42 protein-coding genes (1 of these 42 running past the window's edge) are annotated in these 42706 nt (G+C 37.6%); 27 read left to right on the forward strand and 15 right to left on the reverse strand.

Annotated elements, in window-relative coordinates; genetic code table 11:
• Positions 1 to 48, forward strand: the 3' portion of a protein-coding gene (locus G9H65_RS11905) for a tetratricopeptide repeat protein (protein WP_166375563.1). The gene continues 1356 nt to the left of window position 1, outside the view; the window shows 48 of its 1404 coding nt (coding positions 1357-1404); the start codon falls outside the window, past its left edge; its stop codon occupies positions 46 to 48.
• 98 nt (positions 49 to 146) lie between these two features.
• A complete protein-coding gene (locus G9H65_RS11910) occupies positions 147 to 3002 on the forward strand; it encodes a M16 family metallopeptidase (protein WP_166375564.1) in 2856 nt (951 codons plus the stop codon).
• A 93-nt stretch (positions 3003 to 3095) separates the two neighbouring features.
• On the opposite strand, the gene G9H65_RS11915 is transcribed toward G9H65_RS11910, so the two are convergent.
• The 6 genes from G9H65_RS11915 to sufC are packed head-to-tail and all read right to left on the reverse strand — an operon-like array spanning position 3096 to position 7567.
• Entirely contained in the window at positions 3096 to 3509 is a 414-nt protein-coding gene (locus G9H65_RS11915) for a BrxA/BrxB family bacilliredoxin (protein WP_109323218.1), read from the reverse strand.
• Between the two features lie 33 nt (positions 3510 to 3542).
• Positions 3543 to 3881, reverse strand: coding sequence for an iron-sulfur cluster assembly protein (locus G9H65_RS11920; protein ID WP_166375565.1), 339 nt, complete (start codon positions 3879 to 3881; stop codon positions 3543 to 3545).
• 3 nt (positions 3882 to 3884) lie between these two features.
• Entirely contained in the window at positions 3885 to 4304 is a 420-nt protein-coding gene (locus tag G9H65_RS11925) for a SufE family protein (protein ID WP_166375601.1), read from the reverse strand.
• Positions 4305 to 4311: 7 nt separating this feature from the next.
• Positions 4312 to 5532, reverse strand: coding sequence for an aminotransferase class V-fold PLP-dependent enzyme (locus G9H65_RS11930; protein ID WP_166375566.1), 1221 nt, complete (start codon positions 5530 to 5532; stop codon positions 4312 to 4314).
• A 4-nt stretch (positions 5533 to 5536) separates the two neighbouring features.
• Positions 5537 to 6811, reverse strand: a complete 1275-nt coding sequence (gene sufD, locus G9H65_RS11935; RefSeq protein ID WP_166375567.1) for a Fe-S cluster assembly protein SufD — start codon at positions 6809 to 6811, stop codon at positions 5537 to 5539.
• A gap of 3 nt (positions 6812 to 6814) precedes the next feature.
• Complete coding sequence (sufC, locus tag G9H65_RS11940; protein WP_166375568.1) at positions 6815 to 7567, reverse strand: Fe-S cluster assembly ATPase SufC; 753 nt, start codon at positions 7565 to 7567, stop codon at positions 6815 to 6817.
• Between the two features lie 145 nt (positions 7568 to 7712).
• On the opposite strand from sufC, the gene G9H65_RS11945 reads away from it, so the two are divergent.
• Positions 7713 to 8039 carry a HesB/IscA family protein gene (locus tag G9H65_RS11945; protein WP_109323223.1) on the forward strand — a complete coding sequence of 109 codons (327 nt, stop codon included), beginning with the start codon at positions 7713 to 7715 and terminating at the stop codon, positions 8037 to 8039.
• A 7-nt stretch (positions 8040 to 8046) separates the two neighbouring features.
• Here G9H65_RS11945 and G9H65_RS11950 read toward each other — a convergent pair whose 3' ends face one another.
• Positions 8047 to 8658 (reverse strand): Maf family protein, encoded by a 612-nt coding sequence (locus G9H65_RS11950; protein WP_166375569.1) that lies wholly within the window; start codon positions 8656 to 8658, stop codon positions 8047 to 8049.
• 113 nt (positions 8659 to 8771) lie between these two features.
• Between G9H65_RS11950 and G9H65_RS11955 the strand changes: the two genes are divergently transcribed.
• The 3 genes from G9H65_RS11955 (at position 8772) to G9H65_RS11965 (ending at position 10571) form a co-directional block, all read left to right on the forward strand.
• Entirely contained in the window at positions 8772 to 9221 is a 450-nt protein-coding gene (locus tag G9H65_RS11955) for a MarR family winged helix-turn-helix transcriptional regulator (protein ID WP_166375570.1), read from the forward strand.
• A gap of 75 nt (positions 9222 to 9296) precedes the next feature.
• Positions 9297 to 9872: a YceI family protein gene (locus G9H65_RS11960; protein ID WP_166375571.1), complete on the forward strand. Its 576-nt coding sequence runs from the start codon at positions 9297 to 9299 to the stop codon at positions 9870 to 9872.
• Between the two features lie 66 nt (positions 9873 to 9938).
• On the forward strand, positions 9939 to 10571 hold the full coding sequence (locus G9H65_RS11965) for an NAD(P)H-dependent oxidoreductase (RefSeq protein WP_166375572.1): 633 nt from the start codon (positions 9939 to 9941) through the stop codon (positions 10569 to 10571).
• A gap of 40 nt (positions 10572 to 10611) precedes the next feature.
• Here G9H65_RS11965 and G9H65_RS11970 read toward each other — a convergent pair whose 3' ends face one another.
• A complete protein-coding gene (locus G9H65_RS11970; RefSeq protein ID WP_166375573.1) occupies positions 10612 to 12057 on the reverse strand; it encodes a CCA tRNA nucleotidyltransferase in 1446 nt (481 codons plus the stop codon).
• Complete coding sequence (locus G9H65_RS11975; RefSeq protein ID WP_166375574.1) at positions 12054 to 12620, reverse strand: L-threonylcarbamoyladenylate synthase; 567 nt, start codon at positions 12618 to 12620, stop codon at positions 12054 to 12056. Before G9H65_RS11975 ends, G9H65_RS11970 begins: the two co-directional genes overlap by 4 nt.
• Positions 12621 to 12728: 108 nt before the next feature.
• Between G9H65_RS11975 and argS the strand changes: the two genes are divergently transcribed.
• The 4 genes from argS to G9H65_RS11995 all read left to right on the forward strand — a co-directional run bounded on the left by argS (position 12729) and on the right by G9H65_RS11995 (position 17508).
• Positions 12729 to 14516, forward strand: coding sequence for an arginine--tRNA ligase (gene argS / locus G9H65_RS11980; RefSeq protein WP_166375575.1), 1788 nt, complete (start codon positions 12729 to 12731; stop codon positions 14514 to 14516).
• Between the two features lies 1 nt (position 14517).
• Positions 14518 to 15144 carry a glutathione peroxidase gene (locus G9H65_RS11985; RefSeq protein ID WP_166375576.1) on the forward strand — a complete coding sequence of 209 codons (627 nt, stop codon included), beginning with the start codon at positions 14518 to 14520 and terminating at the stop codon, positions 15142 to 15144.
• 65 nt (positions 15145 to 15209) lie between these two features.
• Positions 15210 to 16124, forward strand: coding sequence for a 1,4-dihydroxy-2-naphthoate octaprenyltransferase (menA, locus tag G9H65_RS11990; protein ID WP_166375577.1), 915 nt, complete (start codon positions 15210 to 15212; stop codon positions 16122 to 16124).
• Between the two features lie 37 nt (positions 16125 to 16161).
• Complete coding sequence (locus G9H65_RS11995; protein ID WP_166375578.1) at positions 16162 to 17508, forward strand: tetratricopeptide repeat protein; 1347 nt, start codon at positions 16162 to 16164, stop codon at positions 17506 to 17508.
• A 2-nt stretch (positions 17509 to 17510) separates the two neighbouring features.
• On the opposite strand, the gene G9H65_RS12000 is transcribed toward G9H65_RS11995, so the two are convergent.
• Entirely contained in the window at positions 17511 to 18284 is a 774-nt protein-coding gene (locus G9H65_RS12000; protein ID WP_109323234.1) for an AMP nucleosidase, read from the reverse strand.
• A 66-nt stretch (positions 18285 to 18350) separates the two neighbouring features.
• On the opposite strand from G9H65_RS12000, the gene G9H65_RS12005 reads away from it, so the two are divergent.
• From G9H65_RS12005 to G9H65_RS12020, 4 genes are all read left to right on the forward strand, one after another.
• On the forward strand, positions 18351 to 18812 hold the full coding sequence (locus tag G9H65_RS12005; protein ID WP_166375579.1) for a type I restriction enzyme HsdR N-terminal domain-containing protein: 462 nt from the start codon (positions 18351 to 18353) through the stop codon (positions 18810 to 18812).
• Positions 18809 to 20446 (forward strand): alkaline phosphatase PafA, encoded by a 1638-nt coding sequence (gene pafA / locus G9H65_RS12010; protein WP_166375580.1) that lies wholly within the window; start codon positions 18809 to 18811, stop codon positions 20444 to 20446. The genes G9H65_RS12005 and pafA overlap by 4 nt, the downstream gene beginning before the upstream one ends.
• An 86-nt stretch (positions 20447 to 20532) precedes the next feature.
• Positions 20533 to 21846, forward strand: a complete 1314-nt coding sequence (locus G9H65_RS12015) for a UDP-glucose dehydrogenase family protein (RefSeq protein ID WP_166375581.1) — start codon at positions 20533 to 20535, stop codon at positions 21844 to 21846.
• 9 nt (positions 21847 to 21855) lie between these two features.
• Positions 21856 to 22830 (forward strand): UDP-glucuronic acid decarboxylase family protein, encoded by a 975-nt coding sequence (locus G9H65_RS12020; protein WP_166375582.1) that lies wholly within the window; start codon positions 21856 to 21858, stop codon positions 22828 to 22830.
• Positions 22831 to 23067: 237 nt separating this feature from the next.
• Here G9H65_RS12020 and G9H65_RS12025 read toward each other — a convergent pair whose 3' ends face one another.
• On the reverse strand, positions 23068 to 26376 hold the full coding sequence (locus G9H65_RS12025) for a TonB-dependent receptor (RefSeq protein ID WP_166375583.1): 3309 nt from the start codon (positions 26374 to 26376) through the stop codon (positions 23068 to 23070).
• Between the two features lie 264 nt (positions 26377 to 26640).
• Here G9H65_RS12025 and selD point away from each other — a divergent pair, with 264 nt between their 5' ends.
• From selD to purS, 6 genes are read left to right on the forward strand one after another with little or no spacing between them, the layout of a single operon-like run.
• Positions 26641 to 27678: a selenide, water dikinase SelD gene (selD, locus tag G9H65_RS12030; protein WP_205753306.1), complete on the forward strand. Its 1038-nt coding sequence runs from the start codon at positions 26641 to 26643 to the stop codon at positions 27676 to 27678.
• Complete coding sequence (locus tag G9H65_RS12035) at positions 27679 to 28440, forward strand: alpha/beta fold hydrolase (protein ID WP_166375584.1); 762 nt, start codon at positions 27679 to 27681, stop codon at positions 28438 to 28440.
• Complete coding sequence (locus G9H65_RS12040; RefSeq protein ID WP_166375585.1) at positions 28437 to 29159, forward strand: SAM-dependent methyltransferase; 723 nt, start codon at positions 28437 to 28439, stop codon at positions 29157 to 29159. The genes G9H65_RS12035 and G9H65_RS12040 overlap by 4 nt, the downstream gene beginning before the upstream one ends.
• A gap of 23 nt (positions 29160 to 29182) precedes the next feature.
• Positions 29183 to 29824, forward strand: coding sequence for an MBL fold metallo-hydrolase (locus G9H65_RS12045; RefSeq protein WP_317164423.1), 642 nt, complete (start codon positions 29183 to 29185; stop codon positions 29822 to 29824).
• 1 nt (position 29825) lies between these two features.
• Positions 29826 to 30548, forward strand: coding sequence for a CDP-alcohol phosphatidyltransferase family protein (locus tag G9H65_RS12050; RefSeq protein ID WP_166375586.1), 723 nt, complete (start codon positions 29826 to 29828; stop codon positions 30546 to 30548).
• Entirely contained in the window at positions 30545 to 30796 is a 252-nt protein-coding gene (gene purS, locus G9H65_RS12055; RefSeq protein ID WP_166375587.1) for a phosphoribosylformylglycinamidine synthase subunit PurS, read from the forward strand. The genes G9H65_RS12050 and purS overlap by 4 nt, the downstream gene beginning before the upstream one ends.
• Positions 30797 to 30839: 43 nt before the next feature.
• On the opposite strand, the gene G9H65_RS12060 is transcribed toward purS, so the two are convergent.
• Positions 30840 to 31196: a CoA-binding protein gene (locus tag G9H65_RS12060; RefSeq protein WP_166375588.1), complete on the reverse strand. Its 357-nt coding sequence runs from the start codon at positions 31194 to 31196 to the stop codon at positions 30840 to 30842.
• A 558-nt stretch (positions 31197 to 31754) separates the two neighbouring features.
• On the opposite strand from G9H65_RS12060, the gene G9H65_RS12065 reads away from it, so the two are divergent.
• Positions 31755 to 32324, forward strand: coding sequence for an NUMOD4 domain-containing protein (locus G9H65_RS12065; protein ID WP_166375589.1), 570 nt, complete (start codon positions 31755 to 31757; stop codon positions 32322 to 32324).
• A gap of 34 nt (positions 32325 to 32358) precedes the next feature.
• On the opposite strand, the gene metF is transcribed toward G9H65_RS12065, so the two are convergent.
• The 3 genes from metF to kdsB form a co-directional block, all read right to left on the reverse strand.
• On the reverse strand, positions 32359 to 33312 hold the full coding sequence (metF, locus tag G9H65_RS12070; protein ID WP_166375590.1) for a methylenetetrahydrofolate reductase [NAD(P)H]: 954 nt from the start codon (positions 33310 to 33312) through the stop codon (positions 32359 to 32361).
• 3 nt (positions 33313 to 33315) lie between these two features.
• Entirely contained in the window at positions 33316 to 37077 is a 3762-nt protein-coding gene (metH, locus tag G9H65_RS12075; protein ID WP_166375591.1) for a methionine synthase, read from the reverse strand.
• 100 nt (positions 37078 to 37177) lie between these two features.
• The gene (gene kdsB, locus G9H65_RS12080; RefSeq protein ID WP_166375592.1) at positions 37178 to 37930 is read right to left on the reverse strand and encodes a 3-deoxy-manno-octulosonate cytidylyltransferase; all 753 of its coding nucleotides are present in this window, start codon (positions 37928 to 37930) and stop codon (positions 37178 to 37180) included.
• Between the two features lie 72 nt (positions 37931 to 38002).
• Between kdsB and G9H65_RS12085 the strand changes: the two genes are divergently transcribed.
• The 6 genes from G9H65_RS12085 to G9H65_RS12110 are packed head-to-tail and all read left to right on the forward strand — an operon-like array spanning position 38003 to position 42503.
• On the forward strand, positions 38003 to 38758 hold the full coding sequence (locus G9H65_RS12085) for a hypothetical protein (RefSeq protein WP_166375593.1): 756 nt from the start codon (positions 38003 to 38005) through the stop codon (positions 38756 to 38758).
• Positions 38748 to 39683: a septal ring lytic transglycosylase RlpA family protein gene (locus G9H65_RS12090; RefSeq protein ID WP_166375594.1), complete on the forward strand. Its 936-nt coding sequence runs from the start codon at positions 38748 to 38750 to the stop codon at positions 39681 to 39683. The genes G9H65_RS12085 and G9H65_RS12090 overlap by 11 nt, the downstream gene beginning before the upstream one ends.
• Before the next feature lies 1 nt (position 39684).
• Positions 39685 to 39849, forward strand: a complete 165-nt coding sequence (locus G9H65_RS12095) for a hypothetical protein (protein ID WP_166375595.1) — start codon at positions 39685 to 39687, stop codon at positions 39847 to 39849.
• 4 nt (positions 39850 to 39853) lie between these two features.
• Positions 39854 to 40636 carry a TIGR02757 family protein gene (locus tag G9H65_RS12100; RefSeq protein WP_166375596.1) on the forward strand — a complete coding sequence of 261 codons (783 nt, stop codon included), beginning with the start codon at positions 39854 to 39856 and terminating at the stop codon, positions 40634 to 40636.
• Entirely contained in the window at positions 40627 to 41586 is a 960-nt protein-coding gene (locus G9H65_RS12105) for an aldose 1-epimerase (RefSeq protein WP_166375597.1), read from the forward strand. Before G9H65_RS12100 ends, G9H65_RS12105 begins: the two co-directional genes overlap by 10 nt.
• 26 nt (positions 41587 to 41612) lie before the next feature.
• Positions 41613 to 42503 (forward strand): DUF3078 domain-containing protein, encoded by an 891-nt coding sequence (locus G9H65_RS12110; RefSeq protein ID WP_166375598.1) that lies wholly within the window; start codon positions 41613 to 41615, stop codon positions 42501 to 42503.
• The last annotated feature ends 203 nt before the right edge of the window (positions 42504 to 42706 follow it).

Below are 42706 nucleotides of genomic sequence, written 5' to 3' on the forward strand. Positions count from 1 at the left end.
GAAACACAAAAGGCTATTTTTAAACTGATCCAACAGTATAAGAAATAACCTTACATGTAGTTTTGAAACCACTTATACCTAATTACTTTTCTATTTCTCTACATTTTGGCATTTTCCGTACTTATCAAATTCCAACCCTAATTTTTATGAAAAGAACATGTATCATTGCACTCTTGTATGTCATTGGTATTAGTGGCCTACAAGCTCAACAAAAATCAAAAACAGTAAGCTCAGCGCCAAAAACAACGACCGTTTCGGCCAAAACAAGTTCCTTAAGTATTCCCGAGAAAATCACTTCTGCGGAAGGTATCACGGAATATCGTTTAGCGAATGGTTTGAAAGTATTATTATTTCCAGATCCATCTAAACAAACGGTTACTGTCAACATCACTTATTTGGTGGGTTCACGCCATGAGGGTTATGGAGAAACAGGTATGTCCCATTTATTGGAACATATGGTATTTAAGGGTACCAAAGAAAAACATAAAGATGTAGCCAAAGAGATTACGGATCATGGCGCTCAATTTAATGGAACCACTTGGTTAGATCGCACCAATTATTTTGAAACGTTTGCCTCTACAGATGAAAATTTAGATTGGGCCTTGGATATGGAAGCTGATCGTATGGTCAATTCTAGAATTGCCAAAAGTGAATTAGAGACAGAAATGACGGTAGTTCGCAATGAATTTGAAATGGGTGAAAATGACCCAGGATCGGTATTAAGTGATCGTATTGTATCTACCGCATTCTTGTGGCACAATTATGGTAATTCCACGATTGGTGCTCGATCAGATATCGAAAAAGTGCCTATTGAGAACTTGCAGGCTTATTATAAGAAATATTATCAGCCGGATAATGCGGTATTATTAGTAGCTGGAAAATTTGATCCAGTAAAGACGTTGAATTTAATCAATCAAAAATTTGGTGTAATCCCTAAACCTGATCGTGTATTAACGAAGACTTTTACGGGAGAACCTACTCAGGATGGAGAGCGTCAAGTAACACTTCGTCGTGTAGGAGATGTTCAAGCCGTAGGTGCTGCTTACCACATTCCTTCTGGATTACATCCAGATTATATTGCTTGTGATGTATTTGTAGATTTATTGACGGATGCTCCATCAGGTAGACTTTACAAAGCATTGATTGATACGAAAAAAGCGGCGTCTCAATTTGGATATAGTTTCCAATTAAAAGAACCTGGTTTGGTATATTTTGGAGCTGAGGTACCCAAAGATAAATCAGCTGATTCGGTACGTACCATTATGTTGGAGACTATTGAACAATTTTCTAAGACGCCACCAACCCAAGCTGATGTAGATCGTATTAAACAGAAAAACATTAAAAACATTGAATTATTATTAAACAATGCTCAACGAGTGGGTGTTGGTTTATCTGAATACATTGCTCAAGGAGATTGGAGATTGTTATTTCATACTAGAAATTTAGTAGAGAAAATCACTGCGGAAGATGTGCAACGTGTGGCACAAAAATATTTCAAAGCTTCCAATCGTACTTCAGGAATTTTCTATCCGACGGAAAAACCAGATCGTGCTGAAATTCCTGAGGCAAAAGAAGCAGAAGATATCCTAAAAGATTTCAAAGGTAGAGCTGCTGTGGCAGAAGGTGAAGCATTTGATCCTTCTCCAAGCAACATTGATTCTAGAACTAAAAAGGAAACGATTGGTTCCGTTAAAGTTGCTTTATTAGCTAAGAAAACTAGAGGTAACTCTGTTTATGCCCGTATGACCTTGAGATTTGGTGAAGAAAAATCATTATTAGGTACAGCTACAGCTGCTGATTTAGCTGCTGATATGTTGACCAAAGGAACTTCCAAGCATACTCGTCAACAATTCCAAGATGAATTAGATAAATTAAAAGCTCGAGTTTCAATATCAGGTGGAGCTACTCAAGCCAATGTTTCCGTTGAAACGACTCGTGAAAACTTAGTTCCTGCGTTAAAATTAGTAGCAGAAGCACTTAAAACTCCGGTTTTCCCAGTTGATGAATTTGAGAAATTAAAACAAGAAAATTTAACTCAAATTGAATCTCAAAAAAGTGATCCTCAAGCGAAAGCCATTGAAGCTTTAAATCAAGTTAGAACGGGACATTATGCCAAAAATGATGTACGGTATAACCCAACTTTGGCTGAGCAAACGGCTCTTTATAGTGCAGCAAAATTAGAGGATGCTGTTTCATTCTATAAGAATTTTTATGGCGCAAGTTCAGCTACTTTTTCTGTGGTAGGAGATTTTGATGAAAATGAGGTAAAAGATTTGATTAAATCTGAATTTTCAACTTGGAAATCACCAAAGCCATATACTAGGATTCCAGAAATCGTGGCAGATATTAAACCTGTCATTAAATCCATAGAAACACCTGACAAGGCTAATGCATTTTTTGTAGCTTATCAACCTTTGAAAATTTCTGATACAGATCCTGATTATGCGGCTATGGAAATCAGTAATTACATTTTAGGCGGAAGTCCAGGACTTGCTAATCGTTTAATGGGTCGTATTCGTCAAAAAGAAGGTTTGTCGTATGGTGTTGGATCTCAATTTAGTGCACATCCTATTGATAAATCTGGGAGTTTCTTGACTTATGCCATTTATGCACCTGAGAATTTGGCTAAACTAGAGGCCGCATTCAAAGAAGAAATTGAAAAGGTTTTAAAAGATGGTTATACAGAAAAAGAGATTGAGGAAGCTAAAAAATCTTGGTTGCAAGGAAGACAAGTTTCACGCTCACAGGATAATGCTTTAAGCAACTCATTGAATAACAATTTATTCTTGAATCGTAGCTTTAAGTTCTCTGAAGAATTAGACAAAAAAGTCAATGCATTGACATCGGATCAAATTTTACAAGCTACTCGTAAAACGTTGGACTTGTTGAAAATGTCCTTAATTAAGGCTGGTGATTATGAAGGAGCAGCTAAGAAAAAAGCAGCTAAAGCAGAAAACACACCAAGTAATACGGGAGCTGTAGGTGGTGCTCCAAAGCCCTAGCAGTACTACGGCTAAACCAAAACAAAAGCCCTAGCAGTGCTAGGGCTAAACCATAAAAAAAAGCCGAAGCTGTATACTTCGGCTTTTTTTATACTAGCAGAATTCCTCAAAAACTCCTTCTAAATGAGCTGAAATCAATTCAGCAGATCGGCCTTCAATATGGTGACGCTCAACAAAATGAACTAATTCACCATCTTTGAATAATGCGATAGACGGAGATGATGGTGGATATGGCAAAGTATACTCTCTTGCCTTTTGTGTGGCTTCTTGATCAACACCAGCAAAAACTGTTACTAAAGTATCTGGTTTTTTTGTAGACGCAGCTACTGCTTCTTTCACGCCTGGACGAGCAGTGCGAGCAGAACAACCACAAACTGAATTGATGAACAATAAAGTTGTACCTGGTTTCGCCAACACTTCTTCCACTTCTGAGGCTTGTTTCAATTCTTGAAATCCACCCTCTACAATATCCATCCTCATAGGATGTACTAAATGTTCTGGATACATATTAATCTATTTAAATTTGAATGTGATAATTATTTACATAAAGCCAAGTTCTAATTTGGCAACTTCCGACATCATATCTTGAGAATATGGCGGATCAAAAGTTAATTCTACAGAAACCTCTGCCACACCTTCAATCTCCCTAATTGCCTTTTCAATATCCACGGGAATACTTTCTGCCGAAGGGCAAGATGGTGAAGTCAAAGTCATCAATACATATACATTATTGATTGGAAATATCTTGATTTCATAAATCAGACCTAGCTCATATACATCCACAGGAATCTCTGGATCGTATACTGTTTTAATGGCCTGTACAACCTTTTCCTTTAAATCCGCTTCAGTTAGCACTGAACCTGGTGTCGTATTTTCCATATCTTAAGCTTGTGAAGAATAGGCAAGTGCATAATTTTTCATTTGTTTCACCATGGACAACAGTCCATTGGAACGGGTTTGAGCTAAATGTTGACTCATTCCAATTCGATCGATGAAGTATAAATCTGCTTTCATAATATCCGAGGGGGTATGTTCAGAAAGCACTCTTATCAACATACTGATTAACCCCTTAACAATGACTGCTTCTGAATCTGCTTGAAAAATCAATTTCCCTTCTTGCATAAAAGCATGAAGCCAAACTCGACTCTGGCAGCCTTTAATAACGTTTTCTTCCGTCTTAAATTCATCTGACAGTCCGGGTAATTTCTTACCTAGGTCGATCAAATATTCATATTTATCAGCCCAATCTTCAAAGAGACCAAACTCTTCAATCAATTCTTCTTGTGTATCGTTTATACTCAAAGCCATATTATAATAACATTGTAACTACTCGTTTCAAACAAACAACAAATCGGTCAATTTCCTCTTTGGTATTGTAGAACGAGAAAGAAGCCCGACAAGTTCCGGGTATATCAAATCGTTGCATCAAAGGTTGAGCACAATGGTGCCCTGTTCGAATAGCAATCCCAAATTTGTCTAACAAAACTCCTATATCTTGTGGATGAGTTCCTTCAATTAAAAAACTTATAACTGCAATTTTATTAGGTGCTGTGCCAATGATTTTTAAACCATCAATTTGACCTAATTGTTCTGTTGCATAGTTTAATAGTGCATTTTCTTGTTCTTCCACCCACCCTTTTTCAAGTGAATTCAAGTAATCAAAAGAGGCCGAAAAGGCTATTACATCTGCAATATTAGGCGTACCTGCTTCAAATTTATAAGGCAATTCATTGTAAGTCGTACCCGCAAAACTCACTTCTTTAATCATCTCCCCTCCTCCCTGATAAGGTGGCATAGATTCCAATAAGTCGCGTTTACCATATAAAACTCCTACGCCGGTTGGTCCAAATAATTTATGAGCTGAAAAGGCAAAAAAGTCCATATCAAAGCGTTGCACATCCATTTCCATATGCGCCACCGATTGTGCGCCATCAATCAATATCTTAGCTCCATGGGCATGGGCTAATGCGATCATCTCTTGAATTGGGTTTATTGTTCCAATGGCATTGGAAACATGATTTACAGCTACTAGTTTAACCGTATTTTCCTGTAATAATTTCTGATAAGCATCCAAATCCAATACCCCTGAATCGAGCACTGGAATAACCAAAACCTCAGCACCCTTTTCCAATGCAATCATTTGCCAAGGCACAATGTTGGAGTGGTGTTCCAAATTAGAAACAAGAATTTTATCACCAGCTTCAAAATTTGCTCTCCCAAAAGTTTGAGCCACCAAATTGATACTTGCTGTAGTACCTGATGTAAAGATGATTTGATCACTTGATTCGGCATGCAAAAAAGACTGAATCTTTTTTCGCGTCAACTCATAAGCTGCTGTTGCTCTTTCGGCCAAAGCATGTATTCCTCGGTGAATATTGGCATTATCTTCAGAATAATACTTATTCAATGCCTCTAATACGACTTTCGGCTTTTGGGTGGTAGCAGCATTGTCAAAATAGATCAAAGGAGAACCATTGACTTGTTGGTCTAACACAGGAAAATCTAAGCGAATTTGTTCAATGCTGGCCATGGTACTAATTTGACAAATCGACGGATTGTTGAATTTTAGCGATAATTTTCTCGGTAAGAGACTCTCTCAACACCGGATGCTCTACTTTATTGATTACTTCTTGAACGAATGCCAATAGCAATAAAGTTCTAGCTGCTGGTAAAGAAATCCCTCTGGAGCGCATATAAAACAAGGCCTCTTCATTTAATTGGCCCGTGGTAGTACCATGTGAACACTTCACATCGTCTGCCCAAATTTCCAATTGAGGTTTTGTATTCATGGTAGCTCTGGTAGAAGCCAATACATTGCGGCAAGATTGAAAAGCATTGGTTTTTTGAGCGTCTTGACGAACAAAAATCTTTCCATTAAATACGCCAGTGGCATTTCCTAACAAAACTCCTTTATACAATTCGTTGGATTCAGCATGGGGCATGCGGTGATCGACCACGGTATGGGAATCCATTAACTGATTTTCGCCTGGAACGTATAATCCGTTCAAATTGGAAACTACCTGTGAACCTTCAATGTAGAAATGCAAATTATTTCGAATCAAAGAGGCATTCAATGAAAAAGTAAAAGTATCGACTTGGCTACCTTCTGCTTGATAAATGAAGGTATGGTCAATATGACTCACTCCTTGCTGAAAATCTTGATCTTTCAAATAGGTAAATTGAGCGCCTTTAGAAACAAAGATCTCTTGAACAAAATTGGATAAAATATCTGCAGAACCCGTGGAGGTTTGTTGCTCCATTAAACTAACCTTTGCTCCTTCTTCTAGATAAATTAGCAGTCTAGATTGTACAGAAGATGATTTTTCCGTAGAATTCACCTGGTACTGATGCAGGATTGCTTTCGAAATTTCTACATCTTTTTTGATCCATAGTACGGTATGCTGTGGAGCGAGTGCCACATTCAAGTCGTATAATGAATTCTGGTCTAAAATGGGTTTTTTATCAGACCAAATTTCCTGAAATTCAGGACATTTCTGAATAAATTCATCAAAACTCAATACCTCCATTCCTTCATTTGAACTAGGCTTTTCTATACTTAGATAGGCATCAGAAGAACGAATAATCAATTCTGCCCAATCGGCTGAAACAGGCAGATTGGAATTTCCTTTGGGAAACCAATTTCTGTCTATTCCATTAAAATCTTTTAATGAGGTGTATTTCCACTCTTCCCATTTTGAAGTAGGAAAACCTTTGTCCAAAAAATGACTCAGCGCTTTACCTTTCTCAGATTCTGGATCTAGCTTTTGGGCAATGCCTTGTAATGTTGTATTTAATTCAGCTGATAACATATCTTATTGATCTACTTCAGATTTAATCCAATCATAACCTCTTTCTTCTAATTCCAAAGCCAATTCTTTGGTTCCCGACTTCACTATACGTCCTTTATAAAGCACATGTACATAATCTGGAACGATGTAATCCAATAATCGTTGGTAGTGAGTCACTACGATAGTGGCATTATTTGGACTTTTCAATTTATTAACCCCTTCTGCTACAATACGCAATGCATCAATATCCAATCCTGAATCTGTCTCATCCAAAATCGCTAGCTTAGGATCTAAAACAGCCATTTGGAAGATTTCATTTCGTTTCTTCTCTCCTCCTGAAAAACCTTCGTTTAATGCTCTACTTAATAGTGATTGATCAATGTTGACATAAGCCATTTTCTCTTTAAACATCTTCAAAAACTGAACCGCATCCATGGGATCTTCTCCACGGTATTTGCGAATTTCATTCACGGCAGACTTCAAGAAATTGGTGGTTGATACCCCTGGGATTTCTACCGGATATTGAAATGCTAAGAAAATTCCTTCTGCGGCTCTAGCTTCTGGAGCTAAATCCAACAAGTCTTTACCTAAAAATTGTACAGTACCTTCTGTAACTTCATAATCTTCACGACCCGCTAAAACGGATGCTAAGGTAGATTTTCCTGAACCGTTAGGTCCCATGATGGCATGTACTTCACCAGCTTTTACTTCTAAATCAATTCCTCGTAAAATTTCTTTTTCTCCAATAGAAGCGTGTAAATTTTTAATTGACAGCATAATGTTTGTATTTGATTCTTGCTTTGAATCACAAAATTATAACCTATACCTTGGAAAAACCATAGCTTATTTAGATTCACTCTAAACAATAGCGATTATTCTCCATTTTTTTTATAATTTTGCATCAAATACAAAATTCATCACCATGATAACGATATCTGATTTAGCAGCCGACCGTATTAAAGAGTTGAGATCAAAAGAAGGTTTAACGGAGGAATACAATATCCGTGTCGCGGTAGAAGGCGGAGGATGTTCTGGTTTAATGTATCAATTGGATTTTGCGGCAGAGCCACAAAGCTCCGATATGATTTTTGAAGATAAAGGAGTGAAAGTGATGGTGGATAAAAAATCCATCCTATACTTAGCTGGTACTGAATTGGATTTTTCTGACGGACTAAATGGCAAAGGTTTTCAATTCAAAAACCCGAATGCATCCCGTACTTGCGGATGTGGGGAGAGTTTTTCAATCTAAATAGCAACTAGAAAGGCAAAATCGATTGTCGACCTTCTAAAATATAAGGCTGCATCATGTGGTAAACACGATGTATGGGTAAACCCATGACCGTGTAGAAAGAGCCTTCTAAACGGCTAATACCTACCATTCCAATAAAATCTTGTACACCATAAGCGCCTGCTTTATCCAAGGATGACCCTCCTTTGACATACCATTCTATCTCCCAATCCAATAAATCCCTAAAAGATACTATAGCACGATCTACTTGGGTATTAATCCCTCCAGGACCAATTAAGGATATTCCTGTGTATACTTCATGATCTTTTCCCGAAAGCAATAATAACATTTCTCGGGCCTCTTGCTTGTCGGCTGGCTTATTCAAAATTTGACCATCGACTACTACTATCGTATCCGCCGCAAGAATTAATTGGTTGGGACATGATTCTGCTAACACCTTAGCTTTTTTCTCTGCTAAAATTCCAGGAACGTCCTGAATCTGCCAAGATGCATCGATCGATTCATCGATATCCGCTGGTAAAACGGTAAAATCAAAACCTGCCTGCGTTAAAATTTCCTTACGACGAGGAGAATTTGACGCTAAAATGAGGGGATATTGAAGAGAAAGTGAGCTTGACATGTTTCAAAAATACATGATTTTGATTCATTCAGCCCTATTTTGAAAAATAATATTTAAAAACATTTGTATTTAATGTAATTACATTTAATTTTGCAACATCAATTTATACTGATATGGAAATTGCAAGCGAATTACAACAAAGCAACTTTGCCTCGGAAGAGGCAAAAGCCATAGTCAATGTGATTTTTACAGGCAACTGGGTGGCTTACGAGCAACAAGAATTATTGAAACCCTATGACCTCTCCATGCAACAATACAATGTACTTCGTATTTTAAGAGGTCAAAACGGAAAACCGATGACTGTGCTAGCCATCATAGAACGCATGTTAGACCGTACCTCCAACGCCTCTCGATTAGTCGACAAATTGGTAGAAAAAAAATGGGTCTTACGAAGGGAATGTCCTAACGACCGTCGGGCCGTGGACGTATTAATACTTCCTGAAGGATTAGCCCTACTTCAACAATTGGATGAAGTTCAACATCAATGGTCAAAACGTTTCAGTCACATGAAACAACACGATTTAGTGAAACTAAATGAACTTTTAGATTTGCTCAGAAATTAGATAGGCTTTACAGATCATCAACAATTATATTTTCGATTTCATATTTATTTACAACCCTTTTAAAATTAAACAACAATGAAAAAAGTAAGCTTTATTCTTTCCGCCTTAGCCTTCATGGCTTTTACAAATCAAACAATTGCTGCACCTAGCACAAGCCCCGTTTCTACAAAAGCTAGTAGCATTGTTTGGAATGCTAAAAAAGTAACTGGTGAGCACACAGGTACTATTGGTATTTCAGCTGGTAAATTAGTAGTTAACAAAAATCAGATCACTGGTGGCAATTTCACGATTGACATGAAATCCATTGTTTGTAAGGATATTACTGATCCAGAGTACAACAAGAAATTTGTAGGTCATATTACTTCTGGTGACTTTTTTGAGATTGAAAAATTCCCAACGGCTCAGTTTGTTATTTCTAAAGTAGCGGGAAACCAAATTTCTGGAAACTTGACTATTAAAGGTATTACTAAAGCAATCTCTTTTCCTGCACAAATTGCCGTAAACAATGGAAAAGTAAGTGCAAAAGCGAACATCACCATTGACCGTACGGACTACAATATCAAATATGGTTCAAAGAAATTCTTCGATTCGATTGGTGATAAAGCCATCTTTGATGATTTCACTTTAGCAGTGACTTTAGTTTCTGAATAAAACAATTTACAAGCTTAGCCTGTTACAAAGGCTAAGCTTTGTTCAACATCATATACCCAAAGAATTATGTCATTAGTAGATGCTTTACAGTGGCGCTATGCCGCCAAAAGGATGAATGGAAAAAAGGTGGATGCATCTAAGATAGAATCTCTGTTATCCGCTATTCAATTATCTGCATCGGGATTTGGTTTACAACCCTATCACATTCTAGTGATTGAAAATGAAGATTTAAAAGCGAAAATTCAACCTGCGGCTTTTAATCAACCTCAGATTGTTGAATCATCTCATTTATTAGTTTTTGCTGCCTGGAATGAGGTAACAGCTGAAAAAATTGATGCTTTCATCCAATTAGTGTCCAAAACGAGAAATGTGGACTTAGCTGATTTAAAAGCTTACAAAGATGCCATTTCTGGCGCTTTGCTGAGTAGATCAGTAGAAGACCAAGTGAAATGGATGGACAAACAAGTGTATTTAGCCATGGGTACAGCCTTAGCAGCAGCAGCCAAGCTTGAGATTGATAGTACTCCCATGGAAGGTTTTAAACCTACTGAAGTAGATGCTATTTTAAATCTCAAAGAAAAAGGATTGCATGCAGTTTTAATGATGGCAGTTGGTGAACGCGATGAAGTTTCCGACTTTATGGTGAATGCCAAAAAGGTACGCTGGCCAAAAGAAGAATTATTTGTGCACATTGTTTAATGTGTATAAAAAGGAAAAGGTCTCCAAAGAGACCTTTTTTTTATGCCAAATCCGTCAGGCTAATTTTAGGACTCAGTCCGAGTTTCTTTCCTTCTTCCAGCATAAATTCCCAGGCTGAAGCTAAATCATTTTTGACTTGGCCCTCTAAAATAGCTTCTCGAATAGCGACCTTGATCTGTCCGATTTCTTTTCCTGGGCCGATGTCAAAGACTTGCATGATAATCTCCCCAGAAATGATTGGTTGAAAATTTCTCAATGAATCCTTTTCCTCTACTTCCTTTAACTTCTCATCTACTTTATCGAAATTCTTTAAATAGCGTTTGACTTTATCCCCGTTTTTGGAAGTGATATCAGCTCGACAAAGTGTCATCAATGCTTCCAATTCCTCACCTGCTTCAAATAAAAGTCGACGTAATGCGGCATCAGTTATTTCTTCTTTCGATAAAGCGATGGGCCTCAAATGCAGTCGGACTAACTTCTGAACCAGTTTCATCTTCTCATTCAAGGGCAACTTAAATCGCTTGAAAATAGCGGGGACTTGCCTTGCTCCCATTTCTTCATGTCCATGAAATGTCCAACCTTTTTTCGGATCAAAGCGTTTAGTAGCAGGTTTGGCAATATCGTGTAAAATAGCCGCCCAACGCCACCATAAATCATCTGTGTGTTGAGAAATATTATCTAAAACCTGCAGGGTATGGTAAAAATTATCTTTGTGACCTTTACCTTCTTCAGTATCTACCCCTTTGAGTTTAACAAATTCAGGAAAAATGATGGGTAAAATGCCGCAGGCATCTAAGAGCAAAAATCCATAAGAAGGTTTTCTGCATAGAATTATCTTGTTTAGCTCCTCTGAGATCCGTTCCATGGAAATAATTTCCAAGCGAACATTCTCCACTTGAAGTGCCTCAAAGGTCGTTGGGTATATATCAAAGCCCAACTGAGCCGCAAAACGTATAGCCCGCATCATGCGCAATGGATCGTCTGAAAAAGTAATCCTTGGTTCTAAAGGTGTTCTTAAAATACGAGATTCCAAGTCTTTTAATCCATCAAATGGATCCAACAATTTTCCCCAATTGGCTAAATTAAGTTGAACTGCCATGGCATTGATGGTAAAATCCCTACGATTTTGATCATCTTCCAAACTGCCTTCCTCTACGATGGGTTTTCTAGAATCTCGCTGGTAAGATTCTTTTCTTGCCCCAACAAATTCTAAATCCCAATCGTCCACTTTCAACATGGCCGTACCAAAATTCTTAAAAACAGAAACTTGGTGCTCAGGCAAATTGAATTCTCGGGCTACCTCTTCCGCTAATGCGATTCCTGAGCCTATGCAAACCACATCAATGTCTTTCTTACTATCTCGACCTAAAATGGCATCTCGCACATATCCTCCAATGACATAGGCATCTAAGCCCAAACGATCAGCTGCAGCTCCAATCTTGATAAAAATTGGATTTTCAATAATTTCCTTTCCCGTTTTTATCATGGGCGAATCATTGTATAGTCACCATTAAGGCCCAATTTGACAATTTTAGATGCCTTGGCCTTTCCTTTGGTTGGATGGGGGTTTTGTAAAATATAATCCACTCCTTCTTTAATGATGGGTGAAATCATTTCAAAACTTTCGGGTGAAGGTTCCCCAGATATATTGGCGGAGGTGGAAACAATCGCTCTTTGGTATCGATAAACAAAACCTTTACAAAACTCATCTTTCACTAAACGAATGGCAATGGTCCCATCCGGTCCTAATACATGTTTACTGACATTTTTACCTTGGGGATATATAACAGTCAATGGATCTTCGGCAAAATCTACTAAATCCCAAGCAATATCTGGCACCTGTTCTACATACTCGTTTAATTGCTCTATCTTGGATATAAGCAAAATCAGGCCTTTGTTTTCCGGCCTTTGTTTGATGTCAAACAATTTCTCAATGGACGCATCCATTCGGGCATCACAACCTAATCCCCAGATGGTATCACTTGGATATAGGAGGACTCCTCCTGATTTTAATGATTTTATTGCGTCGTCGTAAATGGACTGTATCATAAACACAAAGGTAAAGATTAATTCCTCTTTTATTAAGTCGAGAATCAATGTTTAGCTTGAATTGGCTACCTTTGCAAACATTTTAATCACAATTTCTTCGTCTTTGGTATGTCGAGTATACAAGTACAACTCATTGCAAGTATTCAAGCTGGTTTAAGTTCTTTATTTCAAATAGAAGATAATGAACTCAGCCTTCAAGAAACGAAAAAGGAATTTGAAGGGGCCTATACTTTTGTTGTCTTTCCATATACCAAAAGAGCAGGAAAAGCACCAGTACAAATTGCTCAAGCCTTGGGAGACTATTTAATCGATAATAATCCACAACTTGTTAAGGCTTATCAGGTTGTACAAGGATTCTTAAATATTTCCCTACACGATTCTATTTGGTATGGATTATTACAAGAAATGGCTGAAGATAAATCGGCATTTCAATTGGCCCCTAAAAACGCAAAAATTGTCATTGAATATTCCTCTCCTAATACCAATAAGCCCCTTCATTTAGGCCATTTAAGAAATAACTTTCTGGGTTATTCGGTAGCTCAAATATTAAAAGCTGGTGGTTATGATGTCGTAAAAACGAATTTAGTCAACGACCGAGGCATACATATTTGCAAGTCGATGTTGGCTTATCAATTATTTGGAAATGGAGAAACCCCCGCATCCAGTGGCTTGAAAGGTGACCACTTGGTGGGCAAATATTATGTAGCTTTTGATAAGGCATATAAATCAGAAATAGAACAATTGGTGGCAACTGGCATTGATCCAGAAAAAGCGAAAGCGCAGGCCCCTATGATGTTACAAGCTCAGGCCATGTTATTGGCTTGGGAGCAAGGAGAATCGTCCGTTATTCAATTGTGGGAAACCATGAATGCATGGGTATTGGATGGTTTTGCGGCTAGTTATAAACAAATGGGAGTAGATTTTGATAAAATTTACCGTGAATCCAATACCTATTTATTAGGTAAAAAACTGGTTGATGAAGGATTAGCTCAAGGCGTTTTCTATCAAAAACCCGATGGTTCCGTTTGGATCAATTTGGAAGAAGAAGGATTGGATGAAAAATTGGTATTGAGAAAGGATGGTACATCGGTATACATCACTCAAGATATGGGTACAGCCCAATTAAAATATGAAGACTTTGGAGCTCAACAGTCCATATATGTGGTTGGAAATGAGCAAGATTACCATTTTGAAGTCTTGTTTCACATTTTGAAGAAACTCCAAAAACCTTTCTCTTTAGGGAATTATCACTTGTCTTATGGTATGGTGGATTTACCTAGCGGTAAAATGAAATCAAGAGAAGGAACGGTGGTAGATGCAGATGATTTGATGCAGGAAATGGTGGATACTGCTCGAGAAAGAACCTTGGAATTGGGAAAAATAGATGGTTTCTCTGAAGAGGAATCCAATCAATTATTTCAACAATTGGGTATGGGTGCATTAAAATATTTTTTACTGAAAGTTGACCCTAAAAAACGCATGTTATTCAATCCTGAAGAATCCATTGATTTTCAAGGAAATACAGGTCCATTTATTCAATATACGCATACAAGAATTTGCTCCATCCGAAGAAAAGCCATAGAAAAAGGTTTTCCACTTAGAGGGGAAACTCAATCGAAAATATCGTTTGCAGAATCAGAGAGAGAATTAATTTATTTGTTAGGAACTTACAAAACGAAACTAGCGGAAGCTTGTGAGAGTTTCTCTCCATCGATAATCGCGCAATATTCCTTTGATTTAGCAAAACAATTCAATAAATTTTACAATGAATTGACCATCTTAAATGAAGAAAACGAGGAGATTAGAACAATTCGACTTACCTTGTCAGACTTAACAGGCAAAACAATTCAGCACGCAACTTCGTTATTAGGAATAGTTTCGCCTGAACGAATGTAACATGAAACGAATTTTAACTTTCTCACTTATATTAATCACTGTCGTTATGCTAGTAAATATTGTAAAAATTGGATCCTTACTAACGGCGCTAACTTTGCCGTTTACACAAAACACCATTTTAAATCGCCCAGAAAACGTGGAAACTGTTGTTGCAGCACCGAACTTTCATAATTTCAAAATGAAAGGTATTGATGGTAAAGTTATTGACTTTAGCCAATTCAAAGGAAAGAAAGTGGTTGTATTAAATACTGCCTCTAAATGTGGTTATACACCACAGTATGCGGATTGGGAGAAATTCCACCAAGCAAACAAAGACGTTGTTATATTAGGTTTCCCTGCCAATGAATTTGGTGGTCAAGAACCAGGTAGCAACGATGAAATTGCTAGCTTTTGCCAAAAAAACTATGGTGTTAGCTTCCAAATGATGGAGAAGGTCGTGGTAAAAGGAGATGGAAAGTGTGACTTATACAAATGGCTTACCGATAAAAAAGGTAATGGTTGGAATGAAAAAGAACCAAGCTGGAATTTTTGTAAATATGTCATCAATGAAAAAGGTGAATTAGTCAATTTTTTCGCCTCGGCTATTAAACCTTCGAGCCCAGAGTTTCTGCAAGCTTTAGCTAAATAATTTATTTCTGACATCCCTGAATTCAAAAATTCAGGGATGTTTGTTTATAGTAAATACAACAACATATGAATCGTTGGGTAGAAGCCGCGAGGCCTCGGACATTACCTCTGGCTATTGCTAGCACCATTTTAGGAAATATTTTGGCCTATGTAGATGGCCATTTTCAATGGACTATTGGTGCTTTAGCTATTCTTACTACCCTCTTACTTCAGATTTTATCCAATTTTGCCAACGATTTAGGCGACACTCAAAACGGAGTCGACAATGCAGATAGAAAAGTAGCGCTACGGGCTGTACAGACTGGAGCAATCAGCCCATCTGAGATGAAAAATGCGGTTTATCTAAGTGCGCTCTTAGCATTTATTTCAGGTCTCAGTTTATTGTACATCAGTCTTCAATCGGCTTCCATTGAAATCATTTTAGGCTTTTTAGTATTAGGCATATTGGCTATTGGTGCTGCTATTGCCTATACAGTTGGAAAAAGACCCTATGGATATATGGGATTAGGAGACCTTTCCGTCTTTATTTTCTTCGGTTTAGTTGGTACCGTAGGAGTCTATTTTTTACAAACCTTGGAATTCAAACTAGCCGCATTTTTACCCGCCGCAGGCTGTGGATTCATGTCGGTAGCTGTATTAAATTTGAATAATTTACGGGATTTGGACAATGATAAAAAACAAGGAAAGATGTCGATTCCTGTGCGTATAGGTAAAACCGCTGGATTTTTATATCAAAAATTTTTATACATTTTAACTATTTTAAGTTTTGGAATATATCCCATGGTAAATCTTGGGGTCCCTCCTACTTTCTTTCAAAACTCAACCATGTTGGCGGCATATATTCCCATCGCCTTATTAGCTAATAAATTACAACCTCATTTAACTCCAGCTCAAATAGATCCCTATTTGAAAAAAACGGCTTTAGTCACCTTGTGGCTTATTTTGGTATTTGGCTTTACCCAAATTTTTCTTAGCGAGTGATTTCCCTTATTTTTACGTAATAAATTAATATTATACCATGAAGTGGACTTCTCTGGCTTTTGCCTGCATGCTATTATTTTCTAATTCTATGATGGCGCAAGATGCTGTCAATTACATGGAACTAGGTTTAACTCAAAATAAAACGGGAAATTACGCCGAGGCCCTACGAAACTTCAGTATTGAAATTGAGAAAAATACAGCAAATCCAAATCCCATAGCCTTTTATAATCGTGGTTTTGCCAAATATAATTTGAAGGATTTTCGGGGAGCTATTTTGGATTTCGAAAAAGCGATTGAATTAAAATCTACTTATTATGAGGCATTCATAGCTCGTGGGCAAAGTTATAGCAAGCAAGACAATCATAAAATTGCCATTCAAGACTACAATGAGGCCATTCGCTTAAATCCATTAGAAGCTACGGCTTATTATTCCAGAGGATTGTCGAAGAGTAAATTAGAAAACTACCGTGGTGGTTTATCTGACTTCAATAAATCACTAGAACTTAACCCTGAATATGCCCCTTGTTTGGCAGCTCGAGGGGATTGCAAAGTGAAATTAGGTGAATATGCTAGCAGCATTGAAGATTATAGCAAGGCCATTGAAATTAGTCCTAAAAGATCTACCTACTATTCCGGTAGAGGGTTTGCCAAAATGAAATTGAATGATTTTGCTAATGCCCTAAAAGATTTTAATGAGGCTTTGAAAATTAGTCCAGATGAAGCCAATGATTGGTATTATGCTGGATTTTGTAAAACTCAATTGGAAAATTTCAGAGGAGAAAATGGCGAAAAAGGAGCTTTAGAAGATTTCAATAAAGCGCTTGAATTAGAGCCTTCCAAAGTAGAAGCATTCTATGGTAGAGGTTTTGTTAAGTCGAAATTAGGAGATCAGCGAGGTGCGATAGAAGATTATACCAAAGCGGTAGATATGGGGAATTTAGAAAATACAAAGATTCTTTACACAGCGAAAATGAATAAGGCTGTATTGGATGAATTACGTTATTCTGTTCAGGATAAAATCAAAATAGCTGAATTCTCTACCGAAAGGGCTGAAATTTATTTCAATAGAGGATTAGCGAAATCCAAATCTGGAGATCCCAAACAAGCCATGGAAGATTACAATCGGGCCATTTCGCTTAATCCTATTTATGCGGATGCTTATTTCATGAGAGCCATGGCCAAATCCAATGTAGGAGATCAGCGCAGTGCCATTCAAGATTGTAGTAATGCGATAAAATTGAATGCCAAATACGCTGAAGCCTATTTTGTTCGAGGTATCATCAAATTAGCTTTAGTTGATACCACAGGATGTTTGGACTTAAGCAAAGCAGGTGAATTGGGTTATAATCCCTCCTTCCAAGTTATCCGAGATTTCTGTAACTAAAATTACTCGAAACGTAAATGCTTAACTGACTCACCAGAAGAAGCTAATTCTTCTAGGGCGTCTATACCAATTTGTAAGTGAAGATTGACGTAATTATCGGTTACTTTCTTATCGCTAACATCCGTTTTTACACCATCGGGAGTCATGGGATTATCCGATACTAACAATAGAGCCCCACGTGGAATTTTATTGACAAATCCCACCGTAAATATGGTAGCCGTTTCCATGTCGATGCACATAGCTCGAATATCAGATAAATATTTTTTAAATTCTTCATCGTGCTCCCAAACTCGACGATTGGTCGTATAAATCAAGCCTGTCCAATAATCCTTTTCGTGTTTTTTGATCATAGAAGATACAGACCGTTGCAAGCGGAAAGAGGGTAATGCTGGGATTTCTTTGGGCATATATTCATCTGATGTACCTTCTCCCCTAACAGCCGCGATAGGCAGGATTAAATCTCCCAAAGCAAGATTCTTTTTAAGTCCGCCACATTTACCTAGAAACAACACAGCTTTAGGTGAAATGGCCGAGAGAATATCCATCACTGTAGCTGCCATGGGTGATCCCATTCCAAAATTGATGATGGTGATATTATCTGCTGTAGCCGTCTGCATGGGACGATCTTGTCCTAAAATTTCTACATCAAATTTTTGGGCAAACATATCCACATAGTTCTTGAAATTGGTTAATAAAATATATTGACCAAATTTTTCCAGCGGTGTACCGGTGTAGCGCGGTAGCCAATTTTGTACAATTTCTTCTTTAGTTTTCATGAAAAGATAAAGTTCGTGATGAAATTAATCTACAAATAGATTAATTTAGAGTTTGTGTAATGGCCTATGATGCAACCTATAGCTGACCTGACGCTGCAGTTTCCTCCTTATGATTACAAATTAAAAAAAAAGGATGGAAAACTCTATATTTTTGACTCCATTGCCAAAAAATACAGATTGCTTTCACCAGAAGAATGGGTTCGTCAACACTGTTTACAGTACATTACGCAACATTTACGTTATCCTAGTGGAATGATTCAAATTGAAGGTGGTATTAGCGTCAATCAACTACAAAGAAGAAGTGACATTCAAATATTTGCTAATGATGGAACGGTGTTTATGATCATTGAATGTAAAGCTCCACATGTAAAGTTAACGGATGTTACTTGGCAACAGATTAGCCAGTATCAAAAGCAAATTAATTCCAAGTATTTAGTTCTCACGAATGGTCTGGAAACTAGATTTTTAGAAATAGATTTATTACACCAAAAAACGAATACATTAACACAATTTCCTATTTATTCATGAAAAAAACGACACAAGTATTTGCCTATTTAATCATCAGTGTGCTAAGCATAAGTACGGCTTGGGCTCAAAACAAGACTAAATCATTAGCCAAAAGACCCGCCTTAGTTGTCGGTATTGTGGTAGATCAAATGCGATATGATTATTTATATAAATACCAAGATCGTTATAGCGACAATGGCTTTAAGCGATTGATGCGAGAAGGTTTAAATTGCCAAGATAATCATTATAACTATGCTCCCACTGTTACAGCCGCTGGACATGCTAGTGTATATACAGGAACAGTACCTGCGGTTCATGGCATTGTTGGAAATGATTGGACAGATGTAGCCACTGGAAAAAAGGTATATTGTACAGAAGATAGTACAGTAACTACCGTGGGCACCACAGGAAAATCAGGTTTTATGTCGCCAAAAAACCTATGGACTAGCACTATTACCGATCAACTTCGAATTGCACAAAACTTCCGTTCCAAAACGATAGCAATTGCCTTAAAAGATCGTGGTGCTATTTTACCAGGTGGGCATACAGCGAATGGCTCTTATTGGTATGATTCAAAAGAAGGTCGCTGGATTACTTCTTCGTTTTACATGAAAGAATTACCGAGCTGGGTTCAGAAGTTTAATGCCGAAGAAAAAGCACTTAACTATGTCAAACAAGGTTGGAATACCTTATATCCTATTGAAACCTATGTTCAAAGTGCGGAAGACAATTTACCTTTTGAAGGCAAATTACCTTCAGAAAAGACGCCCACGTTTCCACATGCATTAGAAGGACCAAATCCCTTAGAAATCATCCGTTCTACTCCTTATGGAAATTCCATCACTAAGGATTTTGCTTTAAAAGCGATAGAAGAAGAAAAATTAGGACAAAATAATCAAACCGACTTTTTAGCCCTTAGCTTTTCTTCCACCGATTATGTGGGTCATGCTTTTGGCCCTCAATCCATTGAGTTAGAAGATACCTATTTGCGTTTGGACCGAGATATTGCTGAGCTTTTGACTTATTTGGACAAAAAATTTGGTAAAGATCGTGTGTTGGTATTTTTAACGGCTGACCATGCTGTAGCCGAGGTACCTGGATATTTGCATTCGAAGAAAATGCCTGCTGGGGTATTTGAAGCTAGTAAAGCTTTAACTGAAGCCAAAAATGCATTGCAGAAAGAGTTTGGGTCGGATAAATTAATTGTAGGAAGTGAAAACTCCCAATTGTACATTGATCATGCTTTGCTGGAGAAATTAGCTATCAATCGTAAAAAATTACACCAAGTAATTTCAACGGCCTATTCCAAAATAGAGGGTACATCCACTATTGTGGATATGCAGGATGTTGCTAATAGTACCTTAATTCAACCATATAAAGAATTGGTATCGAATGGCTATCATCCAGCACGAAGTGGAGATTTCATGATTCTATTAAAACCACAATGGTTTATGGGAGGAAAAACGGGAACTACACATAGTACTTTATATGCCTATGACACACATGTACCTTTACTGTTTTATGGTTGGAAGGTAAAACCTCAAGAAATAAGCAGTAGAACTAGCATTAGTGACATTTCAACCACTTTAGCTAATTGGTTAGGATGTATGGAACCATCGGGAAGTATTGGTAAAATTATACCGATGGCTAAATAAGTATTGATAATCCAATTCATTTATAAATATTAAAAGAAAAATGGCTAATTTTAAGCCAAATTTTTGAACTAAATAAAGATTAACCCATGAAAATTGCGGTAGTAGGAACGGGATATGTTGGCCTTGTAACAGGTACATGTTTTTCAGAAACAGGTAATCACGTCACATGTGTTGATATCAATGAGGCAAAGATTAATCAAATGAAAGCGGGTGTTGTACCCATTTATGAACCGGGTTTAGAAGATTTATTTCACCGCAATGTGGGAGAAGGTCGTTTAAACTTTACTACTTCCTTGATAGAAGGAATAGAAGGAGCTAAAGTAATCTTTTTAGCACTTCCTACCCCTCCGGGTGAAGATGGTTCGGCCGATTTGAAATACATATTGCAAGTAGCGAATGATTTAGGCCCTTTATTGAAAGAATATACGGTTATCATCGATAAAAGTACGGTTCCAGTAGGTACTTCAGAATTGGTCAAAAATGCCATTGCTCAACATGCCAAGGTCCCTTTTGATGTCGTATCGAATCCTGAATTTTTACGTGAAGGTGTGGCCGTAGAGGATTTCATGAAACCAGATCGAGTAGTGATTGGAACTGAATCAGAAAGAGCTAAAGAATTAATGAGCAAACTATATGCTCCCTTGGTTCGTCAGGGAAATCCGATTATTTTCATGGATGAGCGCTCAGCGGAAATGACGAAATATGCCGCTAATGCATTTTTAGCCACCAAGATTACCTTCATGAATGAAATAGCCAATTTATGTGAATTGGTGGGTGCGAATGTAGATGATATCCGCCGTGGAATTGGTACCGATTCACGCATTGGTAAGCGTTTCTTGTTTGCTGGAATTGGTTATGGAGGAAGTTGTTTTCCAAAAGATGTTCAAGCATTGGCTAAAACCTCCGAAGAGAATAATTACAAGTTCCATATTTTGGATAGCGTAATGCGCGTGAATGAAAATCAGAAGACGAAATTATTGCCGCAGGTTCGACAGTATTTTAATGAAGATTTAGCAGGAAAAACCATCGCGATTTGGGGATTGGCATTTAAGCCATATACAGATGATATTCGTGAAGCCCCTGCTTTGTATAATATTGAAGCATTATTAGAGGCTGGATGTACCATCAAGGCTTATGATCCAGAGGCGATGCCAAATGTACAGGCTTTATTAGGAGACAGTGTTCAATTTTGCAAGAATCCGTATGAGGCACTAGAAGATGCTGATGCCTTATTAATTGTTACCGAGTGGCCACAATTCCGTACACCTGATTTCGATAAAATGGACTCTTTGCTTAAAAATAAAGTTATTTTTGATGGTAGAAATTTATATGAATTATCTCAAATGAAAGAATTGGGATATACATATTACTCGATTGGCCGTCAAACCGTATTATCATAAATCATAGAAATGAAAAGAGTATTAATAACAGGAGGTGCAGGATTTTTAGGGTCACATCTTTGTGATCGTTTTATCAAAGAAGGATTTCATGTAATTGCCATGGATAATTTAATCACAGGCGATTTAAAGAACATTGAGCACCTTTTTAAGCTTCCCAATTTTGAATTTTATCACCATGATGTATCCAAGTTCATCCATGTACCTGGTGAATTAGATTATATTTTACATTTTGCTTCCCCTGCTTCCCCGATTGATTATTTAAAAATCCCAATTCAAACTTTAAAAGTTGGATCCTTAGGTATTCATAATTGTTTGGGATTAGCTCGTGTTAAAAATGCACGTGTACTGATTGCCTCGACCTCGGAAGTTTATGGAGATCCATTGGTTCATCCGCAAACAGAAGAATATTGGGGAAATGTAAATCCGGTAGGTCCAAGAGGAGTTTATGATGAAGCTAAACGCTTCCAGGAGGCTATGACCATGGCTTATCATACCTACCATGGGGTAGAAACACGTATTGTCCGTATATTTAACACCTACGGCCCTAGAATGCGCCTAAATGACGGTCGTGTTTTACCAGCATTCATAGGGCAAGCTTTACGTGGAGAAGATTTAACGATGTTTGGAGATGGTTCTCAAACAAGAGCTTTTTGCTACGTAGATGATTTGGTAGAAGGAATTTATCGCTTGCTTTTAAGTGATTATGCCCAACCCGTGAACATTGGAAATCCCGATGAAATCACCATCAAGGAGTTTGGAGAAGAAATCATCAAATTGACTGGAACGAGTCAGAAATTAATCTCACTGCCCTTACCAACGGATGATCCGAAACAAAGAAAACCCGATATAACCAAAGCGAAAGCCATTTTAGGCTGGGAACCAAAGGTTACTAGAGCAGAGGGATTAAAAATCACTTATGAATATTTCAAATCATTGAGTCAGGACGACTTACATCGATTAGCACATCATAAGGAGTTTAAATAAAACTCATGACATATTGAGATTAAAAGGCCAGCTAGCGCTGGCCTTTTTTATTGTCCCAACTTTATCAAAGACTTGATAAAGAAATATGATTTAAAATAAAATTATTTTCAAAATCGTTATCAACGCACAACGCTGTCAAGGTTTGGAACCTTGCCAGCGTGAAAAATATGCGTTGAAAACAAAACAGGCGGCCCGAATGGGCCGCCTGTTTTAACATATTGGAATCGTGATTTTCGATTATTCGAAAATATAACGAATTCCTAATTGAGCTTGCCAAACGTTATTTACGTTGATTGATTTGACAAATGAATCACGTAATAAGATGGTTTCATTAGCTCCTGAAGCATTTTGAATCACTTGAGTACCCATTTGATAAGTAACTGTTCCGTTAGACGCTGCAGTGAAGCGCAATGGATTAGCATTTGTTGGAACCCAACCTACACCCCAAGTATTATCAATTAAGTTACCTACGTTCAAAATATCAGCACGTAAACGGATGATATTTCTCTTGTTCTTACCTGTCTTGATGTGGAAATCCTGCTCCACGGTAAAGTCAAAACGAGTTAACCAAGGTGAATAAGCACCATTACGCTCAGCATACATACCACGACGGTTTTTCAAGTATTCATTTCCATCGATGAAAGAATCAAATGCAGCAGCTTGTTCAGCTGGAGTATACGTACGTCCACTGATAGTCAACGGTGTGAAAGTTAAATCAGACGCTTTGTAAGGTACAAAGATCAAGTCGTTGGTTTGACCATCTCCATTGAAATCTGTTCCAAAAGTGTAAGACTGACGGTAACCACTAGAAGATACCGCACCTAAAGTAAACATGGTAGATCCACCTAATTTACCGCCATAATTTAAACGATAATTAACAAATCCTACGAAACGGTGACGCAAGTCGTTATCTGAGAACGAGGTACCCAAATAGTTTTGACCATATTCAGTTGCAATGTTGGCCTGTACTGTAGAACCAACCGATTGAATATCCTTAGCTACTGCATAGGTATAACCTAACATACCACCAAATCCATCAACCGTTGGTTTCTCTAATTTGGCTGTAAATGAATAAGACTCACCTTTATCTGTATTAGTTAACACGAATACGTTGGTAGTTGCCGAGTTTATAAAACGACCAGCCGTGTTGAAACGATTACGATTATCTGGACCAACAAAATTAGCCGCTGGTGCTTTTAAGTTAGCATCAATGTAACGTAGAGAATTAATGTTCTTATTGTAGATAGCCTCCAATGTTCCTACTAAACCCCATGGCAATTTCTTGTCGATGGCAAAGTTAGTTTTCCAAATCATTGGATTTTTCAAATCCTCCGTAGAAGCATTCACGACATAAGCTGGCAATTTATTGATGTCAGTAGTAGCTGGCTTATAAACAGTAGGATTCAATGTAAATGGATATGCTGTTGTGTTAGTAGCTGAAATAACCGCTGTATTCACACCATTATTACCCAATTGGTTTGAAACTAAAACTTGAGGAATTCTAGACACGAAGAAACCCGTACCACCACGAATTTGTAGCGATTTATCACCATTCACATCATAGTTAAATCCAATACGTGGAGAAACCAATAATTTAGCTGGAGGGAAAGCTCCTGTATTTACTTTCAAATCTTTACCATTCTCATCTTTGTAAGTCAAACCTGCTACGATTGGATTGTAAAAATCAGCAGAAGTTGAGTTATCATAAGAGAACAAGTCAAAACGCACACCTCCTGTTACTTTGAATTTCTCTGAAACTTGGAATTCATCCTGGAAATAAGCTGAATAAGTCGAAATCTTCAATTGTTGCAAAGGCTCCGCACCATCTGGTAACAACGAATAACGGTAGTTAAAACGAGGCATCACTACTGGAGAAATTGCCAAATTTGGATTGGCTTTGTAAGCTAAAGCTGCCGTTTTGAAATCGTTGATGGAGTTAAATACATAAACACCATTCGAAGATGGGAAGAATACGTTATTTGACACGAAATACTCATAACTTAATCCGAATGTTAATGTGTGCTTATCATTGAAATAAGTCAAGTTGTTGGTAAAATTCAATGTAGAATAATTCAACTTGTTATTCGGAGTAAATGGATCCATACCTAAAGCGGTATAAGTAGAGCCATCTTTTAAGATATCAATGGTTGGAAACAAAGATGTTTGAGCTCTATCTTCAATCTGCTTGTTATATGTCGCAATAAAGTTGTTCGCAAACTTCGAATTAATCGTGGAGTTTAATTCTGCTACAATGGAACGCGTGTTATCCTGAATAATATAACCTGTATTTTGTGGCGACAAGGCTAAAGCTGAGTTCGTACGGTTACCATTTCCAGCCGTATTACTACTATTGGAGTTAGAAATGATGGATCCTGATTGAGAGTCGTGTTGAGAGTAACGAATCGTCAATTTATTGTTGTTATTGATGTTATAATCCAAACGCAACAAACCCTTCTTAGAAGTAACTTCATTGTTGAAGTTATCTACAGCACCAATTTCATAGTTGAAATTAGTCTTCATGAAATTTCCTAAATCTTCGATATCAGAAGCTAACACGCGTGAAACGTTACCTGTAGCGCCAGAACGGTTAGCTGACCAGTTTAAAGCCGGTGTAGAACTCTTAAATTCTTCGTAGTTAGCAAAGAAGAATAATTTATCCTTGATTAAAGGTCCACCTACACGAAAACCAGTTGTTTTTTCAGAAATATTGATGGAAGGTAAGCTTCTACCATCTGCTTTCTTTCCTACTAAATCACTATTTCTAAATATATGATATGCAGAACCTGTGAAATCGTTTGTTCCAGAGCGAGTAACGGCATTGATACCAGCACCTGCAAAACCCGACTGACGAACGTCAAAAGGAGCAATGTTAATTTGAATTTGCTCAATGGCATCTAAAGATACCGCGGTGGTACCCGTACGACCACCTGCTTGAGAAGAACTACCTAATCCAAAACCATTATTAAATACAGATCCGTCAATCGTGAAGTTATTGAAACGTGAATCTTGTCCAGCAAATGAACGTCCATTACTATACGCATTATACTTAGTAATATCGTCAATAGTACGCCCAATTGTTGGTAAACCATTGATAGTTTCTGTAGCAAATGAAGTAGCCGCTCCAGTTCTGTTTGAACTAAACAAATCTGAACGAGATGACTTTACCACTACTTCTTGCAATTGCTGACCTTCTTCTTCTAGTTTGAAACTTACGTTAGTAGAAGTTCCTAAACTAGTGAATAAGTTATCTTTTACTTGATCTTTGTAACCAACAAAAGTTACTTTTAACACAAATGGTCCACCTACACGAACACCAATGAGCGTATAGCGACCAGCGGCATTGGTAGCTACTCCATACTTGGTTCCTGAGGGAGTGTGTACAGCTAAAACGCTAGCACCTGGCAAAACTTCTCCTTTAGCATCGGTAACAGTACCACTAAAAGAGGAGCTTGTAACTTGAGCAAATAGCTGCCCAATCGGCAATGCCATCAAAAGCGCAAAAAACGCCCCCAATAACACAGAATGAGTAATAAATCTTTTCTGCATAAATTTGGAATTTAGTTATAATTGAGTTGAAAGATATTTCCACAAAATAAATGTAAAAAATCAAATACTACAACTGTTTGATAAAAGTCATATAAAGTAAAATTGCACTAATCAACTGATAATTAGAACTTATAAAGCATTTTCTGTAAATATTTACATGTCTAGGCTCATCTAATTGTACTATTTTACCTTAAATCTTAACACAAACTTAATTTTTAATTATTTAAAGAATATTTTTGCACTACTTAATTAAATTATTCAATCTTGGACACTAACATAAAACTGACCTCATTTTCCCATGGAGCAGGTTGTGGATGTAAAATTTCACCTCAAATTTTAGATCAAATTTTACATACAGATACCCCCAAAAAAAATCATCCTTTACTTTTAGTCGGTAATGAAAGCAGAGATGACGCGGCCGTATTTGATTGGCAAAATGGAGAAGCGGTTATTTCTACTACCGACTTTTTCATGCCCATTGTAGATGATCCTTTTGATTTTGGAAAAATTGCTGCTACCAATGCCATTTCAGATATTTATGCGATGGGAGGTTCGCCTCTCATGGCCATCGCCATTTTAGGATGGCCCATTGATAAATTAGCTCCAGAAATTGCCAAAAAAGTATTGGAGGGAGGGCGCGCTGCTTGTGCCGATGCTGGAATTCCTTTGGCTGGAGGACATTCCATTGACTCCCCTGAACCTATTTTTGGTTTAGCCGTAACGGGTAAAGTCAAAAAGGAGCATCTAAAACAAAATGATCAGGCTACCGAATCTTGCTTATTGTATTTAACCAAGCCATTGGGGGTAGGTATTTTATCTACCGCTCAGAAAAGAGGTATTGTTAGTCCAGAGGACCTAGCCATCGCAGTCAAGCAAATGAGTACCCTCAATCAATTTGGGGAGCAATTAGGGCACTTATACTATGTTAAATCTTTAACTGATGTAACAGGTTTCGGTTTATTAGGACATTTAGTCGAGATGTGTGATGGATCTGGAGTTAGTGCACAATTGTATTTTGATAAAATTCCGACACTTCCACAGATTAATTTTTATTTGGAACAAAAATGTTTCCCAGGTGGTACTTCTCGAAATTGGGCCAGTTATGGACACCGTATAGAAGATGGCATTTCGGAATTCCAACAACTAATAGGTGCTGATCCACAAACTTCAGGTGGCTTATTGATAGCCATAGAAGCCACATCTCAATCCGAATTTGAATCTTTCGCACAAAGCCAAGGATTTAATCTACAAGTAATTGGAAAAACTCTTCCTAAGAAAGAAAAAGCAATTTATATTCAATAAATGAAACTATACTTCAGAAAAGTAGGAGATCAAGGACCTGCCATCATCATTCTACACGGTATATTTGGTTCGTCGGACAATTGGTTGGGCATAGCCAAAGTCCTTTCAGATAAATTCCAAGTGTATTTAGTAGATCAAAGAAATCATGGGCAATCCCCTTGGTCAGATGAGTTTGACTACCAAGTCATGTCGGAAGATTTATTGGAATTCATACATGAACATACCTTGAGCAAACCCATCATCATGGGCCATTCCATGGGCGGAAAAGTGGTCATGCAATTTGCCTTAAACCATCCTGATATAGCTCAGAAGATGGTTGTGGTAGACATTGCCCCTAAATTCTACCCAGTACATCATACGGCTATTTTGGAAGGCTTAAATAGCCTAGATTTAAAAAATTTGGCAAGTAGAACTGAAGCCAATGAACATTTAAAACGATTTGAGGAAAAAGAAGGGGTTCGTCAATTTTTATTGAAAAATCTTTACCGAAATGATCAGCAAGAATTTGCTTGGCGAATTAATGTACGTGTAATCACCAAGAACATTGATGTGGTGGGTCATGAACTATGGGTTAAAAATTCCGTGGAAATTCCTGCCTATTTCATCAAAGGTGTTGAATCTCATTATATCCAACCGGAAGATGAGCGTTATATTGCTGAAATTTTTCCCAATTTTGAGCTGATAGAAATCCCGAATGCAGGTCACTGGGTACAGGCAGATCAACCTGAAGCATTTGTTGAGGTTTTACGAAGTATTTTATGAAAATCTATTTGATTCCTTGTCCTATCGCTGAAAATACTGCAACTCAAGTATTGGCGCCTGAAGTCAGTCAAGCCATTTTAGCTTGCCAGCATTTTTTGGTTGAAAATGTACGTACAGCACGCAGATTCATCAGTGAATTAAAATTAGGCATTAAGATCGAAGACTTAGTTTTTGAAATATTAGATAAGGACAGTAGCGAATCGCTTGTAGAAAAGTTCATTCAAACGCAAGCCCAAGCGAATCATTCGATTGGTATCATATCCGAGGCAGGTTGTCCTGGAATTGCCGATCCTGGTGCTTTAGCCGTATCTATTGCGCATAAATTACAAATAGAAGTTGTCTCCTTGGTTGGCCCGTCTTCTATCCTATTGGCTTTAATGGGTTCTGGATTTTCGGGTCAAAGTTTTTGTTTTCATGGATATTTACCCATTGACAAAAATGCCCGCATCAAAAAGATAGAACAATTACAAAAAGAAGTAGAGAAATCAGGGCAAACTCAATTATTCATTGAAACACCCTACCGTAATAATGCCCTATTGGCCGATTTATTACTAAGTTGCCCTAAGCATCAATTAATTTGTATTGGCTGTGATATTCAATCGCCAACAGGTTTTATACAAACCAAATCGGCAGAAGCTTGGGAAAAATCACTTCCTGATTTGCATAAAAAACCTTGCTTATTCTTATTAGGCCAACATCAATTTACAGGAATTAAGTAATTTGCATCCAAAACAAATCATTCGTGGTATATAAAGAAGTTTTTACCTGTAATCCATTTCAAGAAAACACCTATTTACTTTGGGATGATGCTGGAAATGGAATCATTTTTGATCCGGGCTGCCACAATTACGAAGAAAGAAAAATTATCACCGACTTCATTGAATCCAACAACATTCAATTGAAGTATTGTCTCAACACCCATGCCCACATTGACCATGTCTTGGGGGTACATTACTTTAAAGAGCATTTCAAGATTCCTTTTGCTTTACATCCTAAAGATTTACCTTTATTGAAAGATGCGGCAAATCGGGCGGCGGTTTATGGCTTTCCTGCTTTCCAAGCTGTGGAAGTAGACCGTTTTTTGGAAGACGATGAAGTCATTGAAATTGGAGAAATGAAGTTAAAGGTATTGTTTGTTCCTGGACATGCACCAGGACATGTAGCCTTTTATCTAGAAGAGCAAGGCTGGCTATTGGATGGAGATGTACTTTTTAGGCGAAGTATTGGCCGAACTGATTTTCCACTTTGCAATCACGCAGACTTGGTCAATAGTATACAGAATCAATTGTATGTATTACCTGAAGAGACGGAAGTTTTCCCAGGTCATGGAGGAAGTACAACCATTGGTGCAGAAATGATTCAAAATCCATTTGTAAGAGCATAATATGTCCATAAAAAAAGAAATACCCAATACCTTAACCTTAGGCAATTTATTGGCTGGCTGTTTTGGCATCTATTTTGTCATGAAAGGACATATTTTATGGGCCTCTTATTGCATCATCATTGCATTGATATGTGATTTCTTGGATGGTTTTCTAGCCAGGTTATTGCATGCCTACTCAGATTTAGGCAAAGAGTTAGATTCCTTGGCCGACATGGTATCCTTTGGCGTATTACCTACATTCATGCTTTTTCATTTGGTAGAAGCCAGCTGTGGAACACAATGTTCTGTGGGCCTATTCGGTTTCTATAAACCATTTATCGTTTTTTCTTTGGCCATTTTTTCTGCTTATCGATTGGCAAAATTCAATGTAGATACCCGACAAAGTGATCAGTTTATTGGCGTACCAACTCCTGCAAATGGTATCGTGATTGCAGCTTTGCCACTCATTTTAGAGTTTCAACCAGAGTACAGTGGCTATGTACTTCATTTTAAAGGTTTATTGATCTACTCTGTGATCATGAGTTATTTACTCGTGTGTGAGTTGCCCTTAATGGCCTTTAAGTTTAAAACTTGGGATTGGAAAAGCAATCAAATTAAATTCATTTTCCTAGTTTTTTGTGTTGCTGGACTGATTTTCCTTAAATTTGTGGCATTGCCACTGTTAGTTGCATCCTATATTCTCCTTTCAGGAGTTCTTTACATACTAAATACCCAAAAAAAATGAAATTTTTAGCTGAAATTAATGTAATGCCTCAAAAAGAAATCCTTGATCCACAAGGTAAAGCTGTGCGTATCGGTTTACAAAACTTAGATATTCATCAGGTAGCAGATGTGCGTATCGGCAAACATATTCAGCTGCAAATAGAAGCTAGTTCAGAGGCAGAAGCCAACGAAATTGTTACCAATGCATGCAAGAAATTATTGGCTAACTTGATTATGGAGGAATTTGACTTCGTATTGAAAGCGATCTAAATCGATTAGGAATCTGTTGGAAATCCCTTTCGACAGATTCCTATTAAAATTGACCTGTTTGTAATAAGACCAAGGTACAGGCTTCATCGGTCAATATTCCCTCCTTCTCTAGGCTATACTTCAGCTTTTCATTTTCGGTACCTGGATTAAATATCACCCTTCTCGGTTTTAGTTTTCGTAGGTAGTCCAATAGGCCATCTTGATTTTGTGGACCTACATACAAAGTGACCGTATCTACGTCATCCTCAATCCAATCATTGGGATGGATTATTGACCCCAACAATTCTCCTTTTTTGATCCCTACCAAAATAATTTCATACCCCTTTTTGTGCAACATTTGTGCCGCTAAATAAGAATAACGTTGGGGATTTAATGAGGCTCCGTAGATTAAAACTTTCATGAAATTTAGGATCAAATTGACAAGCAAAAATACTTATTCTTTTTCGAAACAAGTGACCGTGTTACAATAAATGAATACTTAGCCTAATCATTTTAACGGGAATATTCCCTTTAAAAAATTATCAAATAGCTTATTTGAAACGAATGAAAACAACTAACCTACGTACATTGAAACAAAAGAAAACATAATGATATATGTAGTAAATAAATACAAGAATTAAATGAACATGTATTTAACAATATGGACATGGACGTAATGAAAAGTATTTGACGTCCAAACTTACTAGAAATATCAAAGGTGATAAAAGGTCAATTGTGAGATTATTTCACTAGACATTTTCACCACTCAGCAGGAATAATATCCATTTTTTAAATGATGTCTACGAAAGAAGTAAATCACCTCGAATCGAATAAAAACCACTCATCCTAAATTTCATGTAAAGAATCAAAATGTTTAACAATTTTAGCCATTGTTATTCGTTTTGACCTAAACTGTTGCAATTCGATACAACCATTAAATTGCGATTACTACCGTTCTATAATACGTACAATTTATACTATGACCGCCTTAAAAAACTATTGGAATGAGCAATGGAAGCGCATTCCGTTCCCAGAATTTGATAATCAAATTCACTATGAAATCTCTAATTATGGCCGAGTAAAAAGCTTTCAGAATAATCCAGAGGGTGATCTGATTCAAGGTTCAATGATTCAAGGGTATCGTTCACTTAACATTCGATTCCAACAAAAATCGGCTAATCGCTACATTCACAAATTGGTGGCTCAGTGTTTTGTTGATAAAAAAGAGGAATCCGACAATTTTGTGTTGCATTTAGATCATGACAAAATGAATAACCGAGCGGAAAATTTAGCTTGGGGAAATCGTAGCTTGGTCACCTCACACAACAAAAATAACCCCAGTGTTATTAATCGTCAAATTCCGAAAAGAACCAAAAATTACAAGCTGACGGAAAGCAAAGTGTTGATGATTAAAAAGATGCTGAAATCAGAAAAAAGCCGTTTTAAAATGATTGCCAAGCAATTTGGCATTACCCATACACAGCTTAACCGCATTCGTTCAGGAGAAAACTGGAAACATGTTAAACTTGAAGAAACCGGAGCCCTATAAATAAAAAGGAGCGAAATTATTCGCTCCTTTTTTATTAAAACAATGCCGAGGCAATTGATCGGACACTATCTGATTTACTCATGGTATAAAAATGCAAAGCAGGGACACCCGCTTGAATCAATTCTTTACCTTGTTGGATCGCCCATTCAATTCCTGCTTGTTTAATCCCTGCAGGATTAGAAGCAGATAGTACGGATTTAGCTAGTTCTTGTGGAATTTCTAAATGAAAAATAGCTGGTAGTACTTCCAATTGTTTGGCAGTAGCCAAAGGTTTAATTCCTGGAATAATAGGAACTTGTATGCCGATTGCCCTACAAGCTTTTACAAAATCAAAGTATTTTTGATTATCAAAAAACATTTGGGTAACTACATAATCAGCCCCTGCATCCACTTTTTGCTTTAAATAGTGTAGGTCGGTATCTAAAGAAACTGCTTCGAAATGCTTCTCAGGATAAGCAGCTACTCCCACACAAAAATTCGTAGGGAATGATTCGGTTTCTTCATACAACAAATGTCCCTTATTCATTCGACTAATTTGTTCCACCAATTCATTGGCATAGGCATGTCCACCCGATTTAGGAATAAATCGATCCTCCCCTTTTTCTTGATCACCGCGAAGGGCAAGCACATTTTCTATGCCTAAATAATGCAAATCAATCAAAAAATCTTCAGTTTCTTCCTGTGTAAATCCTCCACAAATAACATGAGGAACGGCTTCTACCTTGAATTTTTGCATCAAAGCCGCACAGATACCTAAGGTACCTGGACGTTTTCTAATAGGAATTCGCTTTAACTCCCCATTAACCAACTTCTCTATAAATTCTTCACGATGGTAAGTCACTTCAATAAAGGGTGGCTTAAACTCCATCAATGGCTCTATATGCCCCATTAATTCCCCTAAATGCTGCCCTTTGACAGGTGGAATGATTTCAATGGAAAATAAGGTTTTGCCTCCTGAATTCTTAAAATACTCGGTTATTTTAGTCATATGTTATGCATCGTAATTTAATACAGGACTCAACCAGCGTTCAATCTCCTCTACTGGCATCTGCTTACGCTGAGCATAATCCTCTATTTGATCTTTGGTAATTTTACCTAAACCATAATAAGTAGATTTAGGATGCGAAAAGTAAAATCCTGAAACAGAAGATGCAGGATACATGGCATAACTTTCTGTTAATTTTATACCAATTTTATCTTCGGCATCTAACAATTCAAACAGTCGCTTCTTTTCGGTATGGTCTGGACAAGCTGGATAGCCAGGTGCGGGTCTAATACCCGTGTATTTCTCAGCAATAAGATCTTCATTGGATAAATCTTCATCACGTTCATATCCCCAAAATTCCTTACGCACACGTTCATGCAATAATTCCGCCAATGCTTCTGCCAAACGGTCAGCCAAAGCTTTGACCATGATGGAATTATAATCATCATGTGCTTTGTCGTACTTTTCAAGTAGGGCTTCAATGCCAATTCCAGCAGTTACCGCAAATGCTCCTACATAATCAGTCACCCCTGTTTCTAAAGGAGCCACAAAATCACTTAGACAATGATTCGCTAAATTGGCAGCTTTTACATTTTGTTGACGTAAATGATGCAACCATTGGCTCGAATCTGAGGTAGAATCCTTCTTTTGAATCTCATATTGAACATGGATATGCTCTCCATGCTTTTCACAGGCGACTTTATTTTCATTGACTGTAAAGTCATGTAAAATAATGTCATCACCAAATGCATTAGCAGGGAAAAAGCCTAATGCTGCTTTTGCTTGCAAGGATTTATCTCGAATAATTTCTGCTAACAAATCCTGTGCGTCTTGGAAGAGTTTCTTGGCTTCATGACCAACTACTGCATCATCAAATATGCGAGGGTATTTACCACTCAATTGCCAAGTTGCAAAGAATGGAGTCCAGTCGATGTACTTAGCAATTTCTGCCAATGAGTAATCTTGAAAATACTTAACTCCTAAGAAACTCGGTTTATGGGCTTGAAAATCTGCCCAATCTATTCCTCGTGATTTTTGTCTGGCTTGATCAATTGTCAAATAGTTTTTCTCTTGTTGACGAGCGGCATGTTGCACTCGAATTTGTGCGTACTCCTCCTTGATTTCGTTGAATATTTCCTTTTGAGATAATTCACTTTGCAATAATCTACCTGCTACAGGTACAGAACGAGATGCATCCAACACGTGAATAACTGGTCCATCGTAATGTGGATCTATTTTTACTGCAGTATGTAAGCGTGAGGTGGTAGCTCCTCCAATCAACAAAGGAATGGTAAAGCCCATGCGCTTCATTTCTTTGGCTACGTATACCATCTCATCTAAACTTGGGGTGATTAACCCTGATAAACCTAAAATATCTACTTGGTGCTCTTTGGCAGCTGCTAAAATCTTTTCGCAAGATACCATAACACCAAGGTCAATAACTTCATAGTTATTACATGCTAACACGACACCCACAATATTTTTACCGATATCATGCACATCACCCTTAACCGTGGCTAATAAGATTTTTCCAGCGGAAGAGCTCTCTCCTACTTGTTTTTCTGCTTCAATGTAGGGCAACAAATAGGCTACCGCTTTTTTCATGACACGAGCAGATTTAACTACTTGAGGCAAGAACATTTTTCCCGCACCAAACAAATCACCCACCACATTCATTCCATCCATCAATGGCCCTTCAATCACTTGTATTGGGCGTTCCACTAGCTTTCTAGCTTCTTCGGTATCTTCATCAATAAACTCCGTCAAACCCTTGATTAACGCATGTTCAAGGCGCTTATTGACAGGCATTTTTCTCCATGCATCATCAAATACTTGTTCTTTTCCGGATGACTTAACCGTATCGGCAAAAGCCACTAATTTCTCCGTTGCATCTGGGTTTCTATTGAGAAGTACGTCTTCACATAAATCCCGCAATGGTTGAGAAATTTCATCGTAAACACCTAACTGACTGGCATTCACGATACCCATGTCCATACCCGCTTGGATGGCGTAGTATAAAAATACCGTGTGCATGGCTTCACGAACTACTTCGTTTCCTCGGAAAGAAAACGAAATATTAGAGACTCCGCCCGATACTTTGGCATGGGGAAGATTTTTCTTGATCCAGGCTGTGGCTTGAATGAAATCATTGGCATAATTATTATGCTCTTCCATTCCTGTAGCTACAGTCAAAATATTCGGGTCAAAGATGATATCCTGAGGTGGGAAGGCCACTTCATTGACTAAAATATCATAGGCTCTTTGACAAATTTCGATACGGCGTTGGTAAGAGTCCGCTTGACCTTGTTCATCAAAAGCCATAACCACCACAGAAGCCCCGTATCTTTTTACTTTTTTAGCTAATTCGATGAACCGATCTTCGCCCTCTTTCAAAGAGATCGAATTCACGACTGATTTACCTTGAACGCACTTCAAACCTGCTTCAATGACCTCCCATTTGGAAGAGTCAATCATGATCGGCAAACGAGAAATGTCAGGTTCAGACATCAATAAATTCAAGAATTGAGGCATCATTTTGACACCGTCAATCATCCCTTCATCGAGGTTGACATCCAATATTTGAGCCCCACCATCTGCTTGTTCTCTGGCTATGGCAATCGCTTCTTCAAAATTCTCCTCACGTATTAAACGGGCAAATTTCTTAGAACCTGTCACATTACAACGCTCCCCGATGTTGACAAAATTGGTTAATTCAGTAATCTCCAGCGGCTCTAAACCAGAAAGCTTTTGGTTTGAATTATCGCTTGGTAATTGATGAGGAGGATACTTGGCAGCCGTTTCAGCAATTAAGCGAATGTGATCTGGAGTGGTTCCACAACATCCACCAATGATATTGATAAAACCATTTTGTAAATAATCCTCAATCACCAAAGCCATTTCTTCTGGACTTTGATCATATTCACCCATTTCGTTCGGTAGACCTGCATTGGGGTGAGCTGAAACTAAAAAGGGTGATTTATCGGAAAGTGTCTTAATGTACGGGCGCATTAAATCTGCACCCAAAGCACAATTTAAACCTACTGACAACAGAGGCATGTGCGCAATGGATGTCAAAAATGCCTCCGTAGTTTGCCCAGAAAGCGTTCTTCCAGAAGCATCTGTAATAGTCCCAGATACCATTACTGGCAAATAAGGTTTATCTGGGTTTTGATTGAAATACTGATCAATAGCAAAAAGTGCTGCTTTGGCATTTAAGGTATCAAATACCGTTTCCACCAAAAGCAAATCAACTCCACCATCCACCAATCCCTTTACTTGCTCTTGATAGGCCTCTACTAGTTCATCGAATGAAACAGCTCTATAACCTGGATCGTTGACATCAGGAGATAAAGACAAAGTACGGTTAGTAGGCCCAATGGAACCCGCCACATAGCGAGGTTGATCTGGATTTTTTAGACTATATTCATCAGCCACTTCCTTGGCAATCCTGGCTGATTCAAAATTCAATTCGTAAACCAAATCTTCCATATGGTAATCTGCCATGGCAATGGAAGTACCTGAAAAGGTATTGGTTTCAGCGATATCGGCTCCAGCTTCAAAATATTTAGCATGAATTTCCTTGATCACATCGGGCCGTGTAATGGACAGCAAATCATTATTTCCTTTTACTTCATGAGGAAAGTCTTTAAATCTTTCTCCACGGTAATCGGCATCTGTTAATTGATATTGTTGAATTAAGGAACCCATGGCACCATCTAGCACCAAGATTCGATCTTTCAAACGATCCAAAATATTTTGTTTCTGCATATAGATATAAACCTTCTCCGAATCGTACAAAAATTCGAATAATCACATAAAAATCTGATAAAGATACACCTTTTGCAGGTTTAGATAAAGGGATTTTAATTTAAAGGAAGCCTAATTTCTTAATTTTTTCTAAATCAGAGGGGCTATCAATTCCAACCGTTTCATGTTGGGTTTCGATGAGTTTAATTTGAAATCCATGCTGCAACCAACGAAGTTGTTCCAACATTTCAGCCTTTTCTAAACTAGAAACAGGTAATTGACTCAAGATGGGTAAAACATCTGCACGATAGGCATACAAGCCTATATGCTTAAAAAAGTGGTGCTGATCAAACCAATCTTCGGTAGCAACACCGCGCAAATAAGGAATGGTTTGACGAGAAAAATACAAAGCATTATGTTGATCATCCATGACCACCTTCGGTACATTGGTATTGAACAAGGTTAGTTCGTCGTGAATTTCTTTTACCAAAGTCAGAATTGGTGCATTACTTGCAAATCCAGAACTAAGCTCTAGCAATTGATCAGGGTTAATGAATGGTTCATCTCCTTGTATATTCACTAAATAATCCACTGGACTATCTAAATAACTTAATATTTCGGCACATCGGTCGGTGCCAGATTGATGTGACTCAGCTGTCATCATGACTTCCGCACCAAATTTCTTGGCTACTGAAAAAATTCGTTCATCATCCGTGGCAATGATAATTCGTTCCCATCCTTGAACGGATGCCACTTGATCATAGGTTCGTTGTATCATGGGTTTACCTCCCAAATCAACCAATGGTTTTCCTGGAAAGCGAGTAGAAGCATACCTAGCAGGGATTACGGCTACGACTTTTTTGCCTTGCATCATATTCAGATGTACGTTAATTGATAGAATATTGCCAAATTTGCACATTATTTGCCTAGAAACCTTTTGTCTGTCTTGAAAAAAAAATTCCATTACCGTTTTCCACAACATATCTGGAGCCTAGGCTATTGGGGATCGAAAGATGCTCCCAAGCTTTGGATTGAGGCGAAAGATGCTCAGCAAGGAAATTGGTATTCCTATGATTTCGAAAACAATGAAATCAGCGTTATTTCATCGATTCCATCGCATAGTAGTCATTTGCAATGGTTAAAAGGCAGAGAAAAACTAGGAATTTTTGTTCGTTTACAATCAGGAAAGAATCCAGGAATTGAAGCCATAGAAGCCTATGATTTACAACAGGGGAAATGCCAATATGTGATTGAAAGCCAACAAGCCAAAGAAGTAAGTGAAGATCAACTCATGATCCAACAGGGGAAATCTGTTTTACTATTGGATGTGGATACTGGAATGATATTGAGAGAACAAAAAAACTCACCTGATTTGGTAAGTTTTGCTTTTGAGAGTCCGCACCATATTGAAGAAAGTCAGGAACAATTTAGTGCCTTTAAACAATTTTTTAGTTTAAAATTCAGTTTACAGATTGCAAAGGGTTTGGATTATTGGGAAGGCGAGGATAAGCTAATTTTTTCTTATTATCTTTACGATGGTGCTTGGAAAAATTACCTGCTGGTCTGTGACCTTAACTTCCAAATTTTACTGCATGAATTACTGGAGGAGGGTGAATTAATGGGATATCATACCTTTCAAATTTTCCAAAATCACCTTTTATTTATTCAACAAAAGCTACAACTAGAAATCTATGAATTTTAAATCAATTATACTCTTCCTATTTATTTGTGTGGGTATCTCCTTGCAAATAAACGCCAATACGGTAGATTCACTTGGCTTAAAAAAAGAAAACAATAAAACATATATCGTATTTAAAGTAGGTGCTAAACAATCCTTGTTTTCTATACTTCGTCGATATAATTTATCCTTAACGGAATTCAAACAGGTTAATCCAGAAATTGCTATTCCCGTAAAAACAGGAGAATTGGTATTTATTCCACTACATTATTTGGAGGAAAGTCCGAGTATTTTGAAAACCATTGACAAGCCAAATGAAGTGAGTGTGGCACCTGCAGGCAATGAAAAAACGGTGGAAGAGGGAAATAAGTCAGATAAAGGGATACATATAGTAGCTAGAAGACAAGGTTTATTGACTATCGCCAACATGCATCAGGTGACTATGGCTCAAATCAGAAAGTGGAATAACTTAACTTCTGATCGATTACAAGAAGGCCAACGATTGATTATTGCTGAACCTAGTGCTGCTACGAGCATTGACAAGACCGGTCTTTTGCCTAGCAAAACGGAAAAGACTCCTACAAGTACAGAAGCAAAAATTGACATGACTTTACCTGGCGCCAAAGAAACCCCAGCAGCGGCAAGTACTACACCGGAAGGAAGTACTAGTCAGGAAGGAATTCGTAAGACCATTGAGACTGGAATTGCTGAACTAATTGATGTTCCAGATAATTCTGGAAAGTACTTGGCCTTACATAAATCTGCTCCTATTGGTACCTTGGTATTAGTGAAAAATTTGGCCAACAACCAAAGTATATGGGTTAAAGTGATTGGAAGATTACCGAATACCGACAATAAAGTCATTATCAAATTATCACCTAAAGCATTTGATCGATTAAATGCTATTGATAAACGTATTCGAGCTGAAATTAGTTATTTAGTTCAATAAGATGGCGAAACGTAAAAGACCCATTACAGCAGGAAATGTCGTATTTGAGATATTTTTTATCTTATCCTACCCTTTCATTGCTACATTTTCGGTTTTAGTAACCATTTTGGTTTGGATTTTCTCCTTACCTTCCAAAATCATAGCCTTTTTTGGTTCAAAAAAATAGGACGATGCAGCAGGAACTGGCTGAGCTACTGAATAATAAAGTGGCATTTTTCAATCATCCTAGATTTATTGAACATGATCCCATTTCTATCCCGCATTTATTTAGTCGACAGAAGGATATAGAAATTATGGGATTTTGGGTTGCGATGTTAGCTTGGGGGCAGCGAAAAACCATCTTGCAAAAAGGTAAAGATCTGATTGATTTGATGGATGGAGCACCTTATGATTTTGTCATGAACCATCAAGCTAAAGATCTCCAAAGGTTTGAATCCTTCAAACATCGAACTTTTAATAGTACCGATACTTTATATTTTCTTTCGTTTTTCCAAAGACATTATCAGCAGCATTCTAGTTTAGAAATGGCTTTTACTCAAGGCGAATTTAATTCAGAAAATGAAAGTATAGAACAAGCCTTGAATGGGTTCTATAGCTATTTTTTTGATTCGGAATGGGCTCCCCAAAGGACGAAAAAACATGTATCGGCCCCAATAAAAAACTCAGCTTGCAAAAGATTATGTATGTTTTTAAGGTGGATGGTTAGGAAAGATACAGCAGGAGTAGATTTTGGAATTTGGTCAAAAATATCTCCCAAACAATTAATTTGTCCTTTGGATGTGCATTCGCAAAGAACAGCAGAAAAATTAGGATTAGTAAAGGCTGGCCCCACTACTTGGAAAAAGGCCTTAGAGCTAACCCATATATTAAAACAAATTGATGCAACAGATCCTGTGAAATATGATTTTGCTTTATATGGCATGGGAATAGAAGATAAAACACAATGGAAATAAACTTTTTTGATACTGCCGATGGCCGTGTTGTTCAATTAAAAAATCCAAAAACTGGTGAATCCGCAGAGATTTTACAAGATGTAGGTGGGGCATTAAAAAGCCTCCATGTATTGATACAAGGAAAGCTTGAAAATATTATTGCTATTCCACAGGAAGGTCAATATTCCATGGCAGAAAATGATTTGTATCCAAGTGCCTTGCTATGTCCTTGGATTAACCGAGTAAGAAATGGAAATTATTCTTTTTTAGGAAAAAACTACCAATTACCCATCAATGAAAAAGCTTTGGGTAATGCCATTCATGGATTTTTGGCGAGAAGAAACTTCGAATTAGGCCATCAAGCATGTAATCAGGAATATGCCCGAATAGAACTAAAGTATACCTATACTGGTGATTTTGAAGGTTATCCCTTCCCATTTCAATATACCTGGGAATTCACGTTGTTCTCCCATGGGAAATTGGATGTTTCGATGAAATGTCAAAATACGGGAGAAGGCGAAATGCCATTTGCTTGTGGCTGGCATCCCTATTTTCAAATTCCAGGAACAGATTTGGCTGATTACCACATTTTCTTTCAAGGAAAAAGTCGATTTTTATCTGATTCACAAATGATACCAATGAAAGAGGAATTGCTGGAAATGAAAGACGGACTATCCTTTAGAACACAACAAATTGACCATGTTTTCCGATTAAATCCTAGCGAAATCCATGTGACTGAATTAGTGGATACCAAACTAAAAAGGGCGCTTTTTGTGCAGCAATCAAGTCAATTGTTTCCATTTTTAGTGGTTTTTGCTCCAGCCAATGAGCAGTGTGTAGCGATTGAACCCATGACAGCCAATACGGATGCGATGAATACGTTGGACGGGCTAATTCAATTAAAATCGAAAGATTTTTTTCAAGGAAATGTACAAATTTGGGTAGGAAATCCGTTAGAGCACACAAGGTAGAACAATCATTTTTGTACATTTGTCTCATGAAGGTCCATTTTTTCCTAATTTTCGCTGGCATTTTTATTGCATTTCAGTCGATGGGCTCGATGAAACCTGACAGTGTCGTAAGAAAATGGAAGCAGGAATTTACGACGGGAATTAACTTAAATCAATCAAGTTTTAGTGATAATTGGAAAGGTGGAGGAACGAATACCTTCGCTACAGGTTGGTATTTAAACCATTCGGCCAATGTGCAAAATAATTCATGGCGCTTGGCGAGTGATTTACAAATGCAGGTAGGTTTTTTACAAAATAGGACACAAAGTTTACGTAAAAATGTGGACCGTATTTTTTATGAATTTAAAGCGGGTTATCGGATTAGTCCTAAATGGGACTACTATGGTTCTACCAACTTTCAAACCCAGTTTTTTCAAGGTTTTGAATACAACAAAAAGAACAGTTTGGGTATTCCTGTTGATTCGATCACCTCATCCATTTTTGCACCTGCCTATTTAACTACATCGATGGGTTTTGAGTACCATCCTCAAAAGGCTTTTTATACCCGATTTGGTATAGGTAGTTTGCGTCAAACCTTTGTTTTGGATGAACGAATTTCTCGAGCGGGGTTATATGGTTTACAAAAGCCAGGAGATAATATTCGTAATCAGTTTGTATTTCAGTTTTTGGCCAACGTGGATAAAAACATTTTTGAAAATGTGAATTTAAAAGCTCGATATTCAGCTTTGATGGACTATTTCCGATTCGGTGTTTCTAATGGCATTGTGCATCGATTTGATGCTAATTTAACCATGAAGGTGAACAAATACCTGAGCACTAATGTACAAGCCGTCTTATTTCGTGATTATGACCAGGACCCCAATTGGCAGTTTTCCCAGATATTGTCGATGGGCCTGTTGTATAAAATAACGAAGTAGGAAATTTAGGTATTAGTTATCGGAAGAATGTAGAATGAAGAATGTAGAATGAAGAATGTAGATAAAACTAATAACTAGGGAGTGCTCAATGAACTGTGTCATTGTTTAATAATCTATCTGCGAAGTAAATATTTAATTCGTTTCTAACCGTATTCCAACCAAACATTTTTCCTGACCATTTGGTATTAGCATTGATGGTAGCT

The organism is Aquirufa ecclesiirivi, from assembly GCF_011250515.1.
GTDB lineage: Bacteria > Bacteroidota > Bacteroidia > Cytophagales > Spirosomataceae > Aquirufa > Aquirufa ecclesiirivi.

What these genes read in the sequence shown, in the direction of transcription:
- G9H65_RS12005 (WP_166375579.1), top strand. Translation starts at nt 18,351, where the DNA reads ATGATGCAACCTATAGCTGACCTGACGCTGCAGTTTCCTCCTTATGAT.
- metF (WP_166375590.1), bottom strand. Translation starts at nt 33,312, where the DNA reads ATGACTAAAATAACCGAGTATTTTAAGAATTCAGGAGGCAAAACCTTA.
- G9H65_RS12065 (WP_166375589.1), top strand. Translation starts at nt 31,755, where the DNA reads ATGACCGCCTTAAAAAACTATTGGAATGAGCAATGGAAGCGCATTCCG.
- G9H65_RS12050 (WP_166375586.1), top strand. Translation starts at nt 29,826, where the DNA reads ATGTCCATAAAAAAAGAAATACCCAATACCTTAACCTTAGGCAATTTA.
- G9H65_RS11960 (WP_166375571.1), top strand. Translation starts at nt 9,297, where the DNA reads ATGAAAAAAGTAAGCTTTATTCTTTCCGCCTTAGCCTTCATGGCTTTT.
- G9H65_RS11945 (WP_109323223.1), top strand. Translation starts at nt 7,713, where the DNA reads ATGATAACGATATCTGATTTAGCAGCCGACCGTATTAAAGAGTTGAGA.
- G9H65_RS12110 (WP_166375598.1), top strand. Translation starts at nt 41,613, where the DNA reads ATGAAGGTCCATTTTTTCCTAATTTTCGCTGGCATTTTTATTGCATTT.
- G9H65_RS12105 (WP_166375597.1), top strand. Translation starts at nt 40,627, where the DNA reads ATGGAAATAAACTTTTTTGATACTGCCGATGGCCGTGTTGTTCAATTA.
- metH (WP_166375591.1), bottom strand. Translation starts at nt 37,077, where the DNA reads ATGCAGAAACAAAATATTTTGGATCGTTTGAAAGATCGAATCTTGGTG.
- G9H65_RS11910 (WP_166375564.1), top strand. Translation starts at nt 147, where the DNA reads ATGAAAAGAACATGTATCATTGCACTCTTGTATGTCATTGGTATTAGT.
- G9H65_RS12040 (WP_166375585.1), top strand. Translation starts at nt 28,437, where the DNA reads ATGAAAATCTATTTGATTCCTTGTCCTATCGCTGAAAATACTGCAACT.
- G9H65_RS12025 (WP_166375583.1), bottom strand. Translation starts at nt 26,376, where the DNA reads ATGCAGAAAAGATTTATTACTCATTCTGTGTTATTGGGGGCGTTTTTT.
- kdsB (WP_166375592.1), bottom strand. Translation starts at nt 37,930, where the DNA reads ATGATGCAAGGCAAAAAAGTCGTAGCCGTAATCCCTGCTAGGTATGCT.
- G9H65_RS12100 (WP_166375596.1), top strand. Translation starts at nt 39,854, where the DNA reads ATGCAGCAGGAACTGGCTGAGCTACTGAATAATAAAGTGGCATTTTTC.
- sufC (WP_166375568.1), bottom strand. Translation starts at nt 7,567, where the DNA reads ATGCTGTCAATTAAAAATTTACACGCTTCTATTGGAGAAAAAGAAATT.
- G9H65_RS12095 (WP_166375595.1), top strand. Translation starts at nt 39,685, where the DNA reads ATGGCGAAACGTAAAAGACCCATTACAGCAGGAAATGTCGTATTTGAG.
- menA (WP_166375577.1), top strand. Translation starts at nt 15,210, where the DNA reads ATGAATCGTTGGGTAGAAGCCGCGAGGCCTCGGACATTACCTCTGGCT.
- G9H65_RS12035 (WP_166375584.1), top strand. Translation starts at nt 27,679, where the DNA reads ATGAAACTATACTTCAGAAAAGTAGGAGATCAAGGACCTGCCATCATC.
- G9H65_RS11970 (WP_166375573.1), bottom strand. Translation starts at nt 12,057, where the DNA reads ATGATAAAAACGGGAAAGGAAATTATTGAAAATCCAATTTTTATCAAG.
- G9H65_RS11950 (WP_166375569.1), bottom strand. Translation starts at nt 8,658, where the DNA reads ATGTCAAGCTCACTTTCTCTTCAATATCCCCTCATTTTAGCGTCAAAT.
- G9H65_RS11985 (WP_166375576.1), top strand. Translation starts at nt 14,518, where the DNA reads ATGAAACGAATTTTAACTTTCTCACTTATATTAATCACTGTCGTTATG.
- G9H65_RS11955 (WP_166375570.1), top strand. Translation starts at nt 8,772, where the DNA reads ATGGAAATTGCAAGCGAATTACAACAAAGCAACTTTGCCTCGGAAGAG.
- G9H65_RS11920 (WP_166375565.1), bottom strand. Translation starts at nt 3,881, where the DNA reads ATGGAAAATACGACACCAGGTTCAGTGCTAACTGAAGCGGATTTAAAG.
- G9H65_RS11930 (WP_166375566.1), bottom strand. Translation starts at nt 5,532, where the DNA reads ATGGCCAGCATTGAACAAATTCGCTTAGATTTTCCTGTGTTAGACCAA.
- G9H65_RS11915 (WP_109323218.1), bottom strand. Translation starts at nt 3,509, where the DNA reads ATGTATCCAGAACATTTAGTACATCCTATGAGGATGGATATTGTAGAG.
- G9H65_RS11965 (WP_166375572.1), top strand. Translation starts at nt 9,939, where the DNA reads ATGTCATTAGTAGATGCTTTACAGTGGCGCTATGCCGCCAAAAGGATG.
- G9H65_RS12020 (WP_166375582.1), top strand. Translation starts at nt 21,856, where the DNA reads ATGAAAAGAGTATTAATAACAGGAGGTGCAGGATTTTTAGGGTCACAT.
- purS (WP_166375587.1), top strand. Translation starts at nt 30,545, where the DNA reads ATGAAATTTTTAGCTGAAATTAATGTAATGCCTCAAAAAGAAATCCTT.
- G9H65_RS11975 (WP_166375574.1), bottom strand. Translation starts at nt 12,620, where the DNA reads ATGATACAGTCCATTTACGACGACGCAATAAAATCATTAAAATCAGGA.
- G9H65_RS12060 (WP_166375588.1), bottom strand. Translation starts at nt 31,196, where the DNA reads ATGAAAGTTTTAATCTACGGAGCCTCATTAAATCCCCAACGTTATTCT.
- pafA (WP_166375580.1), top strand. Translation starts at nt 18,809, where the DNA reads ATGAAAAAAACGACACAAGTATTTGCCTATTTAATCATCAGTGTGCTA.
- G9H65_RS12015 (WP_166375581.1), top strand. Translation starts at nt 20,533, where the DNA reads ATGAAAATTGCGGTAGTAGGAACGGGATATGTTGGCCTTGTAACAGGT.
- sufD (WP_166375567.1), bottom strand. Translation starts at nt 6,811, where the DNA reads ATGTTATCAGCTGAATTAAATACAACATTACAAGGCATTGCCCAAAAG.
- G9H65_RS11995 (WP_166375578.1), top strand. Translation starts at nt 16,162, where the DNA reads ATGAAGTGGACTTCTCTGGCTTTTGCCTGCATGCTATTATTTTCTAAT.
- argS (WP_166375575.1), top strand. Translation starts at nt 12,729, where the DNA reads ATGTCGAGTATACAAGTACAACTCATTGCAAGTATTCAAGCTGGTTTA.
- G9H65_RS12000 (WP_109323234.1), bottom strand. Translation starts at nt 18,284, where the DNA reads ATGAAAACTAAAGAAGAAATTGTACAAAATTGGCTACCGCGCTACACC.
- G9H65_RS12090 (WP_166375594.1), top strand. Translation starts at nt 38,748, where the DNA reads ATGAATTTTAAATCAATTATACTCTTCCTATTTATTTGTGTGGGTATC.